The organism is Streptomyces sp. JLYT201, assembly GCF_059448825.1.
On sequence record NZ_CM182551.1, the window covers coordinates 4,623,953 to 4,680,710 of the forward strand.

The window sequence follows — 56,758 nt, forward strand, 5'->3', positions numbered from 1 at the left end:
GCCCCACCGCACCACCCTGGAGCCCTCCGCCTTGCACTCCCCCGCCCCGATACCCCCCGTCACACGCGGCAGCCGATCCGTCCGCAGCGGCGCCACCCCACTCGCCGGAGTCGGATTCGCCCTCCCCTCCGGCGCCGCCGCCGGAGTCGGATTCGCCCTCCCCTCCGGCGCCGCCGCCGGAGCCCTCTCCGCCATCACCCCACCCGCCTTCGCCCGGCCCGACATCGACTGGCGCCCCGGCACGCTCCTGGACCCCCGGCTCGTATGGATCACGAGCGTGCGCGTCACGGCGATGGGCGGGAAGCGATGACCAAGCACGCCGCCGAGCGGGCTGCCCTCATGGCGGCGGGCGCCGTCATCGTCGTCCTTACCGCCGGAGCCTTTTGGCTCTCCTACGCGCACCTGGCCGACGTCGCCGGCCAGCACGGGCTGGGAAGCTCACCGGTCCGCCGCTGGGCATGGCCTGCCACCCTGGACGCGTTCATCGTCGTCGGCGAACTGCTCATGCTCCGCGCGGGCCTGCGCCGGGTCACCGACCGATGGGCCATCGCCGTGACCGTGATCGGCTCGGTCGGCTCCATCGCCCTGAACGTGGCCGGGGTCAGCGGCACAAGCAGCCCCAGTACCGTGTCCCTGCTCGACTACGTGGTCGCCGCAGTGCCACCACTCGCCGCGATGCTGGCCTTCGCCGTACTGATGCGCCAGATCCACCAGCTCGTCGAGCGTCCCACCGACCACGCGGATCCGGTCTCCACTCTGGCGCAGGAAGCACCGGTCACTGATCCCAACGGCCCCGTCGATCCACCGGCCGCCGCATCCGGAACGCCGCAGGAGTCGGCTTCCGGTACCGGTCCGCGTTCCCATGACCAAACGCATCCGGCACGCGATCCCGAACCGGAAGACGCCCCCAGCGGTCGACGCAGCGAGGATCTGGCCCACAACGTTCCGGAACGGCCCGAGGGGGACAGGAATCCGCCGGTGAAACCGGAACGGAAGCAGCCAGGGAAGGGGAAGGGCGGCTCCCCCGGGCGCAAGCCCGACCTGACCGATGCCGAGCTGCGGGCCATCGCCCTGGACCTCGCCGACGGCACCGGATTGCCCTCCGTCGCGGACATGCGCGCAGAGCTCAAGAGGCGCAACCGCAAGGCTGCCAACCACCGGGGCGCGGCGATCCTCGACGCCCTCAAGGCCGACAGCGATGCCGTCCGAATCCCGCAGGGCGCCACCAGCCACTAGCGGTAGGGGGCCTTACGCCCGAAGGCCGTACCGGAATGCCGTGGGCGTGTGCCGGAATCAATTCCGGCACACGCCCTCGCATCCGCGCGCACAGCCCCTTCCCACAGCACATCACCACCCCACCCACCACGGAGACACACTCCATGCACGATCAGCACCCCGAACTCCCCGTCCCCCAGCAGGAGATGACCACCACCCCCGCCACCGCGTCAGCAAGGTATCCCGCTGGACCGTCCACAGGCCGGTCCCACGGAGAAGCCTCCGCCCCGGGGGTGGCGGAGGCACTCGGGCACCAGGGGGTGCCCGAGGAGAAGCAGCCCGCCGACGCCGATCCCGCCGCTGCCGCCGTGCCCCTGCCGCGCGCCGCCGAAGCAGCCGCCCTGCACCGTGTCGCCCAACGTCGCAAGCCCGACCCCAGCGGCCGGCGTAAGAAGCGGGTCGATGCCCGCTACAGCGTTGAGGAGAGGGCCGCCATCCGCGCCAAGGCCACGTCACTGAACCTCAGCGGTGCCCATTACGTCGCCGCCGTCACCCTGGCCCATGTTGAAGGTGACCTCACCGTGCCCGGCCAGCGCACCCAGCTGGACGACTACATCGACGAGCTCAACGCCCTGCGCCAGCAGGTCGCCACCATTGGCCGCAACGTCAACCAGATCGCCAAGAAGCTCAACTCCGGCGGCCATCCACACCCTGGGGACAGCACCATCCTCGCCCAGACCGACCGCACCCTGGACGCGGTCGGTGAGACCGTGCGCCACATCGCGGCAGCCGCGAATCAGGCCGTCAGCCACAAGGCGGCCCGATGATCGCGAAGATCACCGGCGGCCAGGACACCGCCAACTTGATCCGCTACCTGTACAACACGAAGAAGAAGGGCCACACCGACCCGCACCTGGTCGCCTCCTGGGATGGCTTCGCCCCCGACCCCGGCCGCGCCGACGACTTCGACGCCACGAAGCGGGCTCTCGTCGCCGACCTCGACCTGCACGTCAAGCAGGCCGAGCGGCTCGGCCGTGCGCCCGAGAGGCACGTGTGGCACTGCTCGGTCCGCGCCGCCAAGACCGACCGCATCCTGAGTGACGAGGAGTGGGGCGACGTCGCCCGCCGCGTTGTCGCCGCCACCGGCATCGCTCCGGAAGGTGATCCGGACGGCTGCCGCTGGGTCGCCGTCCGCCACGCCGACGACCACATCCACATCGCCTCCACCACCGTCCGCGCCGACCTGCGCACGGCACGCCACTGGAACGACTACCTCAACGCCGACCGTGAACTCGCTGCCATCGAGAAGGAGTACGGCCTGTTCCAGATCGTGCGCGGGGACCGCACCGCCGCCAAACGCCCCACCCGCGCCGAGCAGGAGAAGGCCAAGCGTGCCGGCCAGGCCCGCACCGCCCGCGAACACCTGCGCACCACAGTGCGTACCGCCGTGGCCGCCGCCACCAGCACCGAGGAGTTCATCTACCTGCTGGAGCACACCGACGGCGTCCTCGTCGACGTCAAGCACTTCCCGTCCGGGGACGTGCGCGGCTACACCGTCGCTCTCCAGGGCGACGTGAACGGCAAGCAGGAGCCGATCTGGTACTCAGGCTCCGAACTCTCCCCGGACCTGTCCTTCCCCAAGATCCGAAAGCGCCTCGACGCCACCGAACCGAAGCAAGGCCCACGCAAGACCAACCCATGGCACCAAGCCACCGCCGCCACGGAACGCGTACCCAACCGCCTTGAGCACGGCGAGGACGCAGCGGCTCAGGCACACCTGGCCGCCTTCGGCGAAGCCCTCGACGCCCTGCCCCTTCGCGCACCCCAGGCGATTCGACCTCAACTCCGTCAGGCAGCCGAGGCGTTCGAACGTGCTACCCGCTCCCGCATCCAGGCCGAGCACCATCACGCCCGCGCCCTACGCGGTGCCGTACGAGCCATGGTCCGTGAGCCCGCCCCCAAGGACGGGGCCCTACTGGCCATGTTCCTCGACGCGGCGATCCTCGCCGTCATCGCCGTCGCCCGCTGGCACCAGCTCCGCCATCACGACCAGCAGGTGGCCGCAGCCCACCAGACCCTGGTCCATCTGCAGGCCGCCTACGAGCAGACAGCCACCGCACCGCTGACAGTGCTCGCCCAGCGCCGGCCACCCACGCAGGTAGTGGAGCGGCACATCCTCCTCATCCGGCAGACAGTGCCCGATCACGCGGAACAGGTACTGGAGGATCCGGCCTTCGACGCACTCGCAGCCGTGCTCGCGGACGCCGAGAAGGCCGGACATGACCCGAAGCAGCTCCTGCAGCAGGCCGCCGACCAACGTGCTCTGGACGATGCCCACCGACCCGCGCGAGTCCTGACCTGGCGCGTCGAACGCCTCAGCACGAGGCCGACGCCCAGCAACCGCGCTCGTGAGGCACAAGCACAGAGTGCGGCACGCCGTCCGAGCGTGCCAGTGTCTTCACCACTGGCTACTCCGGCCACACCGGCACCGCCACCGCCGTCGCAGGCTCGGCGACGCTGATACTGCCTCCGTGCGCTGCACCTGGATTCGTCGCTATGCGGCTTCGACTCCAGGTGCGGCGCCGGGTGCGCTTGTCCCGACTCCGGACAACCGCTCTGCCCACACGGTGGCTTGGGCCAGGTGCTCGACCTGCAGCCCGACGAGCGGGTCGGGCTGGATGAGGAGGGTCGCCGTGCCACGGGCGGTGCGTTCGGCGGCCCATGTGTGGTCGAGGCCGGTGAAGTCGTCGTCGATCCAGATCGCGGGTGCATCGCCCAGCCACGTGTCGACGTAATCCCGCTTCCACAGGTAGCCGTTCGGGTGGCTGGTGGTGATCTGCGGGCGCGGCAGGTCGACGTACGGCAGAGGCGGGAGGCCCAGGAGCGGGCCGATCAGAGTGGTGGCGTCCCGGCGCCAGCTGGTGCACCAGACCGGGCTGACCGTTCCGTTTCGGAACACGTCCATGAGCAGGTGGCCGTGGTCGGGGTTGAGCCAGACGGCAACGGGGTCGTCAGCGCTTCGACCGGCGGGAACGACGTCGTGCCTTGCGTGAGTGGCCGGAGTGGTCCCGTCGTCGCGCGGGAACGGTATGAGGACGCCGTCTATGTCGAGGAGCAGGTAGGGCTGACGCATCGGTTCCTCCAGAGGGCTGGAGCAGGGGTCAGAGCTTGCGGGCGGTGATCAGCAAGGTGGTGGGCCAGCGGCCGTGGCGGGCGTCGTGGAATTCCTGAGCCGAGGTGAGCCAGAAGCCCGCACGGGAGAGATGTGTCTCCCAACGGCCGGCGTCGAAGTCCCATCGAGCGACAGGGAGTCGGGTGCGATCCGGGAGCATCACGTGATCACGTCGTGGCCGATCGTCCGCTGAGGGACGGCGGCCCCCACGCTCGGGGTGGGGCACCGTGAAGGCCAGGATCCGGCCGGGCTTCACGTGCTGGGCTATCGCCGGGAGCAGGAGCTCGGGTGTGACCAGGCCGATGGCGCCGAAGACCGAGTAGATGGCGTCGAACCGCTCGTCGCTGGCTTGCAGGTAGTGCAAGGCGTGGCCTGCGACGAAGGTGAGGTTGCCGAGCCGTCCGTAGTGGGAGCGGGCTCGGCGCACTTGCAGGCCGACGAGGTCGAGGCCGGTGACGTGGGCTCCGTGCCGGGTGGCGAGGTGGGCGGCGTTGTGGCCTGGGCCGCAGCCGAGTTCGAGCAGCCGCTTCCCTGCCAGGTCGGGGCCGAGTATCTCGGCGCCGGGGCCGCTGCCGGGCCTGGTGGTCCATTCCATACGGACCGGCACGGGGAGTGCTTCGGCGGGGCGAGCGGTGCGCTGGAGTGCGTGTGCATGCCAGGGCGACGCCTGAGCGAGCGACATCTAGACCTCCAGGAGCCGGAGGGCATCGGTGAGATGGCGACGTACGACCTTGATGTACGCGGGGTCGGTGGCCGGGTCGTTGATCCAGCGGATGGCCTGCTCCATGAACCACTCCACCGCCCACACTCGGTGCCAGCCCAGCGCCCACTTCTCAGCGGGGAGACCACCACGCTCGGCTAGGGCATCGGGAGTGCCGCCTTCGGCGACATACGTCTCCAGAAAGACCCGCAGACGTGCGGGGTCGGGCTCCTCGAGGGTGCCGTGCCAGCTGGCGAGGTCGAGTAGGCCAGGGCCGGTGAAGGCGCGGGCGAAGTCCAGGAGCCGCCAGCCGCGTTGGCCGATGTGGAGGCTGGTGGGGTGGAACTCGGAGTGCACCCAGCCGAACGGCTCCGTCATCGCCCCGGCCGAGCGTGCCTCGGCTGCCTGAACCAGCCGGTCGAGCGCGCCCTCAACGTCGTCCGCATCCTGCCACCGCTCGGCCTTCCGGAGCTGGTCGAGGTGGTCCAGTGCGCGGCTGGGCAGGGACCGCAGGGCTTCCTGGTCGAAGAGGGGCAGGGCCGGCGCGCTACGTGTGCGGTGCAGGACCACGGCTGCGGCGGCGCCGTCGAGGTCATCGGCGTCACGGATGGGGGTGCCGAGGTCTTCCAGCAGCATTCCCAGCCAGCCGTCCAGTACGGCGGCAGCGTGGACCTTCGGGACCGGGACACCGAGGGTGTGGGCGAGGCGGAGGGCTTGGTCCTCGCTGTCGAAGGGCTTCTTGGCGTACTTGAAGATGGCGGTGGCGCCGTCGGGGAAGGTCAGTCGTTCGACGCCGGACATGGACCAGACGCGCACCTCGTCGCGCGCTACGGCGGACTGGCCGGTGACGGTCAGTACATTGTCCAATAGTTCGGCGTTGAGGTTCGCGTCCATCAGGGTCTCCTGTGGTTGAAGGCGTCCGGGGCGGGCGAGAGTGCCGGCCCGCCCCGGAGCCGGGCGTACGGGCTATGCGGCGGGGGCTACCCGGTGGGCGTAGACCTGCTCGATCCATCCGGCCTTGAACTCGGCAAGGTCGTCACGGAAGTTGGCCATCGACGCACCGTAGGGCGCGACGATCCCACCGGACTGATCCGGCACGGACTGGCAGCCGTGCACGAGCCGTCCGCCGAGCGCGGCGTGGGCCTTGATGGACTCGATGCGGCGGTGCTCGTTGAACCAGCCGCCGTGGTAGACCTCGTCCAGCAGGCCGCCCATCTCGACGTCCAGGTCGAAGACGACGGAGGTGGCGGCGGGGAAGAACCAGCACGGGCCGACGTTGGAGATGTGCCCGTCCAGCTCGACCTTGTTCAGCGCCATCAGCGTGGCCGCCTCGCGCAGCATCCTCAGATGTTCGGCGGTGATCTGCGGCAGCCCGAGCGAGGCGAGGTGCTCCTCGCGGAACAGGTAGGCGTACACCTCGTACGCGACGGCCAGCACACGGGCCGCGTCGGAGGTGGACTCGCTGTGCTGCTTGATGAAGTCGAGCGCGAGCTGCTCGACGGCGCTCTCGGTCGTCTCGTCCACCTCCAGGAGCTGGGACTTGACCAGCTCCCAGTCGGCGACGAGCCAGCTGTTGGACTCGAAGCGGAAGAAGTACTCGGCCGCGTCGATGGTGATGCGCCGGCCCTCGACCTGGATGCCGGGCAGGCGGCTCCAGCGCTCGTCGAAAGCCTCGGGGAGTTCGACCGTGATGGCCGTGCGGGTTGCGCTGTCGGCGGTGGTCACCGGGGTCTCCGTCTCTGTTCGGCCGGGTCCGGGCACAGGAATGCCCGAACCCGAAGCGGGTGTACGGAACGTGGGAGCCGCCCGGCCAAGTGGGGAGCCTGGATTCACGGTCGGACCTGGAACCGTTCCGGGCGGCTGATGATTAGTGAACACGCCATCACGCACAGTGGGTACGGTGAAGGGCAGTCGAAGCGGTATACGCGGTTTACAGCCCCAGATGTGGAGGCGATCGTGGCGGCGCAGAGAGCCCCCAACTCCCGCCTGCGCGAGGTCATCGACACCATCGGCTGCACGTACGAGGTGCTGGCGAAGGATGTGCGGCGCATCGCCGCCGAGAACGGGGAGATCACCCAGACCAACAAGTCAGCGATCTCCCACTGGGTGAACGGCACCCGCCAGCCCAGTGGCCGGACCGGCCGGTACCTCGCCGAGGCGCTGACCCGCCGAGCAGACCACATCGTCACCCTGGCCGAGATCGGTTTGGGCACGTCTGACAGCAACGAACAGGACGAGGGCGACCCGGTCCTGGCGGTGACCGATCTGGGCCGCGCGGACGTCGAGCGCCAACACTTCCTCGCGGTTGCCACCTTCACCACCGCGGGCGTCGCCATGCCGCTCGCGTACGACCACGAGGCCACCGCCCGCATGCTCCGCGCCCGTGCCGGCGCCACGCTGGTCGGCGCGGAGGACGTGGACGTCGTACGTCAGATCACCGCAGCCTTCAGCGCAGCCGACGAACGCCTCGGCGGCGGCCACGGTCTGACCACCGTCACCGCCTACCTCGCCGACACCGCCGCCCCTATGCTCCGCGGACGCTTCACCACCGAGCCGTTACGCCGTGCAGCCTTCGGCGCCGTCGCCGAACTCGCCTACCTGGCAGGCTGGAAGCACCACGACCTCGGTCAGGAAGGCGCCGCCCAGCGCTACTACCAAGTCGGCTACCAGCTCGCCTGCGAAGCAGACCCGCACGGCCACGCCGCCTGGATGATGCGCGCGCTCGCCCACCAGGCGCTCAGCCTGAAGCAACCCCACCACTGCATCGACCTCGCCGAAGCAGCTCTCGCCCAGGGCACCGGTCACATCGACGGCCAGACGGAGGCCCTGCTTCACATCACGCACGCTCGCGCCTACGCGGCCACCGACGAGAAGCCCGCTGCCGCACGCGCCCTGCTCGCCGCCGAAGACGCCCTCCTGCGCGACGACGGCCCCCAGCCCAGCTACTCCCGCGTCAGCGGCCCGGCCGCCGGCACCGTGGCCAGCCACACCGCCCGTACCCTGACCGACCTCGCCGATCACGTCGGCACCGAGCAGCAGCACCGCGACGCCCTGGTCCGCTGGGATCCGGTGAAGTACAAGCGCGTCCACGCCCTGACGTACGCCGACCTGGGCGACAGCCTCGCCGCCCAGGCCCGCGCCGACGAGGCCGTAGCCGCCTGGTCGCAGGCTCTGACGCTCATGGAGGGCATGACCTCCGACCGCACCCGCAAGGCGATCACCGCACTGCGGTCCACCCTCGCGATCTACCAGCGCCGCAAGGTACCCGGGGCAACCGAACTCGCCCGCCGTGCACGCGAAGCACTCGCCTAACATGCCCAGCAACCGGCCGATGAAGGGACGCACAGTGGCTCAACCGACCACCGACGATCAGCCCAAAGCCCTCAAGCCCGCGCTCGAATCCATGACTCTGCTGGTCGCCGGCGTCATCGTCCACGACCAGGCCACCAACCGCGTCGTGCTCCTGCAGCGCAGCGAGAGCGCGAAGTTCGCCCAGGGGATGTGGGACCTGCCCGTCGGTAAGAGCGAGCCTGGCGAGCCGATCACCGAGACCGCGGTGCGCGAGCTGTACGAGGAGACCGGCCTGACGGTGAAGGCCGAGTCCCTGAAGGTCGCCCACATCATCCATGGAGCATGGGGAGTTGAAGCCCCCAACGGCTTCCTTACCGTCGTCTTCGTCGCCCATGAATGGACCGGCGAGCCCGAGAACCGCGAGCCACGCAAGCACGCCCAGGTCCGCTGGGTCGACGCCGCCGCCATTCCTGAGCAGTTCGTGGACACCACCGCGAGCGCCCTCCACCGCTACCTCGACGGAGGCCCGGAGGTCTCCCTGAACGGCTGGGATCAGTAGCCGTTTGCGGTCAGTGCCCGAGGCGGCGCAGGCCGTCCTCCAGCGTCGGGTGGAAGTGGTCGGCGGGACCGGAATTTCGGTTGTACCAGGCCGCGTCGAGACGCGGTTCCCGTTCTGACGCCACGATCGGCTTGATCGACTTCCTCGCGTAGTCGCGCGCAGTGGTTCCGAGGCCGCTCATGGCGTGGGTGAGTGAAGGGCACGATGGTCCTGCTGGTGAAGTCGAGTCGCTCCGTGAACGTCGTCATGATCCTGGGTGCGCGGACGTTCCAGATGGGACTGCCCAACAGCACGGTGCCGTAGCCGTCGAAGCCCCCACGGCTTCTCACCGTGACCTGGCCGCCTGCGCCGGACGGTGCCGTTCAGTCAGAGCAGTCCGGGCGGATGTCGGCTTGCGAGGGATCTCGCGGGGACGGTTGTCGGACATGCAGGTCGTGGAGGGGGAGCAGGTCTCGTAGGGCACTTCGGGACAACGCGAACACGATGGGCTGACTGAGGTTGGCCAGGGTGAGGCTGCCGCCCGCGTGGTGGATGGCCTGCCTGATCCCGAGGAGTGTGTAGAAGCTGGCGTTGTCGCATCGGGTCACAGCGGACAGTTCCAGAGTCAGGTGGCGGCTGCCCTCGGCCAGCACGTTGGACGTCAGTTCGCAGAACGCGGGGATGCTGCCGGTGTCGAGCTCGCCCACCAGCGTCAGCACCATGTAGTAGTCGGGGGTGACGGGGGTACGGCGCAGAGTCATGCGCAGACCCTGCCCGCGCTGATTCCCGTCCGTGGCCATGTCCGTCACACCGGTTCAGTGGCGCGTGCAGTCTGGTCCTTGATCTCCGCTATACACATCTGGACCCCCGACGGGAGAAGCGCACCGATCGCCCCACGGCAGGGCCGAGTGCTTTCAGGAACCGGTCGCGTGATCCCCGCGATGCGTGGCCGCACCTTGGGGCTCACCGGCAGAGCCCGCGGAGGCAGGGTCGGGGCGGCGTGCGAACAGAGGTTCCGTACCGCTGATGAAGGCGCGGCAGAGCTCGGTGAGACGCCGGTTGTGTGCGCGGGCATGGTTCCGCAGCAGGGTGAACGCCTCGTCCATGCCGAGGTCGTAGCGCTCGGCGAGCTTGCCCTTGGCCTGCTCGATCACCACGCGGGTGCCGAGCGCACTCTCCAGCTGCCGGGTGAGCAGGTCCTGATCGTCGGCGATGCGTTGCTGCAGGATGCTGATGGTCGCCACGTCCGCCAGCGCCTGGGCCAACTCGGTGGCCTTGAGGTCCCGTGGGCGATCACGGGTGTGGAAGAGAGTGAGGGCACCGATGGTCTGCGTACGCAAGCGCATCGGAAGGGCCTGAACAGCGGTGAAGCCGCGGTCGAGGGCAGCGGAGGCGAAGCGCGGCCAGCGATCGGACTCCGCGGCCAGGTCGGCGACGACGACCGGCTGGCCGGTGCGGAAGCAACTCAGGCCGGGCCCTTGGTCGTTCTGCACCTGCAACAGCTCCATGAGGCGTACGTCCTCGCTGGACGCGGCCATCACGCGCAGGGTCTCGCGCGAGTCGGCCAGCAGAAGGCCGGCGGCGGCGACCTCCAGTGCGGTCACGCACCGGTCCGTCAGCAGGGCCAGAAACTCGATGAGATCGAAGTCGTCGACCAGGTTGTCGGCCAGTTCGACGAATGCCGGAGCCAGACGTCGCTCATCCATGCTGTTCACCTTCTGCCTCGGACACAGCCACGGACAGCCGCGCGGTGCCGAAATGCGGGATGTGCACTGAGGTCACTCCTTTTCACGGAGCCGTGCGGTTCCGTCCGGTTCGAAACGAAGCCGGCGGGCGACCACCTCGACGGCGACGTCGGCCACCTTGAGCGAGTGGGAGTAGGCGTAGGCACGCAGCCGAACAGCCGCCTCCTCGACGCCTACCCCCAGTTGTTCGGTGAGCATCCCGACAGCCTGGTCGACTTCCGCCCGGTACTGGTCGAAGCCCAGCGCCTCCTGCATGGCGCTCGATCGCGGCCCCTGCCAGGCGACGTCGCCGGGAGAGAAGAGCATCAGTGTGGTCGCCGCATCAGCGAAGGCGAGGGCATCGGCGAGCGCCTCGTCGTCCAGGAGGCCAGGGCGCACGGAGTACAGGTCAAGGACCCCGGGCATGGTGGCACCAACGGCCAGTGGCAGCGCGAAGAGCGCACTCGCACCCGCCGCGTACGCTGACGGCGCGAACGCCGGCCACCGCGCGTGCAGCTCAGCGGCGGAAAGATCACCGGACAGCACGGGCATTCCGAGGTGATGGCATCCACGCACGGGCCCTCGCCCAGCGACAGCTGCAACTCCTCCAACTCACCGCTGATCCGGTCGGTGGTGTGCAGAACATGGCGCAGCGCCGGGCTGGACCTGGCCGATATCCCGGCCCCGTCGACCGGCAGTGCTGTCACGGCTGCCGCGCACGTCCACCCGGCCGCCCCGGCGCACGGCCTCCCGGGACACGAGCTCCAGCACGTAGATAGCCCGGGCATCAGTCATGACGGAAGTTCGTGGCGAGCCAGCGACACATGATCGGTCTCCGTCCGGCAGCATCCGAGGCCGCGACGGAACCCGAAGCGCAAACAGCGGGGACTTGACCATCAGTCTTCATCCCACGAGGCAGCCCAATGCTGTCACCTTACCGCTTCTGCGCCAACGCACGGCGTCATCGGCCCAGGTCGTTTCCGGTTCGACGAGAGGGGCCGGCACGACATCTGCGCGCACCCTTCGTGAGCGGACAGACCGTCACCTTCACGGGAGCGGCATACGCCGTCGACACTCGTCCTGATGGGAGCCGTTTGGGAGCCGACCTGCTCCCCCAGCCCTCGCCACACCCTGCGGGGCCCATCGACACCACGCCCCTGACCAGTGCAAACGTCAGCCGTGCAGGCAAGATCAGCAACCGAACCTCATTCGGGACGAAGAGGTCGTGGGTTCAAATCCCGCCACCCCGACAGCCAAGCATCAGGTCCGGTCTCCTTCGGGAGGCCGGGCCTGATCTGTTTTGCGTGGTGTGTGGTTGCTGAGGCTGTCCGCTGAGGTGTGCCCGTTGCGGTGTGCCTGGTGAGGCGTGTTCGCCGGTGGGCCTTCGAGGGCCCGGGTGTCACGGCCGCCGTGGACGGCGGTGCTTCGGGCGGGGGCGGCACGGGCCCCAGCCGGAGTCGCTGAGGGCTGTGTGGGGACCGCCTGCGGGAGGCGGAGCCGTGGCGTGGGGGAAGTGGGTGCGTGGGCGGGAGGGCCCCGGGGGCGAGAGGTCGCTGCGGGGCAAGAGGTCGCTGCGGGGCGAGAGGTCGCTGCGGCGCCCGGGGTCGCTTCGGGGCGGGAGGGCGCTTCGGGGGTGGGGGTCGTTTCGGTACCGGTCCCTCCCCTCGTGGGGACCGGTACCAAACGACACGGGCGACGTGGCCCCGCGCCGTGGCGGCGCGGATCGGAGAGAGCTGAGGCCCGCGGCCGACGTCGGAGCGGTCCGGGCGTGACCGGGCGCACACGTCGTCCGACGGGGCATGGCGAGACCCTCGCCACCGCTCCGTAACTCCAGCAAAAACCAGCCAGGAAGTCGCAGCGCCATCAGTTGCCTCTCCAGGCGCAGGGCCGGTGGCCTGCCCTGACGCCGCGTGGTTGCTTCGCCCCTGCCGAGATCCTGCCAACTGCGGCGGTCGCTGAGGAGGATCCGGTTCCGTCCGGTCCGCTCAGCCGCAGGTCAGCCGTATAGAGTGAGTTTTCCGGTCCGGAAGTCCAGGTGCGGCGGAAGTAAAGGGGTGGAGGCCTTGAGCTCCGACTCAGGGGCGCGCACAGCCTTCGCGGAACGTCTCGCGCTGCTGTACCAGGAGGCCGGAAACCCTCCCCTGAAACGCGTTGCCGAGGCGGTTGCCCGACTGCAACGGGTCGATGAGCGAGGCCGCCCCGTGCGCGTGTCCGCGCAGCGGATCAGCGACTGGCGGCGGGCCAAGAACGTGCCCGCCCAGTTCACCGCCCTCGCGGCGGTCCTGCACGTCCTCGTCCCCGAGGCCCGCCGCGTCCGCGCGACGCCGGTCTCCCCGGGCCTGTACGACCTCGCGCAGTGGCAGCGCCTGTGGGAGCGCGCGGTGGCCGATCCGGTCGGCGACGCCGCCCCGGCCGCGGGCGAGGAGGAGCGCCCCCTCGTCGAAGCCCCGGTCCCCAGCGTGTGCCCGTACCGCGGGCTCGCTTCGTACCGTCAGCAGGACGCGCAGTGGTTCTTCGGCCGGGAGCGGAGCACGGACGCGCTGCTCGCCCAGCTCGGCGCGGCGCAGGACACCGGCGGCCTGGTGATGCTCGTGGGCGCCTCGGGCGCGGGGAAGTCGTCGCTCCTGAACGCCGGGCTCGTGCCCGCCCTGCGCGGTGGCGCGCTCGGCGACGGCGACGGCCGGGCGGCCCAGGTGCTGCACCTCGTCCCGGGGCCCGACCCCGTCGCCGAGCTGACCGCGCTCATACCCGAGCTGGCGCCCGCGGTCGCCGCCGCGGAGGCGCAGGCCGCGGAGGCGGGCGAGGAGAGCCCGGGCGCGCCCGGTACGCCCGAGTTCGCGGACGCGGTCAGGGAGTGCGTCACGACGTGGGCGCGGCGCGGGACGGCCTCCGACGCCCGGCCGGTCGTCATCGTCGACCAGTTCGAGGAGGCGTTCACCCTCTGCGCCGACGAGACGGCCCGGCGCACCTTCGTCCAGGTGCTGCACGCCGCGTGCTCGCCCGGGACGGCCGGGGCGACCGGGGCAGCTGGGGCGGCCGGGGCCGAGGACGACGAGCCCGCGCCCGCGCTCGTCGTCCTCGGTGTCCGCGCCGACTTCTACGAGGAGTGCCTCGCCCACCCCGAGCTGGCCGACGCCCTCCAGCACCGGCACATGGTGCTCGGGCCGCTCACCACCGCCGAGCTGCGCAACGCGGTGACCGGCCCGGCCAAGGCCGTGGGCCTCGAACTCGAACCGGGGCTCGCCGAGCTCATCGTCCGCGAAGTGAGTACGGACGGGCCGCGCGGGGCCCATGACACGGGAGTGCTTCCGCTGCTCTCCCACGCCCTGCTCGCCACCTGGCAGCGGCGGAAGGCGGGACGCCTCACGCTGGCCGGTTACCGCGCGGCCGGAGGGATCCAGGGCGCGGTGGCGGCGACCGCCGAACGCGCCTGGTCCGACCTCGACTCCGCGGCGCGCACAGCCGCGCGGCTGCTCCTGCTGCGGCTCGTACGGCTCGGCGAGGACACCCAGGCCACCCGCAGACGGGGCACGCGGCGCCAGCTCTCGGAGGAGTCGACCAACCCCAACAAGACGGAGGAGTCGCTCGAGGCGCTGGCCCGCGCCCGTCTGGTGACGCTCGACGCGGAGACCGTGGAGATCACGCACGAGGCGCTGCTGCACGCCTGGCCGCGCCTGCGCGACTGGATCGACGAGGACCGCAACGACCATCTGCTGCGCCAGCGGCTCGAAGAGGACAGCAGGACCTGGGAGGAGTCCGACCGCGACGCGTCGCTGCTCTACCGCGGCTCCCGGCTCGAGCAGGCGTGCGCCTGGGCGGAGTCCGCCGAGGACCCCTTCCTGACACGGAGCGCGGTGGACTTCCTGGCCGCCTCGACGGGTCTGCGCAAGCGCACGGTCCGGCTCAGACGCGGCGCGGTGTCGACGCTGCTCGTCCTCGCGCTGCTCGCGGCCGTCTCCGCGGTGGTCGCCTGGCAGCAGCGGGACGACGCGGTGTCCGAGCGGAACGACGCGATATTCGCCCAGGTGACCGCGGCGGCCGACCGCGCGCAGAGCACCGACCCCTCGCTGTCCGCCCAACTCGACCTGGTGGCGCACCGCTTGCGGCCCGACGACCAGGGCACGATGAACCGGCTGATCTCGATCGTCAACGCGCCCCTGGCCACTCCGCTCACGGGCCACACCGGCGCCGTCTACCTCACCTCGTTCCACCCCGGCGGGCGGCTGCTCGCCACCGCGAGCTACGACCGTACGGTCCGGCTGTGGGACGTGTCGGACCGGTCCCGGCCGAAGCCCCTTGGCAAGCCCCTGACCGGGCACACGAGTTGGGTGAGCAGCGCCGTCTTCAGCCCGGACGGCAAGACCCTCGCCAGCGCCGCGGACGACGGGACGATCCGGCTGTGGGACGTCACGGACCCCCGGCGTCCGCGCACGCTCGGCACGCCCCTGACCGGCCACCGCGGCACGATCTACCTGGTGGCCTTCAGCCCGGACGGGCGCACCCTCGCCTCCGCGGGCGAGGACCGCACCGTACGGCTGTGGAACGTGCGGGACCCGCGGCGCCCGAAGGCGCTCGCCACGCTGACCGGGCACACCGCGCCGGTGCGCTCCGTGGCGTTCGGCCCCGACGGGCGGACCCTCGCGGCCGGCGGCGACAACGGCGCCATCCGGCTGTGGTCGACGGCCGACCCGAGCCGCCCGAAGCCGATCGGCAAGGTGCTGCGCGGCCACAAGGACACGGTGCACTCCGTGGCCTTCAGCCCCGACGGCAAGGCGCTGGCCAGCGGCAGCTCGGACAACACGGTCCGGCTCTGGGACGTCGCGGAGCCGGAGAAGGCGCGCGCGCTCGGCCCGCCCCTCACCGGCCACACGGGCCCCGTGTGGTCCGTGGCCTTCAACCACGACGGGACGATGCTCGCCACCGCCAGCGCGGACAGTACGGCGAGCCTGTGGAACGTCCGGGACGCGGCGCACCCTTCGCAGGTCGGCGAGCCCCTCGCGGGCAGCAGCGGGGAGATGTACGCGCTCGGCTTCAGCCCGGACGGCCGCACCCTGGCCACCGGGAGCGGCGACAACAAGGTCCGGCTGTGGTCGATCCCGACCTCGGACATGGTCGGCCGCATCGGGGTGTTCCGCCCCGACGGGAAGGTCCTCGCCACGGTGGCCCGCGACGAGCGGATCCGGCTGTGGAACGTGGAGCGGCCCAACCGCCCCGTGGCCCTCGGCAAGCCCTTCGAGCCCGGCGAGGGCGCCGTGCGCGCGCCCGCGTTCTCCCCCGACGGCCGCACCCTCGCGGTGCTCACGGGCAGCCGCGCGGTACAGCTGTGGGACGTCTCCGACCCCGCTCACCCCGTCTCGTACGGGGAACCGGTGGAGCTGCGGACGCGGTTCGCGGCCGCGCTGGCCTTCAGCCGGGACGGGCGCACCCTCGCGACCGCCTACGAGGACCGCACCATCCAGCTGTGGGACGTCGCGGATCCGAAGCGCCCCCGACGGCTCGGCGCCCCGCTCACCGGCCACAAGGGCTACGTCAACGACCTCGCCTTCGGCAAGGACGGGCGGACGCTCGCCAGCGCCAGCTCCGACGGCACCATCCGGCTGTGGAACGTGGCCGACCGCCGGCACGCCACGCCGCTCGGCAAGCCCCTCACGGGGCACTTGGGCCCCATCAACACCCTGGCCCACAGCCCCGACGGGCGGACCCTCGCCAGCGGCAGCGACGACGGCACGGTCCGGCTCTGGGACGTCACGGACCCGCGCAGGGCGGCCCCCCGCGGCTCCCCGCTGACCGGGCACACCGACGCGCTCGTGTCCCTGACGTTCAGCCGTGACGGCCGCACCCTGGCGAGCGGCGGCAACGACAACACGGTCCGGCTCTGGGACCTCACCCACCCGTCCGACGCGGCCCCCATCGGGCAGTCGATGAGCCCCAACGCCAAGACGGGCAGTTTCCTGTCGTTCAGCCCGCAAGGGCGCATGCTCGGAGTTTCGAGCGGCCCCGATACCGTCCGGCTGTGGAATCTGGACGCCGACACGGCAATTCGCCGTATCTGCTCGACCACGCGCGGCGTCCTGACGCCGGAGAATTGGCGCGAGTATCTGCCCCGCCTCTCGTATGAGCCGCCGTGCGCGAAGTAACGCCGTGTTCCTTCTCCGTTGCGGATCGCCGCCGTGATCCCGATCACAACTCGGCATCTTTGCGGGGAAGTTCACTCCCCATCCGCAAGCGACCTTGTTAAGGTTGGGGACAACCCGATCGCTGGTGCATCCCCCGTCGCCAGCGATCGGGTTCTTCCATATCCGGGCACCCTCGCGGGCACCGCCCCGCACCCCCTACACGACCCCTAATTACTCAGCGTTTTTCACTGGCCACAGCCGTCACCCCTCGGCGCGGGCAAAAGATACTTTCCTGTTGCACGCAAGGCTGCCGCCGTGAACTCACGCAACGGCCGCCCCAGAGCCGTTGCACCCTCAACAACGGTCGGCCGGGTGCGATCCGGCAACCGCAGCGATAGCGGGGGCGGCGCTTTTCTCCGAACCGGCGCGCCGCCTTGTCGCCGAGTTGCCCAAGTCGCCTCCGTATTCACCGGCTGCGGATTTCCACGCGGCCGCCCACCCCCTCGTCGGCGCCTCTCGCGGAGTCATAGAGTGAGGGTCATGTGCCGGCGCGTCACCATCATCACCGCTGTCCACGCCCCGTCCGCCCGGTTCCTGCCGGACGCGTACGCGTCGATCCGCGCGCAGGAGCTGCCCGAGGGCTGGGAGTGGCACTGGCTGATCCAGGAGGACGGCAAGAGCGACCTGGTCGCCCCCTACGTGCCCGACGACGAGCGGGTGACCTTCCGGCAGGGGCGCCCCGGCGGCCCCGGCGTCGCCCGCACCCTGGCCCTCGCCCACGCCGAAGGGCCGTACGTGAAGGTCCTCGACGCCGACGACCAGCTCAAGCCCGGCGTGCTCGCCCGCGACCTGGCGGCCCTGGAAGCGGACGGCACGCTCGGCTGGGCGACGTCACGCGTGCTCGATCTGCTTCCGGACGGGTCCACCGCGGGCTTCCCCGGCGACCCCGACCACGGCCCGATCGAGCGCACGGCCGTCCTCGACCACTGGAAGGCGAACGGCTTCCGCGCCCCGGTCCACCCCGCCTCGCTCTTCGTGCGCCGCGATCTGCTCGTCGCCCTGGGCGGCTGGATGGCGCTGCCCGCCTCGGAGGACACCGGGCTCCTGCTGGCCCTGGGCTCGGTGGCCCGCGGCTGGTTCTCCGCCGAGGTCGGGCTGCTCTACCGCAAGTGGGAGGGGCAGGTCACGGGCCAGGCCGCGCACACCGAGACGGCGGAGCACGCCGCGCGGATGGCGGTCGTGGAGTCCCGCGCCCGAGCCCTGTCGCACTTCCAGTGGCGGTACGCGCCCGGCGCGTCCTGACCCCTGGAGACCGGCCTTCTCCCCATCCGGAGCCTCCGCCGGAATTGCCGACGCGGTGCTGCCGGAGTTCGCCGTCGCGACGCCATCGGGTTTCTCGGCTCCGACGCCGACCGCCCGACATCGATCGCTCCGACGCCGATCGCTCCGACGCCGATCAGATCATTGCCGCGGGCGTCCCGGCCACGGCTCCGCGCTTCCTCTTCATGAAGCCGCCCTTCAGGAAAGGAAGTCATCGCGCGCTCCTTGCCTACGAGGCAATACGGAACGCCGGGCCCCTGGGCGAGGATCCCGGCCCGCGATCAGCCGAGCACGCCGAATGGAGGCCTATGCAATACAAGATGCAGTATGCACCGATTTGCGGCGCGGACTTCCTCGGCATGCGTCCGCCCACATAGCCTCTGACCACGGCTTTTACCTCCTTCGGGCCAGGAGTCGGATCGCACCGCCCTGGTAGGATCCCCGATCGGCCGATGAACAGGATCAGGACAAAACGATCCGGGCCAGGGATTTCGGAGGCACCTCGGTGGCGCGTGCAGGATTCGACCGGGTACTCACGATCCCCAACGCGCTGAGCGCACTGCGGGTCGCCGGGGTTCCCGTATTCCTCTGGCTCGTGCTCCAGCCCTACTTCGGAAATCCGAATCGCGACGGATGGGCCGTCGCCCTCCTCGCGCTCAGCGGCGCGACCGATTACCTCGACGGCAAACTGGCCCGCAGATGGAACCAGATCACCCGCCTCGGCCAGGTCCTCGACCCCGCGGCGGACCGCCTCTACACGGCGTCCACGCTGCTCGCTCTGCTGCTGCGGGACATCATTCCCTGGTGGTTCCTCGTCCTGCTCCTCGCGCGCGACGTCTTCATGACGTTCAACGTCGCCGCCCTGCGCAGAAGGGGATACGGCCCGCTGCAGGTGAACTTCATGGGGAAGGCGGCCACCTTCAACCTGATGTACGCCTTCCCCCTGCTCCTCTTGGCGAGCGGGGACGGCACGGTCGCCGACGCGGCCCGCGTCTGCGGCTGGGCGCTCGCCCTGTGGGGCGCGGCCCTCTACTGGTGGTCGGCCGCGCTCTACACGACGCAGGTGCACCGGCTGCGGCGGAGCACCGCGCCCGCGTAGCGCGGGCCCACGCGCCCCCTGCGCCCCGGCCTCAGCACGCGACCCACGCGCTCCGGGGGGTCCCGACCTCACCCCAAGGCTTCCGCGTCCACGCGCGAGAAGATCAGGTCGGTCTCCTCGCGGACCGGCCCGCGCCACCGGAGCGGGCCGTCGCCCGCGTACCGTACGGCCGCCGGATAGCTGCCCGGCGCATAGTCGTTGAGCAGGCGGTACGTGTGGAATCCGTGGGCGCGCATCGTCTCCAGGAGCTCGTCCACGTCGTCGCCGAGCTGCGCCATCCGCTCCGGGGTGACCTCCACGGCGATCTCCACGTCCGGCCTCAGCCGGTCGAGGACGGGGGCGAGGCCCCGCACGACGCTGCCCTCGGCCCCCTCGACGTCCACCTTGATGACCCGGGCCCGCGCGATCTCGTCCGGCTCCAGGAGTTCGGGCAGCGGGACGGCCTCCGTCTCGAAGCGGGACTCGACGGGCCCGTCCCACGGAACGACGCTGTTCGCGCCCATGTTGTGGGCGCTGGCGAGGACGAAGGTGAGCTTCTGCCTGCGGTCCGAGACGGCCGCGTTGACCGCGCGGATGTTGTCGCAGCCGTTCAACTCCCGGTGCAGCAGCACGCGCCGGTGGAACTCGGGCGAGGCCTCGACGGCCACCACGCGCCCCCCTTCGCCGACGAGGCGGGCCCCCAGGACGCTCAAGTAGCCGATGTTCGCGCCGACGTCCACGAAGACGTCACCGGGGCGCAGACGGCCCCGCAGCCAGCGCGACATGTGCGGCTCCCAGACCCCGAACAGATAGAGGTAGCGCTGGATGAGGTCCCGCGTGTCGACCGCGAAGCGGGCGCCGAAGACCGACTCGGCCACCCGCTCGCGGGGGTGCTCCCGCAGCCAGGGGTTCAGATACCGGGTCGCGAGCGCGGCCTTGCCGAGGGTGCCCGGGGCGTCGCGCACGTACCGCCGGCCGAGCGTGGCCAGGACCTCCGACACCGTGCTGCCGCTGCTCATCGCACTCGCCTTTCCCACGGGGGCCACGCGCACCGCGGCGGGCCGCTCCCGGGGTCGGGGTCAGGCGGTGGCCGCGACCGTCCGACCCTGATCGAACGGCAGGTCCAGCATACGAATCGCGTTGCCGCGCAGCAGCTTGTAGGCCACCTCCGCGGACAGACCGCCGACGTGCTCGGCCGCCACGCGCTTGGTGTGCGGCCACGTCGAGTCGACGTGCGGGTAGTCGGTCTCGAAGGTCGCGTTGTCCACGCCGACGGTCTCGATGGCCTCGATGCCGTGCCGGTCGCGGAAGAAGCAGCAGAAGACCTGCCGGTAGTAGTACGACGACGGGGGCTCGGGGACCAGGTCGCGCACCCCGCCCCAGGCGCGGTGCTCCTCCCACACGTCGTCCGCGCGCTCCAGGGCGTACGGGATCCAGCCCATCTGCCCTTCGCTGTAGGCGAGCTTGAGCAGGGGGAACTTCACCAGGACGCCCGAGAACAGGAAGTCCATCATCGAGGCCATCGCGTTGTTGAAGGACAGCGCTGCCTGCACGGCGGGCGGCGCGTCCGGCGAGGCGGCGGGCATCTGGGAGCTGCTCCCGATGTGCATGTTCACCACCGTGCCCGTCTCCTCGCAGGCGGCGAAGAACGGATCCCAGTACCCGCAGTGGATCGACGGCAGGCCCAGATGGGTCGGGATCTCGGAGAACGTCACCGCCCGCACCCCGCGCGCGGCGTTCCGCCGGATCTCCGCGACGGCGAGCTCCACGTCCCACAGCGGGATGAGGCACAGCGGGATAAGGCGCCCGCCGCTGTCCCCGCACCACTCCTCCACCATCCAGTCGTTGTACGCGCGGACGCAGGCCAGGGCGACCTCCTTGTCCCGCGCCTCCGCGAACGTCTGCCCGCAGAACCGCGGGAAGGTGGGGAAGCACAGCGAGGCCTCGACGTGGTTGAGGTCCATGTCCTCGAGGCGCGCCTTGGGGTCCCAGCACCCGCGCCGCATCTGCTCCCGCGTGATGCCGTCGAGCGTCATCTCGTCCCGGGAGAAGCCCACGGCGGCGATGATCCTCTTGTACGGGAAGACCTCCCCCTCGTACCGCCACCAGTCGGTGATCTGGCCGTCCGGATCGGTGGTGAAGCGGTACTTGCCGCCCACGTACGCCAGTTCTCCGATCCCGGCGGTGAAGGGCTGGGGGCCCTTGTCGCGGTACTTGGCCGGAAGCCAGGTCTCGAAGAGGTGCGCGGGCTCGATCACGTGGTCGTCCACGCTGATGACCCTGGGGAGGTCCCGCACACCGGACGCGCGGCCGCCCCCGTCCTCCCGCGCTTCGCCCCCCGCGCCGCCGCCGATGTTGCCGCTCACGTTGCCGCTCATGCCGCAGCTCCCTGCCCGCCGGTTCGACCGGGCCGTGCCCGATGCCGTATCTGACGACCCATCAGATGGAGAGTAGGGGGCCGCACGGGCGCACGGCAAGCGGGCGCGGGGCCTTGCAAGTTGCGCCCCCTTCAGCTCAACTGACGACCCGTCAGTACGCGCCGCCGCACCCGCGCGCACGCCACGAAAGGGCCCTCACGATGCAGACGATCTGGCTCGGCGGTGCCGAGTGGTGCGCGGTGCTCAGGATCGGCCTCGGCCTGTGGTGGCTGGAGAGCTGGCGGCACAAGGACAAGAAGAGCTGGTTCACGGGCGGCGGCATCGCCTGGGCCGCGGGCATAGCCGAGCAGCACCGCTGGCCCGTCGTACGCCGGGGCTTCGACACCGTGGTCAGGCCGCGCCCGCGCCTCATGGCGTACGTCGTCGCCTACGCGGAACTGGCCCTGGGCCTCGGCCTGATCGCGGGCTTCCTCACGCCGGTCGCCCTGGCCGCGGGCCTGGTGCTCAACCTGATCTACCTCGTCCTCATGATCCACGACTGGGCGGAGCAGGGGCAGAACCTGATGATGGCGCTGATCTCGGCGGTGGCCTTCTTCGGCATGGGCTGGCAGACGTGGTCGCTGGACGAGACGCTGGGGCTGTTCCTGTAGGCGCCGGGCCCCGGTAGGCACGGGGGCCGTCCTTGCGGGCGCCGGGGGCCGGGGCCGCGGCCGCTCCGGTGCCCTGAATCTGACGCTCTCTCAGTTCCGCTCTGGCGTGTTGGGGCCCGCCGTGCCACCCTGCCCGCCACGCACCCGACCGCCCCGCCCCGCCAGGAGGTGGCCATGAGCGCACCCGTCCGCAGTGACCAGCCGGAGCCCGCCACCGGCGAACAGGCCCTCCAGGACCGGCACCTGGCCCGCGCCAGGAGCGCGTACGACCGGGCCGTCGCCGCCTGCCGGGCCGCGGGCATCGAGCCGGACCAGGCGGAGGTCGTGCCGACGGGCCCGGCCGCCCGGGCCGCGAACGCGGTGCGCCTGGCCGCGCGGTCGATCGCCGAACGGGACGGCCGGGCGCCCGACCCCGCGGCCGACGCCCGCTGCGCCCGCAACGCCGCCGCCGCGGCCGCGACCGCCGCCCAGGCGGCCCGCGCCACCGCCCCCGGCCCCCTCGCGGACACCGCCCTCCAGGCCGCCCTCACCGCCTCCGGCGCCTCCGCCGAAGCGGCCGGGGGCCGGAGCCCGGGCCGCGCCGAAGCCCTGACGGCGCGCGCGGAGGCGACGGAGGAGAGCGCGGTGGCAGCCGCGCGGGAGGCGGGCTGGACCGGGACGGCCCCGGCCCGCCCGTAGCCCGGGTCAGGCGTCGTCGTCCTCCAAGTTGCCCTCGGTTTCCAGGTAGATCTGGCGGAGGGCCTCCAGGGTGGCGGGGTCCGGCTTGGACCACATGCCCCGGGATTCGGCCTCCAGGAGGCGTTCGGCTATGCCGTGGAGGGCCCAGGGGTTGGCTTCCTTGAGGAAGTCGCGGTTGGTGGGGTCGAGGACGTACGTCTCGGTGAGCTTGTCGTACATCCAGTCGGCGACCACGCCGGTGGTGGCGTCGTAGCCGAAGAGGTAGTCGACGGTGGCGGCGAGTTCGAAGGCGCCCTTGTAGCCGTGGCGGCGCATCGCCTCGATCCACTTGGGGTTGACCACGCGGGCCCGGAAGACGCGGGAGGTCTCCTCGACCAGGGTGCGCGTGCGGATCGTCTCGGGGCGGGTGGAGTCGCCGATGTACGCCTCGGGCGCCTTGCCGCCGCGCAGGGCCTTCACCGTGGCGACCATGCCGCCGTGGTACTGGAAGTAGTCGTCGGAGTCGGCGATGTCGTGCTCGCGGGTGTCGGTGTTCTTGGCCGCGATCGCGATGCGCTTGTAGGTGGCTTCCATCTCGGCGCGGGCCGGGCGGCCCTCCAGGCCGCGGCCGTAGGCGTAGCCGCCCCAGACCGTGTACACCTCGGCGAGGTCCGCGTCGGTGCGCCAGTCGCGCGAGTCGATGAGCTGGAGCAGGCCCGCGCCGTACGTGCCGGGGCGGGAGCCGAAGATGCGGGTGGTGGCCCGGCGTTCGTCGCCGTGCTCGGCGAGGTCCGCCTGGACGTGGGCCCGCACGTGGTTGGCCTCGGCGGGCTCGTCGAGCGACGCCGCGAGGCGCACCGCGTCGTCCAGGAGGCCGACGGTGTGCGGGAAAGCGTCGCGGAAGAAGCCGGAGATGCGCAGGGTGACGTCGATGCGGGGGCGGTTCAGTTCCTCGTACGGGATCGCCTCCAGGCCCGTGACGCGGCGGGACGCGTCGTCCCAGACCGGGCGGACGCCGAGCAGGGCCAGGGCCTCGGCGACGTCGTCGCCGGCGGTGCGCATCGCACTGGTGCCCCACAGGGAGAGGCCGACCGAGGTGGGCCACTCGCCGTTGTCCGCGCGGTAGCGCTCCAGGAGGGAGTCGGCCAGGGCCTGGCCCGTCTCCCAGGCGAGCCGGGACGGCACCGCCTTGGGGTCGACGGAGTAGAAGTTGCGGCCCGTCGGCAGGACGTTGACCAGGCCGCGCAGCGGGGATCCCGAGGGGCCCGCCGGGACGAAGCCGCCGTTCAGGGCGTGCACGGCGTGGTCCAGCTCGGCCGTGGTCGCCGACAGGCGCGGCACGACCTCGCGGGCCGCGAACTCCAGGATGGCCGTCACCTGGTCGCGGCGCTCGGCCGCGACCGAGGCCGCCACCGCCGGTACGGCCGCCGGGTCCCAGCCGGCCTCCTCCATCGCCACGACCAGGGCGCGGGCCTGCTCCTCCGCCGCGTCGGCCGTGGTGCGCGTGGCGGCCGACTCGTCGAGGCCGAGGGCCTCGCGCAGGCCGGGCAGGGCCGTGGTGCCGCCCCAGATCTGGCGGGCGCGCAGGATCGCCAGGACCAGGTTGACGCGGTCGTCGCCGGCCGGCGGGGCGCCGAGGACGTGCAGGCCGTCGCGGATCTGGGCGTCCTTGACCTCGCACAGCCAGCCGTCGACGTGCAGCAGGAAGTCGTCGAAGCCGTCGTCGTCGGGGCGGTCCTCAAGACCCAGGTCGTGGTCGAGCTTCGCGGCCTGGATGAGGGTCCAGATCTGGGCGCGGATGGCCGGGAGCTTCGCCGGGTCCATCGAGCTGATCTGCGCGTACTCGTCGAGGAGCTGCTCCAGGCGCGCGATGTCGCCGTAGGAGTCGGCGCGCGCCATCGGCGGGACGAGGTGGTCGATGAGGGTGGCGTGCACGCGGCGCTTGGCCTGGGTGCCCTCGCCCGGGTCGTTGACCAGGAACGGGTAGACGAGCGGGATGTCGCCGAGGGCCGCGTCGGGGGCGCAGGCGGCGGACAGGCCCGCGTTCTTGCCGGGCAGCCACTCCAGGTTGCCGTGCTTGCCGAGGTGGATCATCGCGTCGGCGCCGAAGCCGCCGTCGGAGGCGGCCGCCGCGATCCAGCGGTACGCCGCCAGGTAGTGGTGCGAGGGCGGCAGGTCCGGGTCGTGGTAGATCGCGATGGGGTTCTCGCCGAAGCCGCGCGGCGGCTGGATGAGGATCAGCAGGTTCCCGAAGCGCAGGGCGGCGAGGACGATGTCGCCGTCCGGGTCGCCGCCGCGGCCCGCCCGGCTGCGGTCCAGGAACATCTCGCCGGGCGCCGGGCCCCAGTGCTCCTCGACGGCCGAGCGCAGCTCCTCGGGGAGCGTGGCGTACCAGCGCCGGTAGTCGGCGGCCGGGATGCGCACCGGATTCTTCGCCAGCTGCTCCTCGGTGAGCCAGTCCTGGTCGTGGCCGCCCGCCTCGATGAGGGCGCGGATCAGCTCGTCGCCGTCGCCGGAGACCAGGCCCGGGATCTCGGCGTCGCCGAAGTCGTAGCCCTCGGCGCGCAGTCGGCGCAGGAGCTGCACCGCGCTCGCGGGCGTGTCCAGGCCGACCGCGTTGCCGATCCGGGAGTGCTTCGTCGGGTACGCGGACAGGACGAGCGCGATCCGCTTCTCGGCGGCCGGGATGTGCCCCAGGCGCGCGTGGCGCACGGCGATCCCGGCGACGCGGGCGGCGCGCTCGGGGTCGGCGACGTACGCCGGGAGGCCGTCCTCGTCGATCTCCTTGAAGGAGAACGGCACCGTGATCAGACGGCCGTCGAACTCCGGCACCGCGATCTGGCTGGCGGCGTCCAGCGGCGAGACGCCCTCGTCGTTCTCCTCCCAGGCGGAGCGCGAGCCGGTCAGGCACAGGGCCTGGAGGATCGGCACGTCGAGCGCGGTGAGCGCGCCCGCGTCCCAGGACTCGTCGTCGCCTCCCGCCGAGGCCTCGGCGGGCTTGGTGCCGCCCGCCGCGAGGACCGTGGTGACGATGGCGTCGGCGGCCCGCAGCGCGTCGATCAGCTCGGGCTCGGGGGCGCGCAGCGAGGCCACGTACAGCGGCAGCGGCCGGGCGCCCGCCGCCTCGACGGCGTCGCACAGGGCGTGCACGAAGGCGGTGTTGCCACTCATGTGGTGGGCGCGGTAGTAGAGCACGGCGACGGTCGGGCCCTCGCCCGCCGGGGCCTGCCGCTCCAGGGGGCCCCAGGTCGGCGCGGGCGCGGGCGACTCGAAGCCGTGGCCGGTGAGCAGGACGGTGTCGCTGAGGAAGCGGGCGAGCTGCTCCAGGTTGGCGGGGCCGCCGTGCGCGAGGTAGGCGTGCGCCTCGGCGGCGATGCCGACGGGGACCGTGGAGGCGGCCATCAGCTGGGCGTCGGGCGCCTGTTCCCCGCTGAGGACCACCACGGGACGGCCGTCGGCGAGCAGCAGGTCGAGGCCCTCCTGCCAGGCGCGGATGCCGCCGAGGAGGCGGACGACGACGAGGTCGGCGCCGTCGAGCAGGCCGGGCAGGTCGTCCAGCGGGAGGCGGGACGGGTTGGCGAACCGGTAGGTCACCGGGCCCGTGGCCGCGCGGGCGCTGAGGAGGTCGGTGTCGGACGTCGACAGGAGCAGGATGCGGGGCCCGGTCGTGTGCTGCATGCGGCGTCGGCCTTCCTCGGGGTGTCCGCGCCCCGGGTGGTGAGTGGGTCTCTCCTGCCCGGCCGGAGCCGGGCGTGCGGAGAAGGGAGTTCCTGGCTCGCCCGCCCCCTCACGGGGCCGGGCTCACAGTGGCGGGACCGCGCCGGAATCGCACCGGGCTTCCTCCCCTGTCGCCGTCATGGCGACGGTGGATCGGGTGATCCACCGCTGAGCATATGCGGTCGAGGTGACGTCACGTTGGGCCGTCGCTCGCCCCGGTCCGCCGCAGCTGGTCGCGTGGGCGCCCCGAAGGGGCGCGGGGCTGTGTCCCTATGCGGCTCCGCCGCGGGGCGCGACCAGCCACGGCGAGTCCGCAGACGACCGACGGCCCACGGCGGCGATCCCAGCGAAGCGCTGGCGCGGTGTGATGGTCGGTATGCTCGCCGCCATGTCCACGGCTCCCCTCCGCCCGTCCCCGCAGGCCACAGCGGCCCCACGGGACCGCGGCGACGCCTGCCCCGGAAGCCTGCGGCTGCACGCGGCGGACGACGGGGCCCTGGCGCGCGTCCGGCTGCCCGGCGGCGTCCTGACCGTGCGCCAGGCCGAGGCGCTCGCCGCGGCGGCCCGGGACCTGGGCGACGGCGAACTGCATCTGACCTCGCGCGGCAACGTCCAGCTGCGGGGCCTCGCGGACGGCTGCGGCGCGGCCCTCGCCGCGCTGCTCGGCGCCGCGGGCCTGCTGCCCTCGCCCGGTCACGAGCGGGTGCGCAACGTCGTGGCCTCGCCGCTGTCCGGCCTCGACGGCCGGGGCGCGGGCGACGTGCGGCCCTGGCTCACGGCCCTCGACGCGCTGCTGTGCGCGAGCGAGGCGGCGCGGGGCCTTTCGGGCCGGTTCCTGTTCGCGCTCGACGACGGCCGCGGGGACGTGGCCGGGCTCGACGCGGACGTGACCGTACGGGCGGTCGCGGGCGGCCGGGCCGTGCTCGGTCTCGGCACGCCGCACCCGGTCCTCTCGGTGGCCTCGGCGGACGCGCCCCGTGCGGCCCTCGTGGCCGCCGAAGCGTTTCTGCGCCGCGTCGGGGAGAGCGGGACCAAGGCCTGGCGGATCACCGAACTGCCGCTCGTGCCCGGCGCGTTGGCGGACGAGGTGCGCCGTCGCCTCACCGCCGAGGGCGTCGGCCACGAGCCGTGGCACGGCGGGGCCGCGCCGGACGGCACCGAGCCATGGCCCGGAGGGACCGCGCCGGTCGACCCCGCGGCGTGGCCCGGCGGGGCCACGCCGGAGGGCACCGCTGGGGGCCCGCCGCCCGGAGTCATCGGCTCCGCCCTGTCCGTGCACATTCCCCTGGGCCGCCTGTCCGGCCTCCAGTGGCGGGAGTTGACGCACGTCGCCGCCGCCGTGGGCCCCGGCGAGCTGCGCCTGACCCCCTGGCGCGGCGCCGTCGTGCCCGCGCCGGACCTCGGCCCCGCCGCCTCGGCCGCCGCGCTCGCCCGGCTCTCCGCCGCCGGTCTCGTCACCGGGCCGGGATCGCCCTGGCTGCGTGTCGGCGCCTGCGTGGGCCGCCCCGGCTGCGCCAAGTCCCGTGCCGACGTACGGGCGGACGCGGCGAGCGCCCTCGCCGCCGCCGGGCGGTCCGCACTGCCGCTGTACTGGTCCGGGTGCGAGCGCCGCTGCGGACACCCGCGCGGTGACCGCGTCGACGTGGTCGCCGCGCCCGGCGGCGGCTACGACCTGACCGCCGTGCGCGGCGGACAGCAGACACCCGGCGCCTCCATCGCCGACCCCACCCACCTCGCCACCGCCCTGGCGGCGTTTCCCTCCGCATGACGACCGAGAGCAGCGAGAACAAGACCGTGACCACGTACGACTACGAGAAGGACGGCGCGGCCATCTACCGCCAGTCCTTCGCCACCATCCGCGCGGAGGCCGACCTCGCGGCCCTGCCCGCCGACGTCAGCCAGGTCGCGGTCCGGATGATCCACGCCTGCGGCATGGTCGACCTCGTACGGGACCTCGCGCACACCACCGGCGTGGTGGCCCGCGCCCGGGAGGCGCTGCGCGCCGGGGCGCCGATCTTCTGCGACGTGCAGATGGTGGCGAGCGGCGTCACGCGCAAGCGGCTGCCCGCCGACAACGACGTGCTGTGCACGCTCTCCGACCCGGCCGTGCCCGAGCTCGCGGCGAAGCTGGGCACCACGCGCAGCGCGGCCGCCCTGGAGCTGTGGCGGGACCGTCTTGAGGGCTCCGTGGTGGCCGTCGGCAACGCGCCCACGGCCCTGTTCCGGCTCCTGGAGATGATCGAGGAGGGCGCGCCGCGCCCCGCCGCCGTCATCGGCGTCCCGGTCGGCTTCATCGGCGCCGCCGAGTCCAAGGACGCGCTGGCCGCGCACCCTTCGGGCCTGGAGCACCTGGTCGTGCGCGGCCGTCGCGGAGGCAGCGCCATGGCCGCCGCCGCGCTCAACGCGATCGCGAGTGAGGAAGAGTGAGCGGCAAGCTGTACGGCGTCGGGCTCGGACCCGGCGACCCCTCCCTGATGACGCTGCGCGCCGTCGAGGCCATCACCGAGGCCGACGTGGTGGCGTACCACAGCGCCCGGCACGGCCGGTCCATCGCGCGCTCGATCGCGGCGAAGCACCTGCGCGCCGACCACATCGAGGAGCCGCTGGTCTACCCGGTCACCACCGAGACCACCGACCACCCGGGCGGCTACCAGGGCGCCATGGACGAGTTCTACGCGCGGTCCGCGGCCCGGCTCGCCGCGCACCTCGACGCGGGGCGCACCGTCGCGGTCCTCGCCGAGGGCGACCCGCTCTTCTACGGCTCCTACATGCACATGCACAAGCGGCTCGCCGACCGCTACGACACCGAGGTGATCCCCGGCGTCACGTCGGTGTCGGCCGCCGCGGCCCGCCTCGGCACGCCGCTCGCGGAGGGCGAGGAGGTCCTGACCATCCTGCCGGGCACCCTGCCCGAGGAGGAGCTGACGGCCCGGCTCGCCGCGACCGACGCGGCCGTGGTGATGAAGCTGGGCCGCACCTTCCCCAAGGTGCGGCGCGCCCTGGAGAGCGCGGAGCGCCTGGAGGGGGCCCGGTACGTGGAGCGGGCCACCATGGCCGGGGAGCGCCTCGCCGACCTCGCGGACGTGACCGAGGAGTCGGTGCCGTACTTCTCGGTGGCGGTCCTGCCGAGCCGGGTGGCGGCGCTGCCGGTGCCGGAGCGGGCGGGCCCGGCCGCCGCCGCGGACGCGGAGGTCACGGATCCGGCCCGTGGCGAGGTCGTCGTCGTGGGCACCGGCCCCGCGGGGCCGCTGTGGCTCACGCCCGAGTCGCGCGGCGCGCTCGCCGCCGCCGACGACTTGGTCGGCTACACCACCTATCTGGACCGGGTGCCCGTGCGCCCCGGCCAGCTCCGGCACGGCTCCGACAACCGGGTCGAGGCCGAGCGCGCCGAGTTCGCGCTCCAGCTCGCCCGGCGGGGGCGGCGCGTCGCCGTCGTCTCCGGCGGCGACCCGGGCGTCTTCGCGATGGCCACCGCCGTCCTGGAGGCCGCGTCGGAGGCCGCGTACGCCGACGTGCGCGTGCGGGTCCTGCCGGGCGTGACCGCCGCCAACGCGGCCGCCGCCCGCGCGGGCGCCCCGCTCGGCCACGACTACGCGACGCTGTCCCTGTCCGACCGGCTCAAGCCGTGGGAGGTCATAGCCGAGCGGCTGCGCGCCGCCGCCTCAGCCGACCTGGTGCTCGCCCTGTACAACCCCGGCTCGCACAGCCGCACCTGGCAGGTGGGCAAGGCCCGCGAACTGCTCCTGGAGCACCGGGCGCCGGACACCCCGGTCGTGGTCGCCCGGGACGTCGGCGGCTCCGGCGAGCGCGTGCGGATCGTGCGCCTCGCGGACCTGGACCCGGCCGAGGTCGACATGCGCACCATCCTGCTCGTGGGTTCCTCGCAGACCCGGGCCGTGCGGCGCGGGGACGGCGAGGAGATCGTCTGGACGCCGCGCCGCTACCCGGAGGCGTAGGCCCCCGGGCCGGTCAGGCGGGCCCGAGGCGGTCGGTGAGCCAGCGGGCCGCCGCCGCGGGCCCGGCCACCACCGGCACGCCCTCGGGCACCGGCGGCCTGCGGACCACGACCACGGGGATGCCGGCCTCGCGGGCGGCCGTCAGCTTCGGCGCGGTGGCGGCGCCCCCGCTGTCCTTGGTGACGAGGACGTCGACGCGGTGGCGGCGCAGCAGCTCCCGCTCCCCGTCGAGGGTGAAGGGGCCGCGGTCGAGGAGCACTTCCATGCGGGGCGGGTGCGGCGCCTCGGGCGCGTCCACGGACCGGACGAGGAACCACTGCCGGTCCAGGGCCGCGAACGCCGCGAGGCCCATCCGCCCCGTGGTCAGGAACACCCGCTCGCCCAGCGCGGGCAGCAGCTCCGCGGCCTCCGCCAGGGAGGCCGCGTCGCGCCAGTCGTCCCCCGGCACCGGTACCCAGCCGGGACGGCGCAGCGCGAGCAGGGGAACATGGGCGACGGCGGCGGCCCGCGCCGCGTGGAAACTCATGGTCCCGGCGAAGGGGTGCGTGGCGTCGATGAGCGCGTCCACCGCGTGCGTGCGCAGCCAGGCGGCGAGGCCATCGGCCCCGCCGAAGCCGCCCACGCGCACCTCGCCGGGCGGAAGCCGGGGCGCGGCCACGCGCCCCGCCAGGGAGTTCGTCACGCGCAGCCCCGGCGGCGCCTCCTCCGCCAGGTGCTCGGCGAGGCGGCGGGCCTCGGTGGTCCCGCCGAGGATGAGGATGTGCACGAAGTCCGGTTCCCTTCAAAAGAGCGAGGCATGAGCAGCGAGGCCAAGGGCGGCCGCGGCGCCCAACTCAAGCACACCGGTCTGCGGCCCGGCTGGACCACCGGCTCCTGTGCGACGGCGGCCACGACGGCCGCCTACACCGCGCTGCTCACCGGCGCGTTCCCCGACCCGGTGACGATCACGCTGCCCAAGGGGCAGACGCCGTCCTTCGCGCTCGCGGCCGAGGAGCTGGCCGAGGGCAGCGCGATGGCGGGCGTCGTGAAGGACGCGGGCGACGACCCGGACGTCACGCACGGCGCGCTCGTCCGCGCCACCGTGCGGCGGCTGCCCGCCGGGTCCGGGGTGGTCTTCCGCGCGGGCCCCGGCGTGGGCACGGTCACCCGCCCCGGCCTGCCGCTGGCCGTCGGCGAACCGGCGGTGAACCCCGTGCCCCGGCAGATGATGCGGGACCACGTGGCGCGGGTCGCGGCGGCGCACGGCGGCAGCGGCGACGTCGAGATCACCGTCTCCGTCGACCACGGCGAGGAGATCGCCCGCTCCACCTGGAACCCGCGGCTCGGCATCCTCGGCGGCCTGTCCATCCTCGGCACCACCGGCATCGTCGTCCCGTACTCCTGCTCGGCGTGGATCGACTCCATCCGGCGGGGCGTGGACGTGGCGCGGGCGGCCGGGCGCACGCACGTCGCCGGGTGCACCGGGTCCACGTCGGAGCGGACGGTCACCGCCGAGTACGACCTGCCCGAGGACGCCCTGCTCGACATGGGCGACTTCGCGGGCGCCGTCCTGAAGTACGTGCGCCGCCACCCGGTGGACCGCCTGACGATCTGCGGCGGCTTCGCGAAGCTCTCCAAGCTCGCCGCCGGTCACCTGGATCTGCACTCCGCCCGCTCCCAGGTCGACAAGGGCTTCCTCGCGGCCCTGGCCCGGCGCGGCGGCGCGGACGCGTCCCTCGCCGAGCGGGTCGCGGAGGCCAACACCGGCCTCGCCGCGCTCCAGCTGTGCGCGGCGGCCGGGGTGCCGCTCGGCGACCTGGTGGCCGTGGAGGCCCGTGACCAGGCCCTGGCGGTGCTGCGCGGGGCGCCGGTGGTCGTGGACGTCATCTGCATCGACCGCGCGGGCACGGTGGTGGGAAGGTCGGGCCTAGCCGAAGCACCCTAAGGGGCGCGGGGCTGTGTCCATCTGCGGCTCCGCCGCGTGGGCGCGACAAGCCACGACGAACCCGCAGACGCCAGACGTCACCACTCGGCACCCCGGCAGGCGCTCAGCAGACGTGCCGGTCACGCTCCGCGGAGTAGAGGTGGCTGTCGCGGAACTGCGCAGCGCCCAGCGTCCGCCCCACCATGATCACGGCAGTCCGTACGACCCCCGCGTCCTTCACCTTCCCGGCGATCTCGTCGAGGGTGCCGCGCAGGACCAGTTCGTCGGGGCGCGAGGCGTACGCGACCACGGCGGCGGGGCAGTCGGCGCCGTAGTGCGGCAGCAGCTCGTCGACCACGCGGTCCACGTAACCGGCGGCCAGGTGCAGCACGATCAGCGCGCCGCTGCGGCCGAGCGTCGCCAGGTCCTCGCCCTCGGGCATGGCCGTGGCGCGCTGCGCGATCCGGGTCAGGATCACGGTCTGGCCGACGGTCGGCACGGTCAGCTCCCGCTTCAGGGCGGCGGCCGCGGCGGCGAAGGCGGGCACGCCCGGGACGACCTCGTAGGGCACGCCCGCCGCGTCGAGCCGCCGCATCTGCTCGGCGACCGCGCTGAACACCGACGGGTCGCCGGAGTGCAGGCGGGCCACGTCGTGGCCCTCCTCGTGGGCGCGGGTCAGCTCGGCGACGATCTCGTCCAGGGTGAGCTGCGCGGTGTCCACCAGCCGGGCGTCCGGCGGGCATTCGGCGAGCAGTTCGCGGGGCACCAGGCTGCCCGCGTACAGACAGACCCGGCAGGCGGCGAGCGTCCGGGCGCCGCGCACCGTGATGAGGTCGGCGGCGCCGGGCCCGGCGCCGATGAAGTACACGGTCATCGCTCTGCTCCCGCTGTTCCTGCTGCTGCTACGCCTGTTGACTGCTGTACGGGCTGTCGTACGGGCTTCTGTACGGCCCACTGGGTCACCGGCATGGCCTGGCGCCAGCCGGTGAAGCCGCCGACGGGCACGGCGTGCGCGACGGCGAGCCGCACCAACTCGCCGCCGTGGCGCCGGTAGGCGTCGGCGAGCAGCGCCTCGGACTCCAGTGTCACGGTGTTGGCGACGAGACGGCCCCCCTCGGGCAGCGCCCGCCAGCAGGCGTCGAGCAGCCCGGGGGCGGTGAGCCCGCCGCCGATGAACACGGCGTCGGGCCGCGGCAGTCCGTCGAGCGCGGCGGGTGCCGCGCCCGTGACGACCCGCAGGCCGGGCACGCCGAGCCGCTCGGCGTTGCGGCCGATGCGCTCGGCCCGCACGGGGTCGCGTTCGACGGTGAGGGCGCGGCACGACGGATGGGTGCGCAGCCACTCGACGGCGATCGAGCCGGAGCCGCCGCCGATGTCCCACAGGACCTCGCCCGGGGCGGGCGCGAGCGCGCCGAGCGTGGCGGCGCGCACGTGCCGCTTGGTGAGCTGCCCGTCGTGCTCGTACGCCGCGTCCGGCAGGCCGGGGACCGCGCCGAGCCGCAGGGCGTCCGGGGCGCGGCGGCACTCGACGGCGACGACGTTGAGGGGGTCGCCGGGCGGCCGCGCCCACGCCTCGGCGGGGGCCGCCTCGGTCATCCGCTCGGCCGGGCCGCCGAGTTGCTCGAGGACCCGCATCCGGCTGGGCCCGAAGCCGCGGTCCCGCAGCAGCGCGGCGACCTCCGCCGGGGTCGCGGCGCCCGCGCTGAGGACCAGCAGGCGGCGCCCCTCGTGCAGGGCCGCGGCGAGCCGGCCGGCCGGGCGCCCCACGAGCGTGACGACCTCGACGTCCTCCACGGGCCAGCCGAGCCGGGCGCAGGCGTACGACACGGAGGAGGGGTGCGGCAGGACGCGCAGCGCGCCGGGCCCCAGCTCCTCGGCGAGGGCGCGCCCGATCCCGTAGAACATCGGGTCGCCGCTCGCGAGCACGGCGATCCTGCGGCCCGCGTGCGCGGCGAGCAGCGCCGGGACCGCGGGGCGCAGCGGCGACGGCCAGGCGATCCGCTCCCCGCCGCACTCCTCGGGCAGCAGCGCGAGCTGGCGGGGGCCGCCGATCAGCACGTCCGCCGCGCGGAGCTCGTCCCGGGCCGCGTCCGGGGCCCCCGCCCAGCCGTCGGCTCCGAGCCCGACGACGGCGACGGCGGGCGGGGGTGGGCCGGTGCGGGTCACTGCGCGGTACCTCGGGGCTCGGGGGCAACGGAGGCGCACTCTACTGGGGCATGCCCCTGCCCTCGCGGGGCGCCCCTGGCCCGCCCCTTCCCGATCCGGGGGCTGCCGCCCCCGTGCCCCCGCTTTTCGGCGCTTCGCGCCTCGTCCTCAAACGCCGGACGGGCTGGATCTGTCGCCGGTTGCGGCAGGGATTTCAGCCTCTCCGGCGTTTGAGGAGCGGGGGTCTGGGGGCGGAGCCCCCAGGAAGCGGGGTCAGGCGTGGGCGCCGCCCAGGGCGCGGCGGGCCCGGAAGGCGCGGTAGGCCGGGGAGGTAGCCGCCGCGGCGGCGGCGAGCACGGCCGCGGTGACGGCGAGGGAGAGCGCGAGGGGGTTCAGCCAGCCGGGCACCCCGGCGGTGAAGGTGCCGTCCCCGGCGACGTGGCACCCGAAGCGCAGCGGAAAGTACGTGGCCTCGTACCCGTCGAGCCGGGAGGCACGCCCCGCCCCCACCGCCCGCCGGCAGGCCTGCTCGTGCTCCGTGATGTCGAAGCGCAGCAGCTGGACGGCGCCCCAGGCGTAGACCCCGGCGGTACCGGCGGCGCACACGGAGGCGGCCGCGCGCAGGGCCTGCGACAGGGCGGGGCCGCGCCGGACCGCGCACACCCAGGCGTACGTGACGAACGCCGTGACGGCGATCAGGGCGAGCAGGACGATTCCCATGAGGGAGACGAAGTTGTGCTCCTGGAGGGGATCCGCCGACATGCCCGTTGCCTCCCTTTGTCTTTCCGGGAAGCTATCAGGCGGTGGGGCGCGCGCAGGGGCCGGGCGCCCGCGCGACCGCACAGCCGCGCGCCGTGCGCCTGCGCGGCCGCTCCCCTGCGGCCGCGCAGGCGGGGTGCGGATCTTGCTGGCCACGTCCTCAGCCGTGCCGCACCTGGTGACGGTCCCGGAACGGCGTCGCCGCCTCGGGCGCCGGGACCCGGGTCATGGGCTGCCCAGGCACCAAGATGCCCTGCGGGGTAGGGGTACCGCGAGGGCCGACCGGCCCTCACCCGGGGCCGGTCGGTACCCCTGTCGCCGCGGCGGTGGGCCGTTCGGCCCCTGGCAGGAGTAAGCCCTTACCGTCACCCTCGTAAGGGCCACACCACGGAGAGGTCGCGACGAGCGCGGCGAACGCAGGGGGCAGTGATGAACACACCCGCCGCGGCGGCACGACCGCCCGCGGAGCCGAAGGCCCCCATCCGGGTCTTCCTCCTGGACGACCACGAGGTCGTCCGCAGGGGGCTGTGCGACCTCCTGGAGGGCGAACCCGACATCGAGGTGGTCGGCGACGCCGGGACCGGCGCGCAGGCACTGGTGCGCGGGCCCGCGCTCCGCCCCGACGTGGCGGTGCTCGACGTCCGGCTCCCGGACGGCGACGGCATCACCGTCTGCCGCGAACTGCGTTCCCTGATGCCGGAGCTCGCCTGTCTGATGCTCACGTCGTTCGACGACGAGGACGCGCTGCTCGACGCGATCATGGCGGGCGCGGCCGGGTACGTGCTGAAGCAGATCAAGGGCTCCGACCTCGTCACGGCCGTACGGACCGTCGCGTCCGGGCAGTCGCTGCTCGACCCGGCGACGACGGCCCGCCTGATGCGGTCCCTGCGCGGCCCCGAGGACGAACCGCCGCCCGAGGACGCGCGCATCGCCGCCCTCAACGACCGGGAGCGCGGCATCCTCGCCCTCGTGGGCGAGGGCCTCACCAACCGTCAGATCGGCGAACGGCTCTACCTCTCGGAGAAGACCGTCAAGAACCACATCTCCCGCATGCTGGCGAAGCTGGGCGTGGAGCGCCGGGTCCAGGCGGCGGTCCTCGCGGCCCAGGTGACCCCGCCCCCGCGCGAGCCCCGGCCCGGGACGACGTAGCCGGACGGGGCGCTAGCAGGCGCGCCGCAGCGGCACCTGCCACTCAAGGCGGGTGCCCCTGCGCTCCCCCGCCCGCACCGCGAGCACGCCGCCAAGCCGCCCGGCCCGCTCCGCGAGGTTGCGCAGCCCCGCGCCGTGCGCGGCGTCCGGCGGCGCGGGCGCGAGCTCGCCGGGCTCCGCGATGCCCACGCCGTCGTCGACGACGGCGAGTTCGAGCGTGCCCTCGCGCACCGTGAGGGAGACCTCGGCGCGGTGCGCCCGCGCGTGCCGCGCGACGTTGGCGAGCGCCTCGTTCAGCACGGCGACCACGTCGTCGGCGACCTCACGCGGTACGTCCGTGTCGATCAGGCCCTCCATCCGCAGCGCGGGCGTGAAGCCGAGCGCCCCGGCCGCGTCCTCGACCGCCCGCACCACGCGCACGCGCAGGCCCGCCGCGCCGCCGGGCGCCTCGTGGTCGCGCAGGCCGAAGATGGTCGAGCGAATGATCTTGATGGTGGCGTCCAGGTCGTCGACGGCCCGGCGCAGCCGTTCCGCCGCACCAGGGTGCTCGACGAACCGCTGCACGCTCTGCAGCGTCATGCCCGTCGCGAACAGCCGCTGGATCGCCAGGTCGTGCAGGTCCCGGGCGATCCGGTCGCGGTCCTCCAACAGGCTCATCTGCTCGGCGTCGCGCCGCCGGTCGGCGAGTTCCAGGGCGAGCGCGGCCTGCCCGGCGAAGCCCGTCAGGGGCGTGGTCTCCGCCTCCGAGAAACCGGGGCGTCCGGCGCTGCGGGCCAGCAGCAGGACGCCCCGCACGTCGTCACGCGTGCTCATGGGCACGGCCACCGCCGCCCCCAGGCCCTCCCAGCGGTCCGCCTTGTACGTGACCCTCGGGTCCTTGCGCACGTCGGTCGCCGACACCAGGGCCTGCGCGTCCAGGGCGGCGCCCGCGAAGGTGCCCCGGCGCGGCAGGGTGGCGCCCTGGTGGGCCTGCGCGCGCTCGCCGATGGCGATGACGACGCGCAACTCGCCGTCGCCCTCGACCAGTTCGATCACCCCCAGCTCCGCCGACGTCAGCTCCCTGGCCCGCTCGGCCATCAGCTCCAGGACCTGCGCCTGGGGCGCGCCCGACAGCAGGGCGCTGGTGACCTCCGCGCTCGCCTGGAGCCAGCGCTCGCGCAGCCGGGCCTCCTCGTACAGCCGGGCGTTCTCCACGGCCACGCCTGCCGCGACGGCCAGCGTCGAGAGAACCGATTCGTCCTCGGCGTCGAACTCGGCTCCGCCGTGCTTCTCCGTCAGGTACAGGTTGCCGAAGACCTTGTCCCGTACGCGGATCGGTACGCCGAGGAACGAGTGCATCGGCGGGTGGTGCGCGGGGAAGCCGGACGAGGCCGGGTGCTCGGACAGCTCCGCCAGCCGCATCGGCTCCGGGTTGCGGATCAGCTCGCCGAGCAGCCCGTGCCCCGAGGGCAGGTCGCCGATCTCGGCGCGCAGCCGGTCGCTGATGCCCACCGGCAGGAACTCGTCCAGCATGCGGCCCTGCCCGATCACGCCGAGCGCGCCGTACTCGGCGTCCACGAGGGCGACTGCCGTCTCCACGATGCGTCTCAGCACCTGGGCGAGGTCCAGCTCCCGCCCCACCGAGAGCACCGCCTCCAGGAGGCTGTGCAGCCGGTCCCTCGTCCCCCGGACCGCCCCGATCCGCGCCGCGAGCTCCTCCAGCAACTCATCGAGCCGCAACCGCGTCAACTGCTGCCCACCGCCGGCGCCTTGCCCGCTGCTGGCGCTCGGCTGGCCTTGCCTGCCGTCCACGCCTCGCCCACCATCGGCGCTGGGCCCGCCGTCCGCGCCGGGCTGGCCTTGCCTGCCGCCTGAGCCTTGCCTCCGGCTGGCGCCGGGCTGGCCTTGACCACCGCCAACGCCTTGCCCGCTGCTGGCGCTCGGCCTGCCTGGCCCGCCATCCACGGCTCGCCCACGGCCGGCCCTCGGCTGGCCCTGCCCGCTACCCTTGTCCTGCCCACGGCTCGCGCTCGGCTGGCTTGGCCCGCCCCCAACGCCGTGCCCACGGCCGGCACTCGGCCGACCCTGCCCGCTGTCCGCGTCCTGTCGGCTCTGGCTGCCGCCCGCGCTCGGCTCGTCCTGCCCGCCGCCCGCGTTTTGCTGGCCCATCGGCTCCTCCACCCGGGCAGACGTGCGCGTTCCCCGCCCCGCGTTCCGACGCTCACCGTAGCCGTTGGGTGGCACCCTGCGGAGAAGAACCTCACCACCAGCCGGGGAACCTCCCCTCGGGGCTCTCCCCTCCCGCCCTCGGGTCTCGCCTGCCCCACGGCCACCGCTCACCCGTCGCCGCCCTGGCCGGGCCCCGGCCTCCCGGCCCGGGTCTTCCCCCACCCACCCGCCCTCCATCGGCCTCCGGCCTCGTCCTCAAACGCCGGACGGGCTAGATTCCCCGCCCACCCGCCCCCAGTTGGCTGCCGCGTCGTGGCTCACCCGGACCACCGGGGCAGGGACGGGTGGGTGGGAAGCATCCCGCCGCGGTAGCGGCGGGGCAGGTCGGTGACGGTCCGCAGCCGACGGGCCGGGGCACCGGGGCAGGAACGGGTGGGAGGGCATCCCGCCGCGGTAGCGGCGGGGCAGGCCCGCGGCGGTCCGCAGCCGCCAGGCCGGGGCCCGGCCAGGGCACCGGGGCAGGAACGGGCGGGTGGGTGGGAAACATCCCGCCGCGGTAGCGGTGGGGCAGGTCGGTGATGGTCCGCAGCCGACGGGCCGGGGCACCGGGGCAGGAACGGGTGGGTGGGTGGGAGAAGCCCGGGCGGGGCTGGTTCCGCGCGGCGGCTCGTGCTGTCACCATGCTCACCCAGGCGTAGGGGGAGGCGCGGATGGCAGAGGTGTTCCTGCGGCGGCTGTCACGTTGGCAGGCGGAGCAGCAACGCGAGGACGTGGCGACCGTATACATGGCGTGCCACGGACAGGCCGAGCACCAAGAGCGGGCCCGGACGGGGGACTTGGGCCAGGCCCGGACCCCGGACCGGGGCCAGACACCGTACACGGGCAGCACGCGGGCCTCGTACGGGAGCACGGGCCAGGCGCAAGCACCGTACGGGAGCACGGGCCAGGCGCAGGCGCCGTACGGGAGCGAGGGGTACGGGCGGGCCGGGTTCCTGGGCCGGTTCGAGCGGCATGTGCAGGAGCGGGACTTCGACATGGTGACGGCGCACTCCGCGAGCGGCCTGGTGGGCTGCCTGTACGGCTACCGCGCGACCACCGACACCCCGGACTGCGCGACGCTGCGCGACATCCTGCCGCCCGCGGCGAGGGGCGCGGCCGCGGCGGGCCGCCTGTTCCTGCTCGTGGAGCTGATGGTGCTGCCGGAGCACCGCCGCAGGCGCGTGGCGACGCGCATGCGGGACCTGCTGCTGGCCCGGCACGGCACGGACGTGGTCGTCACGACGCTCGCGGCGGGCGGCGAAGGCACCGCGCAGGAGGTGCTGCGGGCGTGGTCGTGCACGAAACTCGGCGAGTTCGGCACGCCGCCGCGGGAGGCCTGGCTGCACCCGGCCTAGGGGTCAGGTCCTGCTGGCCTTGAGGGAGTACATCAGGGGCACGCGCGGGCTGGTGGCCGGGTAGCGGTAGAGCCCGTCGCGCGGTTCGAGCGCGGCGAACCGCCGGAAGAGGGTCACGTCGTGCTCGTGCAGGAAGTCGATACGCAGGCCCGCCCGCGCGAGGGCCGTGACGACCTCGCCGACGGGGTGCTGCCACTCGACGCTGCGGTTGTGGACGGTGACGGCGTCCCCGTCGGCGTACCCGCCGGGCCCGTCGTCGACCCACGGGTCGCGGGCGAAGTAGTCGTGCTCGATCCGCGTGCCGGTCGCGTCGTCGAGGACGTCCGTGAGGGGGTGGAACTCGGCGAGGTAGAGGAAGCCCCCGGGCGCGACGAGCGAGGCGGCGGTCTCGGCCCAGCGCCGGATGTCGGGCAGCCAGCACAGGGCGCCGACGCCGGTGTAGACGATGTCGTACGCGGAGTCCGGCACGGCCTCGGCGGCGTCGTACACGTCGGCGGCGACGAACGCCGCCCGCTCCTGGGTGAACCCGAGTTCGGCGGCGAGGCCGCGGGCGGCCTCCACGGCGGGTTCGGAGAAGTCGAGGCCGACGACGCGGGCGGCGCCGTGCCGCGCCCAGGAGAGGGTGTCGAGGCCGATGTGGCACTGGAGGTGCAGCAGGGAGCGGCCGGTGACGTCGCCGATCTCGGCCCGTTCGAAGGCGCGCAGCGGGTCCTTGCCCGCGTGGAAGGCGGCGAGGTCGTAGTAGTCGCTGGCCAGGTGGATCGGCACACGCTCGTCCCAGCGCCGCCGGTTGGACTCGCGCCAGTCGGCGGGGTTCGGTGTGTACATGCGCGAAAGTTATCCACAGGCTGGGGACCCTCGCCAGCGGATTGCGGGGAGAGCGAGGCACTATGGGGCCATGAGTGAGACGGGTGAACAGGTGGACGCGGGAGCCGGGCGCGGCACGGCAGCCGGAGGCGGCGTGGGAGCCGGGGACGGCGCGGAAGCCGGGCGCGGCGTGGGAAGTGGCGGGGTGCCCGACTGGGAGAAGCGGTTCCGTGCGCCGCGCGTCTCCCTGCCGGACTGGGCGGAGGACGCCCCGGACCGCTCCCTGTTCGTGTCGAACGCGACGGGGACGTACGAGCTGTACGCCTGGGACCGTGCGACGGGCGCCCAGCGCCAGGTCACCGACCGGGCGAACGGCACGACGGACGGCCTGCTCTCCCCGGACGGTCAGTGGATCTGGTGGTTCGACGACAAGGACGGCGACGAGTTCGGCGTCTGGCGCCGCCAGCCCTTCACCGGCGGCGCCGACGAGACCGCCGTGCCCGGCCTCGCCCCTTCGTATCCGGCCGGGCTCGCCCTCGGCCGGGACGGCCGCACGGTCGTGGTGGGCCGCTCCACGGACGAGGACGGCTCGACGGTGCACGTCGTCGGCCCCGACGCGGCCCCGGGCGCCGAGCCCGTCGAGATCTACCGCCACCGCGAGTCCGCGGGCGTCGGCGACCTCTCGCACGACGGCTCCCTGATCGTCATCGAGCACACGGAGCACGGCGACGCGATGCACTCCGCGCTGCGCGTCCTGCGCCTGGACGGCTCGGTGGTCGCCGACCTGGACGACACCAAGGGCGGCGAGGTCGAGCTCGGCCTGGAGTCCCTCGGCTTCGCGCCGGTGGCGGGCGACACCCGGCTGCTCGTCGGCCACCAGCGCCGGGGCCGCTGGGAGCCGATGCTGTGGGACGTGGCCTCGGGCGAGGAGACGGACCTGGCCCTCGACCTGCCGGGCGACGTGTCGGCGGAGTGGTATCCCGACGGCTCGGCGCTGCTCGTCGCGCACGGCTTCGAGGCCCGCGGCGACCTGTGGCGGTTCGACCTGGCCACGCGCGAGCTGACCCGCGTGGAGACCCCGCGCGGCTCGGTGTCCGGCGCGACGGCCCGCCCGGACGGCACCGTGGAGTACATGTGGTCGTCGGCCGCCGAGCCGCCCGTCCTGCGCTCCACCTCCGGCCGGGTCGTCCTGGACCCGCCCGGCGCGAAGGCGCCCGCCTCGGTGCCGGTGGAGGACGCGTGGGTGGAGGGCCCCGGCGGCCGCATCCACGCCCTGGTGCAGCGGCCCGCGGGAGCCGAGGGCCCGCTGCCCACGGTCTTCGAGGTGCACGGCGGCCCCACCTGGCACGACAGCGACGCCTTCGCGGCGGGCCCCGCCGCCTGGGTCGACCACGGGTACGCGGTGGTGCGGGTGAACTACCGCGGCTCCACGGGGTACGGCCGGGCGTGGACCGACGCCCTCAAGCACCGCGTCGGCCTCATCGAGCTGGAGGACATCGCGGCGGTGCGCGAGTGGGCCGTCGCCTCCGGCCTCGCGGACCCGGAGCGGCTCGTCCTGTCCGGCGGCTCCTGGGGCGGCTATCTCACGCTCCTCGGCCTCGGCACCGAGCCCGACGCCTGGGCGCTCGGCCTCGCCGCGGTCCCCGTCGCGGACTACGTGACGGCGTACCACGACGAGATGGAGGCCCTGAAGGCGATGGACCGCACCCTGTTCGGCGGCACGCCGGAGGAGGTGCCCGAGCGCTTCGAGGCCTCGTCCCCGCTGACGTACGTGGACGCGGTCAAGGCCCCGGTCTACATCTCCGCCGGGGTGAACGACCCCCGCTGCCCCATCCGCCAGGTGGAGAACTACGTGGACCGCCTCGCCCAGCGCGGCGCGGTCCACGAGGTGTACCGCTACGAGGCGGGCCACGGCTCCCTCGTCGTCGACGAGCGCATCAAGCAGGTCGCCCTGGAGCTGGACTTCGCCGCCCGCCACCTGCCCTAGCCCGCGCGGGGCGCCCCCGGGGGAAGGCATCCCCGCGGCGCCCCGTACCGTGGAGGGCGTGTACCGGTTCCTGCTGACCCCCCGCTGGTGGGGGATCAACGTCTTCGTCGCGCTGGCCATCCCGCTGTGCCTGTTCATGGGCTCCTGGCAGCTCGGCCGCTTCGAGGACCGCGTCCAGGACCACGAGGACGCCAAGGAGCAGAGCGCCGTCGACACGAGCGCGAAGGCGCGGCCGCTGGCCGCGCTGCTGCCCGTGGACCGGGAGACGTCGGGCGAGCGGACGACCGCCACCGGGCGTTACGGCAAGCAACTCCTCGTACCGGACCGTACGTTGGACGAGAAGCGCGGGTACTACGTCCTCACGCTGCTGCGCACCGACGGCGGCAAGTCGCTGCCCGTCGTGCGCGGCTGGCTGCCCGGCAAGGCCGACGCGGGCCGGGCGCCCGCGCCGCCCGAGGGCGAGGTCACCGTCACCGGCGCGCTCCAGGCCTCGGAGAGCCCCAGTTCGGACGGCGCCCGGACGGCGGGCGGCCTGCCCGCCGGCCAGGTCGGCATGATCAGCGCGGCGTCGCTCGTGAACATCGTCCCGGACGACGTGTACGACGCCTGGGTCACGCTCGACAAGGGCACCGACGGCCTGCGGCCGGTCCCGGCGGCCGCGCCGGAGGACTCAGGCCTGGACATCAAGGCGTTCCAGAACCTGGGGTACACGGGCGAGTGGTTCGTGTTCGCGGGGTTCGTGGTGTTCATGTGGTTCCGGCTGTTCCGGCGCGAGCGGGAGTTCGCCCGGGACGCCGAGCTGGGCCTCGCACCGGAGCCTGAGGCTCCGCAGCCGTCCACGACCTGAGCACCGCTCCTGGGGCCGCGCGGGGGCCGCGCCCGAAGCCACGGGAGGCCCGTGCGGCGGGCCCGGCCGAGGGCCCGGCGCGCTACTGCGCCGGAAGCACCCCGGTCTTGTACACCGTGCCCGAGCACGCGTTCAGCACCGTCGCGTCCGCCGACGGGGCGCCCGGCTCCGCCGTGAGGGACACCGCGACGCTGCCGTCCTTGGTGCCGTCCTCGCGGATCAGCTGGGGGGTCACGCCGCCGGTGTCACCGGTGCCGCCCTCCGAGCCGTTGCCGCCCGCGCCGCCCTCGGACGGGGACGGGTTCGGCGTGGGCTCGCCACCGTCGGACGGGCACTGCGCCGAGGGCACCCAGGCGAAGCGCACCTCGTAGGAGGCGCCGGGCTTGAGGACGAGGGAGCTGGCCTCCTGGGCCGGGTCGGGCAGGCCCGTGCCGTCGCCCGGGGTGTGGTCGACCACGTTGACGGCGGAGGGGCTGGCCGCGCCCTGCGCGGTGGCGGCCACGGCGCCCGCGTTCTCCACGGTGCAGCTGGTGCCGGAGACGTTGGCGACGCGGAAGGTGCCGTAGACCTTGCCCTCGGAATCGGCGGCCCCCACGGAGCCGGAGGCGCCGAGCTGGGTGGCCTCACAGGCGGGCGAGCTCACGGCGTCGGTGCCGTGGTCGTCGGGCTCGGTGCCCCCGGTGGCGCCGCCCCGGCCCGTCTCGCCCTTGTCCTTGCTGCCCTTCTCCTTGCCCTTGCCGCCCTTGTCCTTGTCGTCCTTCTTCTCTTTCTTCTCCTTGCCGCCCCCGGTCTCCTTGCCGGGGCGGTCGGGGCCCTTGCCCTCGGTGCTGCCGCCCTGGCTGTGCTGGCTGCTGCCCGCACCCGCGATGGACGGCCGCGCATCGGAGTCGCCCGACGAGCGGGTGACGTGCACGAGCGCGGGCACGGCGGTGGCCGCGAAGAGGACGACGGCGGCCGCGCCGACGAAGGCCTGGCGCTTGCGGGCCCGGCGCGCGGGCACCGCGTGCCGGAGCCGGTCCAGGGCCGTGTCACCCGGCTCGATGTCCTCGACGGCGGTGCGCAGCATCCGCCGCAGCGCCAGCTCGTCGTCGGCGAGGCCGCCGGGCGCGTCGGGGCCGCCGGGGCCGCCGAACGGTGCGGTGCCGCCGCCGAGGGCGGTCAGCCGCCCGAGCCCGCGCAGCTGCTCCGTGACGTCCGGTACGTCGTGTCCGTGGTCGGGGCGGTCGCCGTCGCCCGGCCCGTGCTTCACCGTGTCGTTCCCAGCGTCGTGCTCGTGCTCGTGGTGCTTGCCCATGTCGCCCGCTCCGCTCATGCCGGGGCCTCCATGGCGACCCGCAGGGCGGCGATGCCGCGCGAGCCGTAGGCCTTGACCGAGCCGAGCGATATGCCGAGGGTCTCGGCGACCTGGGCCTCGGTCATGTCCGCGAAGTACCGCAGGACGAGGACCTCGCGCTGGCGGCGCTGCAACCCGCGCATGGCCTTGATCAGCTCGTCGCGCTCCAGCTGGTCGTACGCGCCCTCCTCGGCGCTCGCCATGTCGGGCATCGGCTTGGTGAGGAGCTTCAGCCCGAGGATGCGCCGGCGCAGCGCGGACCGGGAGAGGTTCACCACGGTCTGGCGCAGATACGCGAGGGTCTTCTCGGGGTCGCGGACGCGCTTGCGCGCGGAGTGGACGCGGATGAACGCCTCCTGCACGACGTCCTCGCAGGATGCGGTGTCGTCGAGGAGCAGGGCGGCGAGGCCGAGCAGCGACCGGTAGTGGGCGCGATAGGTCTCGGTGAGGTGGTCGACGGTGGTGCCCGCGGTCACGGCCACCTCATCGCCCTCGCGCTGCGTCGGAATGCGGGCGGGCCGCGTCACGGGCATGGGGGCGATCACCGGCATGCCGCCGGGTACGCGAGGACGGCGGGACGGTCGCAGTGCCGCCGCTCCGCTCGCGGTGAATTCGAGTACCTCTGCCACGCCTGTTGGACACGCTTCCCCCCATCAGGGTTGTACGCGTCAGGCATGGCGTTCGGCATCGCGGGCGCGACGTGCCTCACAGGCACCGCTCTCCACGGTGCGTCAAAAGCCCCCATGCGTACCAGCTCTTCCCCTATGCCCCAATTGCTTTTCGCAGCGTTCCGGCCGCCCACCGGAGGGCGACGGCGAAGACGCCTGCGCCGCCCGGTCGGTTGCAGGGACCGGAAGCCGAATCTTCGAACGCGCGGACGCCCCAGTTCAAGCGGTCTGGACCAGAGACAGGACACAGAACTTACACAGGTCCTACAAGGTGCTCCGCTTCGGGGAGCCTTTCGGGCAGCCCGCTCTGCCCGCGCGGACCGCCCTCCTGGGAACGCCGGTCAGCCGCCCGGGAACTCGCCCGCCACCAGCTCCGCGATCTGCGCGGTGTTCAGGGCGGCGCCCTTGCGCAAGTTGTCCCCGCACACGAAGAGTTCGAGCGCGGCCGGGTCGTCCAGGGCGCGCCGGAGCCGACCGACCCACGTGGGGTCGGTGCCGACGGCGTCGGCGGGCGTCGGGAACTCACCGGCGGCGGGGTCGTCGAACAGGACGACCCCGGGTGCGGTGGCGAGGATCTCGCGGGCCCGCGCGACGGTCACCTCGTCCTCGAAGCGCGCGTGGACGGTCAGCGAGTGCGTCGTGACGACCGGCACCCGTACGCACGTCACCGCGACCTTCAGGTCCGGCAGGCCGAGGATCTTCCGGGACTCGTCCCGGACCTTCATCTCCTCCGACGACCAGCCGTCGTCGCGTACGGAACCGACCCAGGGCACCACGTTCAGCGCGACGGGCTCAGGGAAGGGCCCGGTGTCGTCCCCGACGGCGCGGCGCAGATCGCCGGGCCCGGTGCCGAGGTCGCTGTCCGCGACGAGCCTGAGCTGGCGCCGCAGCGTCTCGACGCCGTCCCGCCCGGCCCCGCTGACGGCCTGGTACGACGAGACCACGAGCTCCCGCAGGCCGAACTCGGCGTGCAGGGCGCCGAGCGCCACGATCATCGAGAGGGTGGTGCAGTTCGGGTTGGCGATGATGCCGCGCGGCCGGACGCGCGCGGCGTGCGGGTTGACCTCCGGCACGACCAGGGGGACGTCCGGGTCGAGGCGGAAGGCGGCGGAGTTGTCGACCACGACGACGCCGCGCGAGGCGGCGATGGGCGCCCACTGGGCCGCCACCTCGTCGGGCACGTCGAACATGGCGACGTCGACGCCTTCGAAGACGTCCTCGCTCAGCGCGAGGACCTCGACCTCCTCCCCGCGCACGGCCAGCTTGCGGCCGGCCGAGCGCGGGGAGGCGACGAGCCTGATCTCGCCCCAGATGTCGGCGTGCTGCGACAGGATCTGGAGCATCACCGCACCGACGGCCCCGGTCGCCCCGACGACCGCGAGCGTCGGCTTGCGGTTCATCGCCCGGTGCCTCCATAGACCACGGCCTCGTCCGAGTCGGAGTCGAGGCCGAAGGCGGTGTGCACGGCGCGCACGGCCTCGTTGACGTCCTCGGCGCGGGTGACCACGGAGATGCGGATCTCGGAGGTGGAGATCAGCTCGATGTTCACGCCCGCGTCCGTCAGCGCCTCGAAGAACGTGGCGGTGACGCCGGGGTTCGTCTTCATGCCCGCGCCGACCAGGGAGATCTTCGCGATCTGGTCGTCGTAGCGCAGCGAGTCGAAGCCGACGCCCGCCTTCGTCTTCTCCAGGGCGTCGATGGCCTTGCGTCCCTCGGCCTTGGGCAGCGTGAAGGAGATGTCGGTGAGGCCCGTCGCAGCGGCCGACACGTTCTGGACGATCATGTCGAGGTTGATCTCGGCGTCGGCCACGGCGCGGAAGATCGCGGCGGCCTCGCCCGGCTTGTCCGGCACGCCGACGACCGTGATCTTGGCCTCGGACGTGTCGTGCGCGACACCAGAGATGATCGCCTGCTCCACCTTGCGGTCCCCTTGCGGTTCGTTGCTGACCCACGTGCCCTGCAGCCCACTGAAGGAGGACCGCACGTGGATCGGGATGTTGTAACGGCGCGCGTACTCCACACAGCGGTGGAGCAGCACCTTGGACCCGGAGCTGGCCAGCTCCAGCATGTCCCCGAAGCTGATCCAGTCGATCTTCCGGGCCTTCTTCACGACGCGCGGGTCGGCGGTGAAGACGCCGTCCACGTCGGTGTAGATCTCGCAGACCTCCGCGTCGAGCGCGGCGGCGAGGGCGACGGCGGTGGTGTCGGACCCGCCGCGCCCCAGGGTCGTGATGTCCTTCTTGTCCTGGCTCACGCCCTGGAACCCGGCGACGATGGCGATGTTGCCCTCGTCGAGCGCGGTCCGGATGCGGCCCGGCGTCACGTCGATGATCCGGGCTTTGTTGTGGACCGAGTCGGTGATGACACCGGCCTGGCTGCCCGTGAACGACTGGGCCTCGTGGCCCAGGTTTTTGATCGCCATGGCCAGCAGGGCCATGGAGATCCGCTCTCCGGCGGTCAGCAGCATGTCGAATTCGCGCCCGGCAGGGATCGGCGACACCTGCCCGGCAAGATCGATCAACTCATCCGTCGTGTCACCCATCGCCGACACCACGACGACCACCTGGTGGCCGTTCTTCTTGGCGTCGACGATGCGCTTGGCGACCCGCTTGATGCCCTCGGCATCGGCTACGGAGGAGCCTCCGTACTTCTGCACGACAAGGCCCACGTGCGCTCCTCGCTCAGTTACGTCTCTTCCCGCCCACGGCGGTCGGCTCAGTCTAACGAGCGGCCGAATTCAGCCCCGGGGGTATCAGATCGTGAGATGTCCCGCTCACGCCTTGATCACCCGGCGGCTCCCTGTCCTCCGGCCGCTCCGACAGCTCCACTGCCCGCTACGGAGCGGCGCACTCCGCAAAGTGGGGTGGGTCACAGGGGCGCGCGGGGCCACTGAGGGGGCTCCGCCTCAGTCGGCGTACTCCTTGAGCTTCTCCGTGTCGAGGGCGAAGCCGACGGGGTCGGGCAGCTCGACGGTCTCTCCGAAGGACCGCCTGATCACACTGCGGTACGTATCGCCCTTCGGCTCGGCGTGCACGATGAGCTCGTTGCTGTCGCGGTCGACGAGCAGGTACACGGGGATGCCCGCGGCGGCGTAGGCGCTGGGTTTCTCGACGCGGTCGCGCTGGTCGGCGTCGCGGTCGCACGAGGTCACCTCCACCGCCATGAGCACGCCCTCAGGGGACGCCCATTCCCCCACCTGGCCGACGAAGTGATCCAGCGGCGCCAGAGCCCCGTCCGCACGGGCACGCCCGCTCCGGTACGTCGGAATCCTGAGCCCCTGCTCCGGATAGAGGGCCAGCTCCGGCCGATGCTGCATGCACTGCCGCAGCAGCCACATGACGATGGCCCCGTGAAGCTGATCCGGCACGGGCTTGACCTCCACTTTGCCGTTGATGAATTCGAGCGCCACCGTCTCGGGCGCCACGCGGGCGAGTTCCTCGAAGTCCTCGACCGACATCTGCGAACGCTCCTCGGAGCTGGGGGTCATGGCGTCGCCTCCTCGACTCCATGGTGCCCGCACCGGCGCGTACGGCACGCTCATCCGCGCCTCCTGGGCGCGAAGCCCGCCGCGAGCCGCACCTCGTCGGCGCGCAGGAGTACGGCGTCCCGCCGGGTCGGGGCCGCCAGGAAGGTGTCCGGGACCGCGCCGGGGACGACCTGGTCCGGCTCCTCCGCCAGGCACTCCGCGCGGCAGTCCGCGCAGAGTCCGTTGATCAGCTCCGTGGTGGTCTCCGGCTCCTCGCAGAGGCCGCAGATCATCACCGCGCGGGTGACGCGGGCGCGCATCCGGGTCCTGGCCGGGGCCTTGGGCAGTTTGGGCGGCATCTTGTTCTCCAGTCGGTTTCGGGTGAGGCCGCCCGGGTTGGTGACGGCCTCGGGCAGACCCGCGGTCAGGGCCTCGGTGATGTCGGTCGGGGTCGCCCCGCGCGCCAGCCACTCGGCGGCGAGGGGTTCCAGCGCCCGGCAGTCGCGCTCGGACAGGGCGAGCCGCCGGTCCGCCGCGCGGAGCCGGGCTAGGGTGTCGCGGGCCGCGCTGGCCTCCGGCTCGGGTTCTGGCTCCGGCTCGGGTTCTGGCTCAGCTTCCGTTGCGGTTCCCTCGTCCACCCGTGCAAGACCCGGCCTGTACTGGTCCGTCACGTCCCGCCCGTGCCGCTCCCGCACGAACTCCGCCCACCACTCCGGGGACCTGGGCTCCCGCGACCAGTACGTCCTGGTCACCCACCGCATGGAGTTGTCCTCGACGGTGAGGTGTTCCTTGATCCAGCGCAGATGCCCCGCCTCGGTCAGGCGGCCCATCGACGTCCGCACGGCCTGCTGGCCGTAGCGGGGGTGCTCGGCGGCGATGGCCTTGTGACCCATCGCCGCGCCGACGGCGAGGTGGTCGACGAAGGTCGCGATCTCCGCGTCGCGTGCGCGCAGGTGTGCGAAGTCGGCTTCGCTGTGCGGGGTTTCGTCACCCGCGTGACGTTTGCCGTAGCCCGTCTTGGCCATTGGGTGGGACGGGGACGGCAGGGCGGGATTAAGCTGTGAGTAAGCCACGATCGACTGCTTCTCGATTCGTCGGACTAGGCCCTGGTACCGGTGCGCCAACACCGGCCGGGGCCGTTTCTTTGCCGCGAACCTAGAGCGGCTTTACGTTCTGACGCAAGCTGACCACGGAACGTCACCCTCATGGGTGACTCGCCGCTCAACTCCCTTAGCGGGTGGGTTGGTTGGGCTTCATCCCAACCGACCACACCACGGGGAAGAGCTCGGATCCCGGAGCTTGAGCCCCGGGCCGAGCTGCGGAAACGAAGGGCTTCCCGATGGCCGCGGAGGGGCTGCGGGCTAGCGGACGGCAGGGTCCGCGGACGGGGGGCCGGTCTGCTCCAACGCCTCGGACAGGCTGCTCCGGACACTCCCTGTCAGCCCGTGCCCGTCGCCCAGCGCACGGACGCAGACGTCCAGCGTCCGCTCGAGCAGCGCGATCGCTCGCGACGGGTCGCCCGCCGCCTGGTGGACGCGGGCGAGGTGCAGCTGCGACCGCAGCGCGTCCGGGTGTTCTCCGCCCAGCGTCCGCGCGCGATCGGCGACCGTCTGCTCCAGCAGGGCCACCGCGCGCTCCAGGTCTCCCGCGGCCTCACAGCAGTACGCGACGTTGCTGCGCACGACATGGGTGAAGGGGTGATCGCCGCCGAGCACGCGCACGCAGTCGTCCAGCGTCTCCTCGAACATCGGGGCCGCACGCGCCAATTGCCCCGACAGGAGGTACGCGTCCGCGAGATTGTTGCGCGAGAGCAGGGTGCTCAGATGGTCGGAGCCCAGGAGGCGCGTGCGGTCGGACAGGTTGCGCTCGTGCAGCGGGGTCGCCCGCTCCAGGTCCCCCGCCGACTGATAGGCACTCGCGAGGTTGTTCCGCACGATGAGCGTGTGCGGATCGTCGTCGCCGCTCACTTCGATCCGGGCCGTCAGCGTCCGCTCCAGCAGCGCGATCGCCTCGTCCAGGTCCCCCGCCGCCTCGTACGCGCTCGCGAGGTTGTTGTACGCGGTCAACGTGCTGGTGTGCTTCTCGCCGAACAGGCGGGACGAAGCGTCCACGGAGCGGTGCAGGAGTGCGATGGCCCGGCCCCGCTGCCCCTGACCCGCCAGGTACTGCGCCCACTCGTTGAGGGCGAAGTCGGTGTCCTCGGTGTCGTCGGCGGGGTCGACCGCGTCCAGCAGGGCTTCGACGTGCGGCAGCAGGCGCCGCCACCCGGGCCAGCCCGCGACGTTGAGGCGCGGGTCGAACGGCAGTACGCGCCGCAACGCCGCTGCCGCCCCGTCCCGCGCCCGGGTGATCCGCTCCGGTGTCCGGTGCGGGTCCTCGGGTGAGACCGTGCGCGCCACCCGCTGGACGAGGCGGTGCACGCCCAGCGTCCCGCGGCCCAGCACGATCAGGTTGTAGTCGGCGAGCAGCCCCAGGAGTTGGGCCAGGTCCAGCTCGTCCTCGGCCAGCTCCGTGAACAGGTCCCGGGGGATCTCCGTGGGCGCGTACCACGCGGCCATGCACAGGAGGTCCACCGCGCGGGGGTCCCTGGCGTGCACGGCATCGAGGGTGATGCGCCAGATCCGGGCCACGGTCCGCATCGGGTCCGTGCCGCCGGGCGCGGCGGCCGTCGTGCGCTCCGGATACCGCCGGAGCATGCGTCGGTACTCCCCCAGCGTGCTCCCGGTCTGCGCGACGAAGGCTCCCGCCTGTTCCAACGCCAGGGGCAGATGGCCGAGTTCCTCGGCGAGGGCCCGTGCCTCGGCCTCGGCCTCGCCGTCGTCCGTCAGCCGGGTGAGGAGGTCGAGCGACGCGCCCTCGTCCAGGACCGGCAGGGCGATCGGGGCACCCGGCCAGCCGCTCCGGTAACGGCTGGTGATCAAGTACCGTCCTGAGGAGCGCAGTTGCCCCGTCACCGTCGCCACGTCCTCGGGCCGCTCCACGTTGTCGAACACCAGGAGCCAGCCCGGGTGCGTCTGGAGCCAGCCGACGGCCCAGTCCGCGGCCTGGGTGGTGGTCAGGTCCGAGGCGGCGGCTCCCTGGACGCGCAGGGCAAGGGCGGCGAGGCTCGCCTCGATCAGCTCGCGGCTGTCCGAGCGGATCCACCACACCAGGCGGTACGTCCCCACGTGCGCGTGGGCGTAGTGCAACGCCAGGGTCGTCTTGCCGACACCCCCCAGGCCGTGCAGTGTCTGGGTGATGGTCTGGGAGTCGGCGGCAAGGGCCCGCTCCAGCTCGGCGAGCACGTCCGCACGGCCCACGAAGTGGCGGGACGGCAGCTCGGGAAGGTTGTTGAGGCCGGGCGGGGCCTCGATGTCGTACGCCGTCCACGCCCGCGAAGGCTCCGTGGTCAGGGTCTCCAGGACCAGGTCTCCCACCGCCCTCGCGAAGCCGGGCCGTGCCGCGAGCGACTCCACCGACACCGCCGTGAGCTGGTTCGCCTCGTAGTCCCGGGCCCGGTCCGTGGTGAGGACGCCGATCAGCCGCCCCTGCGCGAACAGGGCGGCACCGGAGGCCCCGGCCCAGCGCCCCTCCCCCTTGCTCGGCGCGGCGACTCCGTCGACGCACACCGTGATCACGCCGTGTGCCTTCAGCCCCGTCAGGGTCTCGACGTGCCCGCGGACCTCCTTCGTGTCCCGGACGCCGTCCCGTACCTCGGAGCGGGGGAAGCCGACGGCCAGGCAAGGGAGTTGGCCGTCCACTGCGGGGCCGACTCGGCCCCATCGCACGGGATCTCCGGCCAGGGGCTCCCCGAGCCCGTCCGGCACCCGCAGCAGCGCCACGTCGGGAGCGCCCGGCTCCCCCACCGGCCAGAGCACCTCGGCCCGCGCCCACGTGTCGCTCCCGAGGAGCCGTGCCTCCGCCCCGCTCGCGCCGCGTACGTTGTGCAGCGCGGTCAGGATCAGGTGGTCCGCCACCAAGTAACCCGTACCGGACAGGCCCGCCTCCGGGTTCCACAGCTCGACGACCCGTCGTACGTCCATCGCGCGCTACCGGGGCCGCCCCTGCGCGTCGCGGTCTCCGATGAGGCGGTCCTCGCCCGCGTCGTCCACCGGCTGGAGGGTCACCTTGAGGCGGTGGGTCGTGCCGGTCGAGCGGGATCCCTTCGCCTCCGCCCCGAAGGGGAGCACGAAGACCTTCGCCCGCGCCTCACCCTCCTTGCGGACGTCGACGGAGAACTCCAGCTCCACGGGTCCCGTGCGGAACCGCACGGTCTCGTCCCGGCCCGCTTCCTCCGCCCGGAGCAACTCCGCGCGCACCGCGCCGATCGCCTCCGCGAGCCCCACCCAGGATGTCTCGTCCGCCACCAGCAAGCCCCCTCACCACACGGCAGTAGGGCGCAGCGTAACGCCACGCGCCGCCCGGGGGCCCGGGAAGCGACCTACTGGACGGGGCGCAGGCCCAAGGGGCCGGCGATCTCTTCGGCCATGACCTTGCCCGCGGCCTCTTCCAGGGTCTCGTCGGTGAGGTCCTGGTCGGTGTCGAGGCCGTTGAGGTCCTCCAGGGGCTGGTTCAGCCGGACGTGGGCGACCAGGGACTGCAGGGCGCGCAGGGACGCCGACGCCGTGGAGCCCCAGTTGGAGAAGTAGGAGAACTGCCACCACCACAGGGCCTCCGTGGTGCGGCCCTCGCGGTAGTGGGCCAGGCCGTGGCGGAGGTCGGTGACGACGTCGGCCAGGTCGTCGGAGATGCGGCAGGCGACCGGGGCCTTGCGCGGCTCGTAGGGGTCGAAGACCTCGGAGTAGACGTCGATCGGGTCGAGCAGGGCGGCCAGGCGCTCGCGCAGCTCGTCCACGTCGCCCTCCGGGCCCAGGTCCGGCTCGTAGCGCTCGTCGGGGACGATGTCCTCGTGCGCGCCGAGGCGGCCCCCGGCCAGGAGCAGCTGGGAGACCTCCAGGAGGAGGAAGGGGACGGCCGAGTCCGGCTCGGCGCCCCGGGCGACCTCCGTGACCGCGACGATGAAGCTCTCGATCTGGTCGGAGATCTGGACCGCGAAGTCGTCCGGGTCCTGGGACGCGGCGTGCACCAGCGTCTTCGGCTGCGGCTCAGGTGACTTAGACATCTAGGAGTCGTCTCCCCTCGAAAGCGCGGCCCAGGGTGACCTCGTCCGCGTATTCCAGATCTCCCCCGACAGGGAGTCCGCTGGCCAGGCGGGTGACCTTCAGGCCCATCGGCTTGATCATGCGCGCGAGGTACGTCGCCGTGGCCTCGCCCTCCAGGTTCGGGTCCGTCGCCAGGATCAGCTCGGTGACCGTGCCGTCGGCGAGGCGCGCGAGGAGTTCCCGTATGCGCAGGTCGTCGGGGCCCACGCCCTCGATGGGGCTGATGGCGCCGCCGAGCACGTGGTACCGGCCCCGGAACTCGCGGGTCCGCTCGATCGCCACGACGTCCTTGGGCTCCTCGACCACACAGATGATCGAGGGGTCCCTGCGGGGGTCACGGCAGATGTTGCAGAGCTCCTCCTGCGCCACGTTCCCGCAGGTCGCGCAGAAGCGGACCTTCTCCTTCACCTCCAGGAGCGCATGCGCGAGACGCCGGACGTCCGTCGGCTCCGCCTGGAGGATGTGGAAGGCGATCCGCTGCGCGCTCTTGGGACCGACGCCGGGCAGCCTGCCCAATTCGTCGATGAGGTCCTGGACCACGCCTTCGTACAACGGACTGCCTTTCCTGCGGGTTTCCGGGGTCAGTGTTCGGGGGTCAGGGGGCTTTGATACGTACCGTAGTTGGCCGCCGGGCGACTTTGAAGGTAACGGCGATTAGAACGGCAGGCCGGGGATGCCGCCGCCGCCCAGGCCCTGCGCGAGCGGGCCGAGCTTCTGCTGCTGTAGCGCCTGCGCGTTCTCGTTCGCCGCGTGCACGGCGGCCACGACCAGGTCCGCGAGGGTCTCCGTGTCCTCCGGGTCGACCGCCTTCGGGTCGATCGCGAGGGCGCGCAGCTCACCGGAACCGGTGACCGTGGCCTTGACGAGGCCGCCGCCCGCCTGGCCTTCGACCTCGGTGCGCGCCAGCTCCTCCTGCGCCTTCGCGAGGTCCTGCTGCATCTTCTGGGCCTGCTGGAGCAGCTGCTGCATGTTGGGCTGTCCACCACCGGGGATCACGATCAGCTCCTGGTGTCGGTCGAGTGCGTACGACGTGCTTGTCGGGCGGGTTGACGCCTGGCACGAGCCTACGTGGTGACGGAGGCGAGCGCCCCGGCACTCCCGGCGGCACTCTTTCGGGTGAGATCGACGGTGCTCCTATACCTGATCAAGCACCCCTTCCAGGAGGAAAAGCCGTGAAAACGGCCGCATAGCCACCCATTGGGCGGTAGGACTTGTGCTCGCGCAGAGGCACCGTCCATTACGTTGCGTCACTTATGCGGAACTTATGCGGAAGCCGAGGGAGTGCCGGGTGAGCCACCACCAGCCGGAGATGCAGCCTGAGGGGGTGCCCCATGGGCACGAGGCAGGGGCGGGGGCGCCGGGCGGCGCGGGTGGCGGGCTCGGGGGTGCCCCGGGCGGCCGGGAGTTTCCCACGGGCGACTGGGGCGAGCCCGCGGCGCGGCTCGACGAGCTGTACCGGTGGGTGGAGCGGGGTGCGCTCGACACCGCCGGGTGGTATCTGCGCGACCGCGTCCGCAAGCGGCGCGGGGCCCGGATCCTGCGCGGCGGCGCCGCGCTCGGGGCGCTCGGGGCCGGGGTGCTGCCGCTGCTCGACCTCGTCGGGGCGGCGGGGGGCGTGGCCACGTGGGGATTCGTTTCGCTGCTCGCGGGGGTCGCGTGCGTGGGGTGCGACCGGTACTTCGGGTTCACGTCCGGGTGGATGCGGGACGTCGCCACCGCGCAGGCCGTGCAGCGGCGGTTGCAGGTGCTGCAGTTCGACTGGGCGTCGGAGAGCGTGCGGGAGGTGCTCGGGCCGACGGAGGGGACCGCGAGCGAGGCGGCGGAGCGGTGCCTCGGGGTGCTGCGGAGGTTCTCCGACGACGTGACCGAGCTGGTGCGGGCCGAGACCGTGGACTGGATGGTGGAGTTCCGCGCGGGGGCCGCGCCGCTCGCCATGCAGACCGGCGGGGGCGGGGCCGTCCCCGCCCCCGCCCGCGAGCCCGGCGGATCCTCCGGCCGCTTCCCGCTGCCGCCGGGGGCCCGGCCGAACATGCCCCGGCAGCGGCCGCCGGAGCCGCGGTGAGGCGAGGGCGCCTCGGCTGCACGGCGGGCCCCGGTCCCACAGCCGGGCGGCGCCCGGGGGCACCCCGCGCGCCCGCCGGGCGGACCGGCCGCCCGGCGGCGGGACCCGAGCGGCACCCGCGCTGCGCGCGGCCGGGGGCTAGCTGTAGATGATCATTGAGCCCTGGGCCAGGCTCCGGGTGGTGGCCGCGTGGAGGCCGAGCCACACGTGGCGTTCCCGGGCGAACGGGCTGGAGTCGTGGGGCGGCGGCGGAGCCGGTTCCTCCAGGGTCGTGGGGGACCGGGGCGGGGCCGGGGGCAGCGGCGGGTTCGCGGGGTCTATGCCGAGGGACGGCGCCACGAACTCCAGCTCGCGCAGGAGCGCGTGGGAGGACCCGAGCGGCCCCCCGCCCGCGAGCAGCTCGTCGTTGGCGAGCGGCGCGGGGAAGTCCACCGGCA

The 56,758-nt window shown here is 73.1% G+C and carries 49 protein-coding genes, 1 pseudogene and 1 riboswitch (1 of these 51 only partly in view); of the genes and pseudogenes, 20 read left to right on the forward strand and 30 right to left on the reverse strand.

What is annotated here, in order from left to right; all coding sequences use genetic code 11:
- Nucleotides 1–31: 31 nt before the first annotated feature.
- The 4 genes from AC5WAM_RS18945 (at nt 32) to AC5WAM_RS18960 (ending at nt 3,736) form a co-directional block, all read left to right on the forward strand.
- Entirely contained in the window at nt 32–310 is a 279-nt protein-coding gene (locus AC5WAM_RS18945; RefSeq protein WP_495523242.1) for a hypothetical protein, read from the forward strand.
- Entirely contained in the window at nt 307–1,236 is a 930-nt protein-coding gene (locus AC5WAM_RS18950) for a DUF2637 domain-containing protein (protein ID WP_495523243.1), read from the forward strand. Before AC5WAM_RS18945 ends, AC5WAM_RS18950 begins: the two co-directional genes overlap by 4 nt.
- Before the next feature lie 272 nt (nt 1,237–1,508).
- Nucleotides 1,509–2,042 carry a plasmid mobilization protein gene (locus tag AC5WAM_RS18955; protein WP_495523244.1) on the forward strand — a complete coding sequence of 178 codons (534 nt, stop codon included), beginning with the start codon at nt 1,509–1,511 and terminating at the stop codon, nt 2,040–2,042.
- Nucleotides 2,039–3,736 carry a relaxase/mobilization nuclease domain-containing protein gene (locus AC5WAM_RS18960; RefSeq protein ID WP_495523245.1) on the forward strand — a complete coding sequence of 566 codons (1,698 nt, stop codon included), beginning with the start codon at nt 2,039–2,041 and terminating at the stop codon, nt 3,734–3,736. Before AC5WAM_RS18955 ends, AC5WAM_RS18960 begins: the two co-directional genes overlap by 4 nt.
- A 33-nt stretch (nt 3,737–3,769) precedes the next feature.
- On the opposite strand, the gene AC5WAM_RS18965 is transcribed toward AC5WAM_RS18960, so the two are convergent.
- From AC5WAM_RS18965 to AC5WAM_RS18980, 4 genes are all read right to left on the reverse strand, one after another.
- Nucleotides 3,770–4,348 (reverse strand): HAD domain-containing protein, encoded by a 579-nt coding sequence (locus AC5WAM_RS18965; protein ID WP_495523246.1) that lies wholly within the window; start codon nt 4,346–4,348, stop codon nt 3,770–3,772.
- A gap of 28 nt (nt 4,349–4,376) precedes the next feature.
- A complete protein-coding gene (locus AC5WAM_RS18970; protein ID WP_495523247.1) occupies nt 4,377–5,069 on the reverse strand; it encodes a class I SAM-dependent methyltransferase in 693 nt (230 codons plus the stop codon).
- Nucleotides 5,070–5,981: a phosphotransferase family protein gene (locus AC5WAM_RS18975; protein WP_495523248.1), complete on the reverse strand. Its 912-nt coding sequence runs from the start codon at nt 5,979–5,981 to the stop codon at nt 5,070–5,072. It lies immediately after the preceding gene.
- Between the two features lie 72 nt (nt 5,982–6,053).
- Nucleotides 6,054–6,812 carry a hypothetical protein gene (locus AC5WAM_RS18980; RefSeq protein WP_495523249.1) on the reverse strand — a complete coding sequence of 253 codons (759 nt, stop codon included), beginning with the start codon at nt 6,810–6,812 and terminating at the stop codon, nt 6,054–6,056.
- Nucleotides 6,813–7,043: 231 nt separating this feature from the next.
- Here AC5WAM_RS18980 and AC5WAM_RS18985 point away from each other — a divergent pair, with 231 nt between their 5' ends.
- Nucleotides 7,044–8,399: an NsdA family TPR-like regulatory protein gene (locus AC5WAM_RS18985; RefSeq protein WP_495523250.1), complete on the forward strand. Its 1,356-nt coding sequence runs from the start codon at nt 7,044–7,046 to the stop codon at nt 8,397–8,399.
- Between the two features lies 1 nt (nt 8,400).
- A complete protein-coding gene (locus tag AC5WAM_RS18990; RefSeq protein ID WP_495523251.1) occupies nt 8,401–8,937 on the forward strand; it encodes an NUDIX domain-containing protein in 537 nt (178 codons plus the stop codon).
- Between the two features lie 10 nt (nt 8,938–8,947).
- On the opposite strand, the gene AC5WAM_RS18995 is transcribed toward AC5WAM_RS18990, so the two are convergent.
- The 5 genes and pseudogenes from AC5WAM_RS18995 to AC5WAM_RS19015 form a co-directional block, all read right to left on the reverse strand.
- Nucleotides 8,948–9,118, reverse strand: a complete 171-nt coding sequence (locus AC5WAM_RS18995) for a hypothetical protein (protein ID WP_495523792.1) — start codon at nt 9,116–9,118, stop codon at nt 8,948–8,950.
- 22 nt (nt 9,119–9,140) lie between these two features.
- A pseudogene (locus AC5WAM_RS19000) lies at nt 9,141–9,185 on the reverse strand (hypothetical protein); the annotation flags it as partial.
- 114 nt (nt 9,186–9,299) lie between these two features.
- Nucleotides 9,300–9,677 carry an STAS domain-containing protein gene (locus AC5WAM_RS19005; protein ID WP_495523252.1) on the reverse strand — a complete coding sequence of 126 codons (378 nt, stop codon included), beginning with the start codon at nt 9,675–9,677 and terminating at the stop codon, nt 9,300–9,302.
- Nucleotides 9,678–9,830: 153 nt separating this feature from the next.
- Nucleotides 9,831–10,622 (reverse strand): GAF and ANTAR domain-containing protein, encoded by a 792-nt coding sequence (locus tag AC5WAM_RS19010; RefSeq protein WP_495523253.1) that lies wholly within the window; start codon nt 10,620–10,622, stop codon nt 9,831–9,833.
- A gap of 72 nt (nt 10,623–10,694) precedes the next feature.
- Nucleotides 10,695–11,192 (reverse strand): ANTAR domain-containing protein, encoded by a 498-nt coding sequence (locus AC5WAM_RS19015; protein ID WP_495523254.1) that lies wholly within the window; start codon nt 11,190–11,192, stop codon nt 10,695–10,697.
- A gap of 1,502 nt (nt 11,193–12,694) precedes the next feature.
- On the opposite strand from AC5WAM_RS19015, the gene AC5WAM_RS19020 reads away from it, so the two are divergent.
- From AC5WAM_RS19020 to clsA, 3 genes are all read left to right on the forward strand, one after another.
- Nucleotides 12,695–16,777 (forward strand): nSTAND1 domain-containing NTPase, encoded by a 4,083-nt coding sequence (locus tag AC5WAM_RS19020; RefSeq protein ID WP_495523255.1) that lies wholly within the window; start codon nt 12,695–12,697, stop codon nt 16,775–16,777.
- A 519-nt stretch (nt 16,778–17,296) separates the two neighbouring features.
- The gene (locus AC5WAM_RS19025) at nt 17,297–18,058 is read left to right on the forward strand and encodes a glycosyltransferase family 2 protein (protein ID WP_495523256.1); all 762 of its coding nucleotides are present in this window, start codon (nt 17,297–17,299) and stop codon (nt 18,056–18,058) included.
- A gap of 523 nt (nt 18,059–18,581) precedes the next feature.
- On the forward strand, nt 18,582–19,175 hold the full coding sequence (clsA, locus tag AC5WAM_RS19030; RefSeq protein ID WP_495523257.1) for a cardiolipin synthase ClsA: 594 nt from the start codon (nt 18,582–18,584) through the stop codon (nt 19,173–19,175).
- 68 nt (nt 19,176–19,243) lie between these two features.
- On the opposite strand, the gene AC5WAM_RS19035 is transcribed toward clsA, so the two are convergent.
- Complete coding sequence (locus AC5WAM_RS19035; RefSeq protein WP_495523258.1) at nt 19,244–20,173, reverse strand: FkbM family methyltransferase; 930 nt, start codon at nt 20,171–20,173, stop codon at nt 19,244–19,246.
- Nucleotides 20,174–20,233: 60 nt separating this feature from the next.
- Nucleotides 20,234–21,532: an amidohydrolase family protein gene (locus AC5WAM_RS19040; RefSeq protein WP_495523259.1), complete on the reverse strand. Its 1,299-nt coding sequence runs from the start codon at nt 21,530–21,532 to the stop codon at nt 20,234–20,236.
- Nucleotides 21,533–21,732: 200 nt separating this feature from the next.
- On the opposite strand from AC5WAM_RS19040, the gene AC5WAM_RS19045 reads away from it, so the two are divergent.
- Together AC5WAM_RS19045 and AC5WAM_RS19050 are read left to right on the forward strand one after the other, a co-directional pair.
- Nucleotides 21,733–22,182, forward strand: a complete 450-nt coding sequence (locus AC5WAM_RS19045) for a DoxX family membrane protein (RefSeq protein WP_495523260.1) — start codon at nt 21,733–21,735, stop codon at nt 22,180–22,182.
- Between the two features lie 174 nt (nt 22,183–22,356).
- Nucleotides 22,357–22,860, forward strand: coding sequence for a hypothetical protein (locus AC5WAM_RS19050; protein WP_495523261.1), 504 nt, complete (start codon nt 22,357–22,359; stop codon nt 22,858–22,860).
- 6 nt (nt 22,861–22,866) lie between these two features.
- Here the strand turns inward: AC5WAM_RS19050 and cobN are convergent, their stop codons facing one another.
- Nucleotides 22,867–26,517, reverse strand: coding sequence for a cobaltochelatase subunit CobN (gene cobN / locus AC5WAM_RS19055; protein ID WP_495523262.1), 3,651 nt, complete (start codon nt 26,515–26,517; stop codon nt 22,867–22,869).
- An 86-nt stretch (nt 26,518–26,603) separates the two neighbouring features.
- Nucleotides 26,604–26,682, reverse strand: a riboswitch (cobalamin riboswitch).
- A 250-nt stretch (nt 26,683–26,932) separates the two neighbouring features.
- Between cobN and cobG the strand changes: the two genes are divergently transcribed.
- From cobG to AC5WAM_RS19070, 3 genes are read left to right on the forward strand one after another with little or no spacing between them, the layout of a single operon-like run.
- Complete coding sequence (gene cobG, locus AC5WAM_RS19060) at nt 26,933–28,324, forward strand: precorrin-3B synthase (RefSeq protein WP_495523263.1); 1,392 nt, start codon at nt 26,933–26,935, stop codon at nt 28,322–28,324.
- Nucleotides 28,321–28,983: a precorrin-8X methylmutase gene (locus AC5WAM_RS19065; RefSeq protein WP_138960998.1), complete on the forward strand. Its 663-nt coding sequence runs from the start codon at nt 28,321–28,323 to the stop codon at nt 28,981–28,983. The genes cobG and AC5WAM_RS19065 overlap by 4 nt, the downstream gene beginning before the upstream one ends.
- The gene (locus AC5WAM_RS19070; protein ID WP_495523264.1) at nt 28,980–30,512 is read left to right on the forward strand and encodes a precorrin-2 C(20)-methyltransferase; all 1,533 of its coding nucleotides are present in this window, start codon (nt 28,980–28,982) and stop codon (nt 30,510–30,512) included. The genes AC5WAM_RS19065 and AC5WAM_RS19070 overlap by 4 nt, the downstream gene beginning before the upstream one ends.
- Before the next feature lie 13 nt (nt 30,513–30,525).
- Here AC5WAM_RS19070 and AC5WAM_RS19075 read toward each other — a convergent pair whose 3' ends face one another.
- Nucleotides 30,526–31,278 (reverse strand): cobalt-precorrin-6A reductase, encoded by a 753-nt coding sequence (locus AC5WAM_RS19075; protein WP_495523265.1) that lies wholly within the window; start codon nt 31,276–31,278, stop codon nt 30,526–30,528.
- Between the two features lie 30 nt (nt 31,279–31,308).
- Between AC5WAM_RS19075 and AC5WAM_RS19080 the strand changes: the two genes are divergently transcribed.
- Nucleotides 31,309–32,436: a cobalt-precorrin-5B (C(1))-methyltransferase gene (locus AC5WAM_RS19080; protein WP_495523266.1), complete on the forward strand. Its 1,128-nt coding sequence runs from the start codon at nt 31,309–31,311 to the stop codon at nt 32,434–32,436.
- A gap of 103 nt (nt 32,437–32,539) precedes the next feature.
- Here the strand turns inward: AC5WAM_RS19080 and cobM are convergent, their stop codons facing one another.
- The 3 genes from cobM to AC5WAM_RS19095 form a co-directional block, all read right to left on the reverse strand.
- Entirely contained in the window at nt 32,540–33,289 is a 750-nt protein-coding gene (gene cobM / locus AC5WAM_RS19085; RefSeq protein ID WP_172385721.1) for a precorrin-4 C(11)-methyltransferase, read from the reverse strand.
- Nucleotides 33,286–34,581 (reverse strand): precorrin-6y C5,15-methyltransferase (decarboxylating) subunit CbiE, encoded by a 1,296-nt coding sequence (gene cbiE / locus AC5WAM_RS19090; protein ID WP_495523267.1) that lies wholly within the window; start codon nt 34,579–34,581, stop codon nt 33,286–33,288. The genes cobM and cbiE overlap by 4 nt, the downstream gene beginning before the upstream one ends.
- Nucleotides 34,582–34,833: 252 nt before the next feature.
- Nucleotides 34,834–35,322, reverse strand: coding sequence for a hypothetical protein (locus AC5WAM_RS19095; RefSeq protein ID WP_495523268.1), 489 nt, complete (start codon nt 35,320–35,322; stop codon nt 34,834–34,836).
- Nucleotides 35,323–35,748: 426 nt separating this feature from the next.
- On the opposite strand from AC5WAM_RS19095, the gene AC5WAM_RS19100 reads away from it, so the two are divergent.
- Nucleotides 35,749–36,468, forward strand: coding sequence for a response regulator (locus AC5WAM_RS19100; RefSeq protein ID WP_495523269.1), 720 nt, complete (start codon nt 35,749–35,751; stop codon nt 36,466–36,468).
- A gap of 12 nt (nt 36,469–36,480) precedes the next feature.
- Here the strand turns inward: AC5WAM_RS19100 and AC5WAM_RS19105 are convergent, their stop codons facing one another.
- Nucleotides 36,481–38,259 carry a sensor histidine kinase gene (locus AC5WAM_RS19105; protein ID WP_495523270.1) on the reverse strand — a complete coding sequence of 593 codons (1,779 nt, stop codon included), beginning with the start codon at nt 38,257–38,259 and terminating at the stop codon, nt 36,481–36,483.
- A gap of 1,067 nt (nt 38,260–39,326) precedes the next feature.
- Here AC5WAM_RS19105 and AC5WAM_RS19110 point away from each other — a divergent pair.
- The gene (locus AC5WAM_RS19110; protein ID WP_495523271.1) at nt 39,327–40,010 is read left to right on the forward strand and encodes a hypothetical protein; all 684 of its coding nucleotides are present in this window, start codon (nt 39,327–39,329) and stop codon (nt 40,008–40,010) included.
- A 3-nt stretch (nt 40,011–40,013) separates the two neighbouring features.
- Here AC5WAM_RS19110 and AC5WAM_RS19115 read toward each other — a convergent pair whose 3' ends face one another.
- Complete coding sequence (locus tag AC5WAM_RS19115) at nt 40,014–40,838, reverse strand: class I SAM-dependent methyltransferase (protein ID WP_366794269.1); 825 nt, start codon at nt 40,836–40,838, stop codon at nt 40,014–40,016.
- Between the two features lie 70 nt (nt 40,839–40,908).
- Here AC5WAM_RS19115 and AC5WAM_RS19120 point away from each other — a divergent pair, with 70 nt between their 5' ends.
- Complete coding sequence (locus tag AC5WAM_RS19120; RefSeq protein ID WP_495523272.1) at nt 40,909–42,804, forward strand: S9 family peptidase; 1,896 nt, start codon at nt 40,909–40,911, stop codon at nt 42,802–42,804.
- 58 nt (nt 42,805–42,862) lie between these two features.
- Nucleotides 42,863–43,651 (forward strand): SURF1 family protein, encoded by a 789-nt coding sequence (locus AC5WAM_RS19125; RefSeq protein WP_495523273.1) that lies wholly within the window; start codon nt 42,863–42,865, stop codon nt 43,649–43,651.
- Between the two features lie 82 nt (nt 43,652–43,733).
- Here AC5WAM_RS19125 and AC5WAM_RS19130 read toward each other — a convergent pair whose 3' ends face one another.
- The 11 genes from AC5WAM_RS19130 to AC5WAM_RS19180 all read right to left on the reverse strand — a co-directional run bounded on the left by AC5WAM_RS19130 (nt 43,734) and on the right by AC5WAM_RS19180 (nt 55,255).
- Nucleotides 43,734–44,963: a hypothetical protein gene (locus AC5WAM_RS19130; RefSeq protein ID WP_366794273.1), complete on the reverse strand. Its 1,230-nt coding sequence runs from the start codon at nt 44,961–44,963 to the stop codon at nt 43,734–43,736.
- A complete protein-coding gene (locus AC5WAM_RS19135; RefSeq protein WP_078869075.1) occupies nt 44,960–45,613 on the reverse strand; it encodes a SigE family RNA polymerase sigma factor in 654 nt (217 codons plus the stop codon). The genes AC5WAM_RS19130 and AC5WAM_RS19135 overlap by 4 nt, the downstream gene beginning before the upstream one ends.
- Before the next feature lie 380 nt (nt 45,614–45,993).
- Nucleotides 45,994–47,052, reverse strand: a complete 1,059-nt coding sequence (locus tag AC5WAM_RS19140; RefSeq protein ID WP_366794274.1) for an aspartate-semialdehyde dehydrogenase — start codon at nt 47,050–47,052, stop codon at nt 45,994–45,996.
- On the reverse strand, nt 47,049–48,320 hold the full coding sequence (locus AC5WAM_RS19145; RefSeq protein ID WP_030682780.1) for an aspartate kinase: 1,272 nt from the start codon (nt 48,318–48,320) through the stop codon (nt 47,049–47,051). The genes AC5WAM_RS19140 and AC5WAM_RS19145 overlap by 4 nt, the downstream gene beginning before the upstream one ends.
- 237 nt (nt 48,321–48,557) lie before the next feature.
- Entirely contained in the window at nt 48,558–49,139 is a 582-nt protein-coding gene (locus AC5WAM_RS19150; RefSeq protein ID WP_495523274.1) for a Uma2 family endonuclease, read from the reverse strand.
- Nucleotides 49,140–49,189: 50 nt separating this feature from the next.
- Nucleotides 49,190–50,143 (reverse strand): hypothetical protein, encoded by a 954-nt coding sequence (locus tag AC5WAM_RS19155; protein ID WP_495523275.1) that lies wholly within the window; start codon nt 50,141–50,143, stop codon nt 49,190–49,192.
- Nucleotides 50,144–50,479: 336 nt separating this feature from the next.
- Nucleotides 50,480–53,140: a tetratricopeptide repeat protein gene (locus AC5WAM_RS19160; protein WP_495523276.1), complete on the reverse strand. Its 2,661-nt coding sequence runs from the start codon at nt 53,138–53,140 to the stop codon at nt 50,480–50,482.
- 6 nt (nt 53,141–53,146) lie between these two features.
- Complete coding sequence (locus AC5WAM_RS19165; protein WP_366794278.1) at nt 53,147–53,464, reverse strand: trypco2 family protein; 318 nt, start codon at nt 53,462–53,464, stop codon at nt 53,147–53,149.
- Nucleotides 53,465–53,538: 74 nt separating this feature from the next.
- Entirely contained in the window at nt 53,539–54,219 is a 681-nt protein-coding gene (locus AC5WAM_RS19170; protein ID WP_495523277.1) for a DUF5063 domain-containing protein, read from the reverse strand.
- A complete protein-coding gene (recR, locus tag AC5WAM_RS19175; protein WP_366794280.1) occupies nt 54,212–54,811 on the reverse strand; it encodes a recombination mediator RecR in 600 nt (199 codons plus the stop codon). The genes AC5WAM_RS19170 and recR overlap by 8 nt, the downstream gene beginning before the upstream one ends.
- A 102-nt stretch (nt 54,812–54,913) precedes the next feature.
- On the reverse strand, nt 54,914–55,255 hold the full coding sequence (locus AC5WAM_RS19180) for a YbaB/EbfC family nucleoid-associated protein (protein ID WP_150512247.1): 342 nt from the start codon (nt 55,253–55,255) through the stop codon (nt 54,914–54,916).
- A 268-nt stretch (nt 55,256–55,523) separates the two neighbouring features.
- On the opposite strand from AC5WAM_RS19180, the gene AC5WAM_RS19185 reads away from it, so the two are divergent.
- A complete protein-coding gene (locus AC5WAM_RS19185; protein ID WP_366794281.1) occupies nt 55,524–56,321 on the forward strand; it encodes an SLATT domain-containing protein in 798 nt (265 codons plus the stop codon).
- A gap of 138 nt (nt 56,322–56,459) precedes the next feature.
- Here the strand turns inward: AC5WAM_RS19185 and AC5WAM_RS19190 are convergent, their stop codons facing one another.
- On the reverse strand, nt 56,460–56,758 hold the end of the coding sequence (locus tag AC5WAM_RS19190) for a putative DNA-mimic protein (RefSeq protein WP_138960977.1). The gene runs 352 nt beyond the window's last position; the window shows 299 of its 651 coding nt (coding positions 353–651); its start codon lies beyond the right edge, outside the window; it ends in the stop codon at nt 56,460–56,462.

Coding starts and splice junctions, on each gene's coding strand:
- AC5WAM_RS18950 (WP_495523243.1), top strand. CDS start 307: ATGACCAAGCACGCCGCCGAGCGGGCTGCCCTCATGGCGGCGGGCGCC.
- AC5WAM_RS18960 (WP_495523245.1), top strand. CDS start 2,039: ATGATCGCGAAGATCACCGGCGGCCAGGACACCGCCAACTTGATCCGC.
- AC5WAM_RS18965 (WP_495523246.1), bottom strand. CDS start 4,348: ATGCGTCAGCCCTACCTGCTCCTCGACATAGACGGCGTCCTCATACCG.
- AC5WAM_RS18970 (WP_495523247.1), bottom strand. CDS start 5,069: ATGTCGCTCGCTCAGGCGTCGCCCTGGCATGCACACGCACTCCAGCGC.
- AC5WAM_RS18975 (WP_495523248.1), bottom strand. CDS start 5,981: ATGGACGCGAACCTCAACGCCGAACTATTGGACAATGTACTGACCGTC.
- AC5WAM_RS18990 (WP_495523251.1), top strand. CDS start 8,401: ATGCCCAGCAACCGGCCGATGAAGGGACGCACAGTGGCTCAACCGACC.
- AC5WAM_RS18995 (WP_495523792.1), bottom strand. CDS start 9,118: ATGAGCGGCCTCGGAACCACTGCGCGCGACTACGCGAGGAAGTCGATC.
- AC5WAM_RS19005 (WP_495523252.1), bottom strand. CDS start 9,677: ATGACTCTGCGCCGTACCCCCGTCACCCCCGACTACTACATGGTGCTG.
- AC5WAM_RS19010 (WP_495523253.1), bottom strand. CDS start 10,622: ATGGATGAGCGACGTCTGGCTCCGGCATTCGTCGAACTGGCCGACAAC.
- AC5WAM_RS19015 (WP_495523254.1), bottom strand. CDS start 11,192: ATGCCCGTGCTGTCCGGTGATCTTTCCGCCGCTGAGCTGCACGCGCGG.
- AC5WAM_RS19025 (WP_495523256.1), top strand. CDS start 17,297: ATGTGCCGGCGCGTCACCATCATCACCGCTGTCCACGCCCCGTCCGCC.
- AC5WAM_RS19035 (WP_495523258.1), bottom strand. CDS start 20,173: ATGAGCAGCGGCAGCACGGTGTCGGAGGTCCTGGCCACGCTCGGCCGG.
- AC5WAM_RS19040 (WP_495523259.1), bottom strand. CDS start 21,532: ATGAGCGGCAACGTGAGCGGCAACATCGGCGGCGGCGCGGGGGGCGAA.
- AC5WAM_RS19045 (WP_495523260.1), top strand. CDS start 21,733: ATGCAGACGATCTGGCTCGGCGGTGCCGAGTGGTGCGCGGTGCTCAGG.
- AC5WAM_RS19050 (WP_495523261.1), top strand. CDS start 22,357: ATGAGCGCACCCGTCCGCAGTGACCAGCCGGAGCCCGCCACCGGCGAA.
- cobN (WP_495523262.1), bottom strand. CDS start 26,517: ATGCAGCACACGACCGGGCCCCGCATCCTGCTCCTGTCGACGTCCGAC.
- cobG (WP_495523263.1), top strand. CDS start 26,933: ATGCTCGCCGCCATGTCCACGGCTCCCCTCCGCCCGTCCCCGCAGGCC.
- AC5WAM_RS19065 (WP_138960998.1), top strand. CDS start 28,321: ATGACGACCGAGAGCAGCGAGAACAAGACCGTGACCACGTACGACTAC.
- AC5WAM_RS19080 (WP_495523266.1), top strand. CDS start 31,309: ATGAGCAGCGAGGCCAAGGGCGGCCGCGGCGCCCAACTCAAGCACACC.
- cobM (WP_172385721.1), bottom strand. CDS start 33,289: ATGACCGTGTACTTCATCGGCGCCGGGCCCGGCGCCGCCGACCTCATC.
- AC5WAM_RS19095 (WP_495523268.1), bottom strand. CDS start 35,322: ATGTCGGCGGATCCCCTCCAGGAGCACAACTTCGTCTCCCTCATGGGA.
- AC5WAM_RS19100 (WP_495523269.1), top strand. CDS start 35,749: ATGAACACACCCGCCGCGGCGGCACGACCGCCCGCGGAGCCGAAGGCC.
- AC5WAM_RS19110 (WP_495523271.1), top strand. CDS start 39,327: ATGGCAGAGGTGTTCCTGCGGCGGCTGTCACGTTGGCAGGCGGAGCAG.
- AC5WAM_RS19115 (WP_366794269.1), bottom strand. CDS start 40,838: ATGTACACACCGAACCCCGCCGACTGGCGCGAGTCCAACCGGCGGCGC.
- AC5WAM_RS19120 (WP_495523272.1), top strand. CDS start 40,909: ATGAGTGAGACGGGTGAACAGGTGGACGCGGGAGCCGGGCGCGGCACG.
- AC5WAM_RS19130 (WP_366794273.1), bottom strand. CDS start 44,963: ATGAGCGGAGCGGGCGACATGGGCAAGCACCACGAGCACGAGCACGAC.
- AC5WAM_RS19140 (WP_366794274.1), bottom strand. CDS start 47,052: ATGAACCGCAAGCCGACGCTCGCGGTCGTCGGGGCGACCGGGGCCGTC.
- AC5WAM_RS19150 (WP_495523274.1), bottom strand. CDS start 49,139: ATGACCCCCAGCTCCGAGGAGCGTTCGCAGATGTCGGTCGAGGACTTC.
- AC5WAM_RS19155 (WP_495523275.1), bottom strand. CDS start 50,143: ATGGCCAAGACGGGCTACGGCAAACGTCACGCGGGTGACGAAACCCCG.
- AC5WAM_RS19160 (WP_495523276.1), bottom strand. CDS start 53,140: ATGGACGTACGACGGGTCGTCGAGCTGTGGAACCCGGAGGCGGGCCTG.
- AC5WAM_RS19170 (WP_495523277.1), bottom strand. CDS start 54,219: ATGTCTAAGTCACCTGAGCCGCAGCCGAAGACGCTGGTGCACGCCGCG.
- AC5WAM_RS19185 (WP_366794281.1), top strand. CDS start 55,524: ATGCGGAAGCCGAGGGAGTGCCGGGTGAGCCACCACCAGCCGGAGATG.